This is a genomic window from Pseudalkalibacillus salsuginis, from assembly GCF_021646685.1.
GTDB classification, from domain to species: domain Bacteria; phylum Bacillota; class Bacilli; order Bacillales; family Fictibacillaceae; genus Pseudalkalibacillus; species Pseudalkalibacillus salsuginis.
Genome location: NZ_JAKJHW010000005.1, coordinates 230,687 through 288,357, shown reverse-complemented (window position 1 = coordinate 288,357; position 57,671 = coordinate 230,687). Strand labels below are relative to the sequence as shown.

63 protein-coding genes and 1 riboswitch (1 of these 64 cut by a window edge) are annotated in these 57,671 nt (G+C 44.1%); of the genes, 8 read left to right on the top strand and 55 right to left on the bottom strand.

What is annotated here, in order from left to right:
- Nucleotides 1-111 precede the first annotated feature (111 nt).
- Nucleotides 112-195, bottom strand: a riboswitch (cyclic di-GMP riboswitch).
- 403 nt (nucleotides 196-598) lie between these two features.
- From L1611_RS14705 to spoIIID, 9 genes are all read right to left on the bottom strand, one after another.
- On the bottom strand, nucleotides 599-763 hold the full coding sequence (locus tag L1611_RS14705) for a hypothetical protein (protein WP_225064805.1): 165 nt from the start codon (nucleotides 761-763) through the stop codon (nucleotides 599-601).
- Nucleotides 764-911: 148 nt separating this feature from the next.
- On the bottom strand, nucleotides 912-1,529 hold the full coding sequence (gene kynB / locus L1611_RS14700) for an arylformamidase (RefSeq protein ID WP_236314364.1): 618 nt from the start codon (nucleotides 1,527-1,529) through the stop codon (nucleotides 912-914).
- Nucleotides 1,530-1,556: 27 nt separating this feature from the next.
- Nucleotides 1,557-1,991: a 3-hydroxyacyl-ACP dehydratase FabZ gene (gene fabZ / locus L1611_RS14695; RefSeq protein WP_225064807.1), complete on the bottom strand. Its 435-nt coding sequence runs from the start codon at nucleotides 1,989-1,991 to the stop codon at nucleotides 1,557-1,559.
- A gap of 73 nt (nucleotides 1,992-2,064) precedes the next feature.
- Nucleotides 2,065-2,652: a transposase gene (locus L1611_RS14690; protein ID WP_236314363.1), complete on the bottom strand. Its 588-nt coding sequence runs from the start codon at nucleotides 2,650-2,652 to the stop codon at nucleotides 2,065-2,067.
- 591 nt (nucleotides 2,653-3,243) lie between these two features.
- Complete coding sequence (locus L1611_RS14685) at nucleotides 3,244-3,585, bottom strand: DNA-directed RNA polymerase subunit beta (protein ID WP_236314361.1); 342 nt, start codon at nucleotides 3,583-3,585, stop codon at nucleotides 3,244-3,246.
- Nucleotides 3,586-3,607: 22 nt separating this feature from the next.
- Nucleotides 3,608-4,435, bottom strand: a complete 828-nt coding sequence (locus tag L1611_RS14680) for a flagellar hook-basal body protein (RefSeq protein ID WP_236314359.1) — start codon at nucleotides 4,433-4,435, stop codon at nucleotides 3,608-3,610.
- A gap of 55 nt (nucleotides 4,436-4,490) precedes the next feature.
- A complete protein-coding gene (locus L1611_RS14675; RefSeq protein WP_236314357.1) occupies nucleotides 4,491-5,312 on the bottom strand; it encodes a flagellar hook-basal body protein in 822 nt (273 codons plus the stop codon).
- Between the two features lie 114 nt (nucleotides 5,313-5,426).
- Nucleotides 5,427-6,428: a rod shape-determining protein gene (gene mreB, locus L1611_RS14670; protein WP_236314355.1), complete on the bottom strand. Its 1,002-nt coding sequence runs from the start codon at nucleotides 6,426-6,428 to the stop codon at nucleotides 5,427-5,429.
- A 148-nt stretch (nucleotides 6,429-6,576) separates the two neighbouring features.
- The gene (gene spoIIID / locus L1611_RS14665; RefSeq protein WP_221567262.1) at nucleotides 6,577-6,843 is read right to left on the bottom strand and encodes a sporulation transcriptional regulator SpoIIID; all 267 of its coding nucleotides are present in this window, start codon (nucleotides 6,841-6,843) and stop codon (nucleotides 6,577-6,579) included.
- A 682-nt stretch (nucleotides 6,844-7,525) separates the two neighbouring features.
- Between spoIIID and L1611_RS14660 the strand changes: the two genes are divergently transcribed.
- From L1611_RS14660 to L1611_RS14650, 3 genes are read left to right on the top strand one after another with little or no spacing between them, the layout of a single operon-like run.
- Nucleotides 7,526-8,956, top strand: coding sequence for a circularly permuted type 2 ATP-grasp protein (locus L1611_RS14660; RefSeq protein WP_236314353.1), 1,431 nt, complete (start codon nucleotides 7,526-7,528; stop codon nucleotides 8,954-8,956).
- Nucleotides 8,957-8,968: 12 nt separating this feature from the next.
- Nucleotides 8,969-9,910, top strand: coding sequence for an alpha-E domain-containing protein (locus L1611_RS14655; protein ID WP_236314351.1), 942 nt, complete (start codon nucleotides 8,969-8,971; stop codon nucleotides 9,908-9,910).
- Complete coding sequence (locus tag L1611_RS14650; RefSeq protein WP_236314349.1) at nucleotides 9,907-10,773, top strand: transglutaminase family protein; 867 nt, start codon at nucleotides 9,907-9,909, stop codon at nucleotides 10,771-10,773. Before L1611_RS14655 ends, L1611_RS14650 begins: the two co-directional genes overlap by 4 nt.
- A 45-nt stretch (nucleotides 10,774-10,818) precedes the next feature.
- Here the strand turns inward: L1611_RS14650 and L1611_RS14645 are convergent, their stop codons facing one another.
- From L1611_RS14645 to L1611_RS14560, 18 genes are all read right to left on the bottom strand, one after another.
- Nucleotides 10,819-11,700: a DUF1028 domain-containing protein gene (locus L1611_RS14645; protein ID WP_236314397.1), complete on the bottom strand. Its 882-nt coding sequence runs from the start codon at nucleotides 11,698-11,700 to the stop codon at nucleotides 10,819-10,821.
- A gap of 360 nt (nucleotides 11,701-12,060) precedes the next feature.
- The gene (spoIIQ, locus tag L1611_RS14640) at nucleotides 12,061-12,897 is read right to left on the bottom strand and encodes a stage II sporulation protein SpoIIQ (RefSeq protein ID WP_236314346.1); all 837 of its coding nucleotides are present in this window, start codon (nucleotides 12,895-12,897) and stop codon (nucleotides 12,061-12,063) included.
- A 287-nt stretch (nucleotides 12,898-13,184) separates the two neighbouring features.
- A complete protein-coding gene (gene spoIID, locus L1611_RS14635) occupies nucleotides 13,185-14,216 on the bottom strand; it encodes a stage II sporulation protein D (RefSeq protein ID WP_236314344.1) in 1,032 nt (343 codons plus the stop codon).
- Between the two features lie 271 nt (nucleotides 14,217-14,487).
- Nucleotides 14,488-15,801 carry a UDP-N-acetylglucosamine 1-carboxyvinyltransferase gene (gene murA / locus L1611_RS14630; protein ID WP_236314343.1) on the bottom strand — a complete coding sequence of 438 codons (1,314 nt, stop codon included), beginning with the start codon at nucleotides 15,799-15,801 and terminating at the stop codon, nucleotides 14,488-14,490.
- A gap of 30 nt (nucleotides 15,802-15,831) precedes the next feature.
- On the bottom strand, nucleotides 15,832-16,581 hold the full coding sequence (locus L1611_RS14625) for a YwmB family TATA-box binding protein (protein WP_236314341.1): 750 nt from the start codon (nucleotides 16,579-16,581) through the stop codon (nucleotides 15,832-15,834).
- Nucleotides 16,582-16,717: 136 nt separating this feature from the next.
- A complete protein-coding gene (locus tag L1611_RS14620; RefSeq protein WP_225064822.1) occupies nucleotides 16,718-16,948 on the bottom strand; it encodes a DUF1146 family protein in 231 nt (76 codons plus the stop codon).
- Nucleotides 16,949-17,343: 395 nt separating this feature from the next.
- The gene (gene nuoN / locus L1611_RS14615) at nucleotides 17,344-18,834 is read right to left on the bottom strand and encodes an NADH-quinone oxidoreductase subunit NuoN (protein WP_236314339.1); all 1,491 of its coding nucleotides are present in this window, start codon (nucleotides 18,832-18,834) and stop codon (nucleotides 17,344-17,346) included.
- Nucleotides 18,831-20,357 carry a complex I subunit 4 family protein gene (locus L1611_RS14610; protein WP_236314337.1) on the bottom strand — a complete coding sequence of 509 codons (1,527 nt, stop codon included), beginning with the start codon at nucleotides 20,355-20,357 and terminating at the stop codon, nucleotides 18,831-18,833. Before L1611_RS14610 ends, nuoN begins: the two co-directional genes overlap by 4 nt.
- Nucleotides 20,357-22,213 carry an NADH-quinone oxidoreductase subunit L gene (gene nuoL, locus L1611_RS14605; protein WP_236314335.1) on the bottom strand — a complete coding sequence of 619 codons (1,857 nt, stop codon included), beginning with the start codon at nucleotides 22,211-22,213 and terminating at the stop codon, nucleotides 20,357-20,359. The genes L1611_RS14610 and nuoL overlap by 1 nt, the downstream gene beginning before the upstream one ends.
- 15 nt (nucleotides 22,214-22,228) lie before the next feature.
- The gene (gene nuoK, locus L1611_RS14600) at nucleotides 22,229-22,543 is read right to left on the bottom strand and encodes an NADH-quinone oxidoreductase subunit NuoK (RefSeq protein WP_236314333.1); all 315 of its coding nucleotides are present in this window, start codon (nucleotides 22,541-22,543) and stop codon (nucleotides 22,229-22,231) included.
- Nucleotides 22,536-23,057, bottom strand: a complete 522-nt coding sequence (locus L1611_RS14595) for an NADH-quinone oxidoreductase subunit J (RefSeq protein ID WP_236314331.1) — start codon at nucleotides 23,055-23,057, stop codon at nucleotides 22,536-22,538. The genes nuoK and L1611_RS14595 overlap by 8 nt, the downstream gene beginning before the upstream one ends.
- Nucleotides 23,054-23,473, bottom strand: a complete 420-nt coding sequence (gene nuoI, locus L1611_RS14590) for an NADH-quinone oxidoreductase subunit NuoI (protein WP_236314329.1) — start codon at nucleotides 23,471-23,473, stop codon at nucleotides 23,054-23,056. The genes L1611_RS14595 and nuoI overlap by 4 nt, the downstream gene beginning before the upstream one ends.
- 13 nt (nucleotides 23,474-23,486) lie before the next feature.
- On the bottom strand, nucleotides 23,487-24,488 hold the full coding sequence (nuoH, locus tag L1611_RS14585; RefSeq protein WP_236314327.1) for an NADH-quinone oxidoreductase subunit NuoH: 1,002 nt from the start codon (nucleotides 24,486-24,488) through the stop codon (nucleotides 23,487-23,489).
- The gene (locus tag L1611_RS14580; RefSeq protein ID WP_236314325.1) at nucleotides 24,488-25,588 is read right to left on the bottom strand and encodes an NADH-quinone oxidoreductase subunit D; all 1,101 of its coding nucleotides are present in this window, start codon (nucleotides 25,586-25,588) and stop codon (nucleotides 24,488-24,490) included. The genes nuoH and L1611_RS14580 overlap by 1 nt, the downstream gene beginning before the upstream one ends.
- 3 nt (nucleotides 25,589-25,591) lie before the next feature.
- Complete coding sequence (locus L1611_RS14575) at nucleotides 25,592-26,548, bottom strand: NADH-quinone oxidoreductase subunit C (RefSeq protein ID WP_322972557.1); 957 nt, start codon at nucleotides 26,546-26,548, stop codon at nucleotides 25,592-25,594.
- Nucleotides 26,545-27,063 carry a NuoB/complex I 20 kDa subunit family protein gene (locus tag L1611_RS14570; protein WP_236314324.1) on the bottom strand — a complete coding sequence of 173 codons (519 nt, stop codon included), beginning with the start codon at nucleotides 27,061-27,063 and terminating at the stop codon, nucleotides 26,545-26,547. Before L1611_RS14570 ends, L1611_RS14575 begins: the two co-directional genes overlap by 4 nt.
- Nucleotides 27,054-27,428, bottom strand: coding sequence for an NADH-quinone oxidoreductase subunit A (locus L1611_RS14565; protein WP_236314322.1), 375 nt, complete (start codon nucleotides 27,426-27,428; stop codon nucleotides 27,054-27,056). The genes L1611_RS14570 and L1611_RS14565 overlap by 10 nt, the downstream gene beginning before the upstream one ends.
- Nucleotides 27,429-27,934: 506 nt before the next feature.
- A complete protein-coding gene (locus tag L1611_RS14560) occupies nucleotides 27,935-28,264 on the bottom strand; it encodes a MerR family transcriptional regulator (RefSeq protein WP_236314320.1) in 330 nt (109 codons plus the stop codon).
- A gap of 161 nt (nucleotides 28,265-28,425) precedes the next feature.
- On the opposite strand from L1611_RS14560, the gene L1611_RS14555 reads away from it, so the two are divergent.
- The 3 genes from L1611_RS14555 to L1611_RS14545 are packed head-to-tail and all read left to right on the top strand — an operon-like array spanning nucleotide 28,426 to nucleotide 29,686.
- Nucleotides 28,426-28,797, top strand: coding sequence for a CidA/LrgA family protein (locus L1611_RS14555; RefSeq protein WP_236314318.1), 372 nt, complete (start codon nucleotides 28,426-28,428; stop codon nucleotides 28,795-28,797).
- Complete coding sequence (locus tag L1611_RS14550) at nucleotides 28,794-29,486, top strand: LrgB family protein (protein WP_236314316.1); 693 nt, start codon at nucleotides 28,794-28,796, stop codon at nucleotides 29,484-29,486. The genes L1611_RS14555 and L1611_RS14550 overlap by 4 nt, the downstream gene beginning before the upstream one ends.
- Before the next feature lie 14 nt (nucleotides 29,487-29,500).
- Nucleotides 29,501-29,686 carry a Fur-regulated basic protein FbpA gene (locus L1611_RS14545; RefSeq protein WP_236314314.1) on the top strand — a complete coding sequence of 62 codons (186 nt, stop codon included), beginning with the start codon at nucleotides 29,501-29,503 and terminating at the stop codon, nucleotides 29,684-29,686.
- Between the two features lie 113 nt (nucleotides 29,687-29,799).
- Here the strand turns inward: L1611_RS14545 and L1611_RS14540 are convergent, their stop codons facing one another.
- The 19 genes from L1611_RS14540 to L1611_RS14450 form a co-directional block, all read right to left on the bottom strand.
- On the bottom strand, nucleotides 29,800-30,327 hold the full coding sequence (locus tag L1611_RS14540; protein WP_236314312.1) for a chromate transporter: 528 nt from the start codon (nucleotides 30,325-30,327) through the stop codon (nucleotides 29,800-29,802).
- Nucleotides 30,324-30,929, bottom strand: a complete 606-nt coding sequence (locus L1611_RS14535) for a chromate transporter (RefSeq protein WP_236314310.1) — start codon at nucleotides 30,927-30,929, stop codon at nucleotides 30,324-30,326. Before L1611_RS14535 ends, L1611_RS14540 begins: the two co-directional genes overlap by 4 nt.
- On the bottom strand, nucleotides 30,926-32,536 hold the full coding sequence (locus L1611_RS14530) for a gamma-glutamyltransferase family protein (protein WP_236314308.1): 1,611 nt from the start codon (nucleotides 32,534-32,536) through the stop codon (nucleotides 30,926-30,928). Before L1611_RS14530 ends, L1611_RS14535 begins: the two co-directional genes overlap by 4 nt.
- A 508-nt stretch (nucleotides 32,537-33,044) precedes the next feature.
- Nucleotides 33,045-33,449, bottom strand: a complete 405-nt coding sequence (locus L1611_RS14525) for a F0F1 ATP synthase subunit epsilon (protein WP_236314306.1) — start codon at nucleotides 33,447-33,449, stop codon at nucleotides 33,045-33,047.
- A 42-nt stretch (nucleotides 33,450-33,491) separates the two neighbouring features.
- Complete coding sequence (gene atpD, locus L1611_RS14520) at nucleotides 33,492-34,895, bottom strand: F0F1 ATP synthase subunit beta (protein ID WP_236314304.1); 1,404 nt, start codon at nucleotides 34,893-34,895, stop codon at nucleotides 33,492-33,494.
- A gap of 63 nt (nucleotides 34,896-34,958) precedes the next feature.
- Entirely contained in the window at nucleotides 34,959-35,819 is an 861-nt protein-coding gene (locus L1611_RS14515) for a F0F1 ATP synthase subunit gamma (protein WP_236314302.1), read from the bottom strand.
- A gap of 82 nt (nucleotides 35,820-35,901) precedes the next feature.
- Nucleotides 35,902-37,410, bottom strand: coding sequence for a F0F1 ATP synthase subunit alpha (gene atpA, locus L1611_RS14510; RefSeq protein WP_236314300.1), 1,509 nt, complete (start codon nucleotides 37,408-37,410; stop codon nucleotides 35,902-35,904).
- 25 nt (nucleotides 37,411-37,435) lie between these two features.
- Nucleotides 37,436-37,984, bottom strand: a complete 549-nt coding sequence (locus L1611_RS14505; protein ID WP_236314298.1) for a F0F1 ATP synthase subunit delta — start codon at nucleotides 37,982-37,984, stop codon at nucleotides 37,436-37,438.
- Nucleotides 37,981-38,496: a F0F1 ATP synthase subunit B gene (gene atpF, locus L1611_RS14500; protein WP_236314393.1), complete on the bottom strand. Its 516-nt coding sequence runs from the start codon at nucleotides 38,494-38,496 to the stop codon at nucleotides 37,981-37,983. The genes L1611_RS14505 and atpF overlap by 4 nt, the downstream gene beginning before the upstream one ends.
- A 114-nt stretch (nucleotides 38,497-38,610) precedes the next feature.
- On the bottom strand, nucleotides 38,611-38,823 hold the full coding sequence (atpE, locus tag L1611_RS14495; protein WP_225064843.1) for a F0F1 ATP synthase subunit C: 213 nt from the start codon (nucleotides 38,821-38,823) through the stop codon (nucleotides 38,611-38,613).
- Nucleotides 38,824-38,978: 155 nt separating this feature from the next.
- Entirely contained in the window at nucleotides 38,979-39,689 is a 711-nt protein-coding gene (gene atpB, locus L1611_RS14490; RefSeq protein WP_236314391.1) for a F0F1 ATP synthase subunit A, read from the bottom strand.
- Between the two features lie 25 nt (nucleotides 39,690-39,714).
- On the bottom strand, nucleotides 39,715-40,089 hold the full coding sequence (locus L1611_RS14485; protein WP_236314296.1) for an ATP synthase subunit I: 375 nt from the start codon (nucleotides 40,087-40,089) through the stop codon (nucleotides 39,715-39,717).
- Nucleotides 40,086-40,313 carry an AtpZ/AtpI family protein gene (locus L1611_RS14480; protein WP_236314294.1) on the bottom strand — a complete coding sequence of 76 codons (228 nt, stop codon included), beginning with the start codon at nucleotides 40,311-40,313 and terminating at the stop codon, nucleotides 40,086-40,088. The genes L1611_RS14485 and L1611_RS14480 overlap by 4 nt, the downstream gene beginning before the upstream one ends.
- Nucleotides 40,314-40,571: 258 nt before the next feature.
- A complete protein-coding gene (gene upp, locus L1611_RS14475) occupies nucleotides 40,572-41,201 on the bottom strand; it encodes a uracil phosphoribosyltransferase (protein WP_236314292.1) in 630 nt (209 codons plus the stop codon).
- Nucleotides 41,202-41,726: 525 nt separating this feature from the next.
- Nucleotides 41,727-42,962: a serine hydroxymethyltransferase gene (gene glyA, locus L1611_RS14470; RefSeq protein ID WP_236314290.1), complete on the bottom strand. Its 1,236-nt coding sequence runs from the start codon at nucleotides 42,960-42,962 to the stop codon at nucleotides 41,727-41,729.
- A 743-nt stretch (nucleotides 42,963-43,705) separates the two neighbouring features.
- Entirely contained in the window at nucleotides 43,706-44,278 is a 573-nt protein-coding gene (locus L1611_RS14465; RefSeq protein WP_236314288.1) for a TIGR01440 family protein, read from the bottom strand.
- 39 nt (nucleotides 44,279-44,317) lie between these two features.
- Nucleotides 44,318-44,761: a ribose 5-phosphate isomerase B gene (rpiB, locus tag L1611_RS14460; RefSeq protein WP_236314287.1), complete on the bottom strand. Its 444-nt coding sequence runs from the start codon at nucleotides 44,759-44,761 to the stop codon at nucleotides 44,318-44,320.
- Between the two features lie 113 nt (nucleotides 44,762-44,874).
- Nucleotides 44,875-45,465, bottom strand: coding sequence for a low molecular weight protein arginine phosphatase (locus L1611_RS14455; protein WP_236314285.1), 591 nt, complete (start codon nucleotides 45,463-45,465; stop codon nucleotides 44,875-44,877).
- A gap of 293 nt (nucleotides 45,466-45,758) precedes the next feature.
- Nucleotides 45,759-46,268 carry a manganese efflux pump MntP gene (locus L1611_RS14450; RefSeq protein WP_236314389.1) on the bottom strand — a complete coding sequence of 170 codons (510 nt, stop codon included), beginning with the start codon at nucleotides 46,266-46,268 and terminating at the stop codon, nucleotides 45,759-45,761.
- A 263-nt stretch (nucleotides 46,269-46,531) separates the two neighbouring features.
- On the opposite strand from L1611_RS14450, the gene L1611_RS14445 reads away from it, so the two are divergent.
- Nucleotides 46,532-48,769, top strand: a complete 2,238-nt coding sequence (locus L1611_RS14445) for a PAS domain-containing sensor histidine kinase (RefSeq protein WP_236314283.1) — start codon at nucleotides 46,532-46,534, stop codon at nucleotides 48,767-48,769.
- A 202-nt stretch (nucleotides 48,770-48,971) separates the two neighbouring features.
- Here the strand turns inward: L1611_RS14445 and L1611_RS14440 are convergent, their stop codons facing one another.
- From L1611_RS14440 to L1611_RS14415, 6 genes are all read right to left on the bottom strand, one after another.
- On the bottom strand, nucleotides 48,972-50,024 hold the full coding sequence (locus L1611_RS14440) for an L-threonylcarbamoyladenylate synthase (protein ID WP_236314387.1): 1,053 nt from the start codon (nucleotides 50,022-50,024) through the stop codon (nucleotides 48,972-48,974).
- A 176-nt stretch (nucleotides 50,025-50,200) separates the two neighbouring features.
- Complete coding sequence (locus L1611_RS14435; RefSeq protein ID WP_236314281.1) at nucleotides 50,201-50,641, bottom strand: GNAT family N-acetyltransferase; 441 nt, start codon at nucleotides 50,639-50,641, stop codon at nucleotides 50,201-50,203.
- A gap of 148 nt (nucleotides 50,642-50,789) precedes the next feature.
- Complete coding sequence (spoIIR, locus tag L1611_RS14430) at nucleotides 50,790-51,434, bottom strand: stage II sporulation protein R (protein ID WP_236314279.1); 645 nt, start codon at nucleotides 51,432-51,434, stop codon at nucleotides 50,790-50,792.
- A gap of 482 nt (nucleotides 51,435-51,916) precedes the next feature.
- A complete protein-coding gene (gene prmC, locus L1611_RS14425) occupies nucleotides 51,917-52,774 on the bottom strand; it encodes a peptide chain release factor N(5)-glutamine methyltransferase (protein WP_236314385.1) in 858 nt (285 codons plus the stop codon).
- 8 nt (nucleotides 52,775-52,782) lie between these two features.
- Entirely contained in the window at nucleotides 52,783-53,853 is a 1,071-nt protein-coding gene (gene prfA / locus L1611_RS14420) for a peptide chain release factor 1 (protein ID WP_236314277.1), read from the bottom strand.
- 368 nt (nucleotides 53,854-54,221) lie between these two features.
- Nucleotides 54,222-54,551: a hypothetical protein gene (locus L1611_RS14415; protein ID WP_236314276.1), complete on the bottom strand. Its 330-nt coding sequence runs from the start codon at nucleotides 54,549-54,551 to the stop codon at nucleotides 54,222-54,224.
- 125 nt (nucleotides 54,552-54,676) lie between these two features.
- Between L1611_RS14415 and L1611_RS14410 the strand changes: the two genes are divergently transcribed.
- Entirely contained in the window at nucleotides 54,677-56,008 is a 1,332-nt protein-coding gene (locus L1611_RS14410) for a CoA-disulfide reductase (RefSeq protein WP_236314274.1), read from the top strand.
- Nucleotides 56,009-56,371: 363 nt separating this feature from the next.
- Here L1611_RS14410 and L1611_RS14405 read toward each other — a convergent pair whose 3' ends face one another.
- The 3 genes from L1611_RS14405 to L1611_RS14395 all read right to left on the bottom strand — a co-directional run.
- Entirely contained in the window at nucleotides 56,372-56,839 is a 468-nt protein-coding gene (locus L1611_RS14405; RefSeq protein WP_236314272.1) for a hypothetical protein, read from the bottom strand.
- Between the two features lie 166 nt (nucleotides 56,840-57,005).
- Entirely contained in the window at nucleotides 57,006-57,152 is a 147-nt protein-coding gene (locus L1611_RS14400) for a hypothetical protein (RefSeq protein WP_236314271.1), read from the bottom strand.
- A 353-nt stretch (nucleotides 57,153-57,505) separates the two neighbouring features.
- On the bottom strand, nucleotides 57,506-57,671 hold the 3' portion of the coding sequence (locus tag L1611_RS14395) for a thymidine kinase (protein ID WP_236314269.1). It continues 458 nt past the right edge of the window; 166 of the gene's 624 nt are visible here — the last part of the coding sequence; the start codon falls outside the window, past its right edge; its stop codon occupies nucleotides 57,506-57,508.

Here is a 57,671-nt window from a genome sequence, read left to right as displayed (position 1 = left end):
CTGCACATTATTCATAAAAAAAAGCAGATTACCGAGGCCGTGTGAAACGTCCGACCCAGGAATATGCCAAAGGATCCTCATAATACCCGTATATGTATGTGTTTCTGGTCCTTAGGCAACTGGCTGACATAGGTATAACCTTTAGTCCCTATAGCTTTGCGTCACTACCTTTAGATAGCTTTGCCTTTATCTACTTTTCATTACTTTTAGTATACAAGAATTCGACAAGTTTTCCCAAGTAAAAAATACCTATTTTTTCAGATAATTTCTAGTTCCTTTATATTACATAACTTGCCAATTTTATAGCTTCGTTGCTTTTGGTATATATTTCATAGGATTAAAGCCCTTGCTGTACCTGGCACCGTTTTCAGTCCATTGGTATAATTGCGTTTTTTGTGGGTGCCTGGCACTTTTTATGAGTGCAGGAGTATCAAGGGGTTTGAAAATGTACCAGGCACCAATTTAAACCCCTTGTGTAGTAAAGCTTTGTAATTGGTGCCTGGTACAGTATTCAAGGCAAAAAAATAGAGCTGCTTATGGGCAGCTCCTAAGTGAGGATAGGGAGGTAGGATCATGTGCCTACGTTTTCAGTTTATAATCAAGAACCGTCTTCAGAAGTTTCGCCTTCACCACTTTCTTCAGTGTTCGTTTCTTCTTCAGTTGGTTCTTCATTAGTTGGTTCTTCTTCTGTTCCGTTACATGCTGTGATTAATATAATTGCGAATAATGCAGAGCCTAGTTTTGCGAGAAAGCTTTTCTTCACGGTAACCACTCCTTGTATCGCAAGTTTTGTGCTGGTTTGTGTACCAGCTACTTACAATATAGAGCATTTTCCGTAAGAATTGGGTAATTTTACTGAATGCATAAGATTACCTTACGATTTTAACATCGCCCTAACATCGGCTTAACAATCATCTGCGCAATATGGCTCTAACTGGGCTTGCATCGGATTCAGCCAGCGGTAATGGCAAGGCGATCAGTTCATAGACGCCTTCCTCTACATCATCCAAAATCACACCTTCAAGGATATGGATGTCATTGTTCAGCAAACTATGATGGGCGGCCAAATCCTTTGAATCTACCTGGTCGACGGAAGGAACGTCCACTCCGATCAGACGGATTCCTTTTTCTTTTAAAAATGGTGCAAGTTCTTCTGAAAGGCAGGTGATGGATTCCGGAAACTTGTTTCGATCAGCCCAGGACCCTGTTTTTATAAGCAATCGTTCCACCCCGTTAAAATCGTAACCCTGAAAATCTTTGGGTTCGATTGAGTCCCGCCCCTCTAAATGGACGACGAGTGCATCGCCGATATAAAGATCCGGCTGAAGATCCAGCATCTTTTTACCATGGTCGTCAAAATGAAACGGTGCATCGACATGCGTTCCGGTATGGGTGCTTAACGACAGGCTTCCGACGTTCACGGATCCTGTCTCTTCTTTCGTCCAGTTCAATTTAAAAGAAAAGGGAGTATCGCCAGGCCATGTTGGCACTCCCTTCTTCAGCGGTTGAGAAATGTCCCAAATTTTCATAAGCAAAACTCCCCTAATAATTGCTATCTATTCTTTCTTTTCTCCTAAAGCAAACATGATTTCAGCTTCACAGGCAACCTCTCCATCGACGGTTGCAACAGCTTGGCCCTTTCCCATCGAACCACGAACACGCGTCAATTCCACTTCAAGGCGCAATTGATCACCTGGGCGTACTTGACGTTTAAAACGGCATTTGTCAATCCCTGCAAAAAAGGCTAACCGGCCACGATTTTCTTCTTTTTTCAGAAGGGCGACCGCACCTACCTGCGCCAGCGCCTCTACGATTAGGACGCCTGGCATGACAGGATATTCAGGGAAATGTCCATTGAAAAAGTCTTCATTTGCGGTCACATTTTTGATTCCGGTTGCATGTTTACCTTCTTCGACTTCAAGAATTTTGTCCACGAGTAAAACCGGGTGGCGGTGTGGAATGATTTCCTTGATTTCATCGATATTCAACATATGTAGATCCTCCTATGTATTGCATTCTTTTTCCCTATCATAGCACAAAATATCTTCAAAAAATAAATCCGGGTTAAAGTGCGGATTTCAATGTCTTTTCGAGATTATCACCTGTTATGGATGCGGTCGGGTCATTTTCTGCGAATTTTTTGTATTCGATATTTTGAGGATATGGAAAATGGGAGAGTACGGGGTAAGGATTTACGTAAGGGAGCCTGTGGAAATCAACATATGTCCGATAACTGCTCCATTCATAAGCCCCTGGTGTTGCTGCTAGATCAGCTTTTACTGGGTTAAGGTGGATATATTTGCTGACATCCATTTGGTAGTTCGGCGATTGGATCAATTTGGCACCATAGCGTCCCTGGAAAACATGGCCGACAAACTCATATTTCTTATTAAAAAAGAGTGCATAACGATGATGGATCTTTCTCATGATTTGTTGGGCTGCTGAAAAGTGGGTTTTCAATTGAAGGTGGATGTGATTGGTCATCAGGCAGTAGGAATACAGGTCGAAGGTAAATTCTGACTGGGCTTCACCGAGGATTTTCATATATTTATGGCGGTCTTGGTTGTCGTAAAAAAGAGGCGTCTTGCGATTTCCACGCGAGGTGATATGGTACTCCGCTCCGGGATACCATACCCTTGGCTTCCGAGGCATAACTTCACTCCTTTAAAGTAATTGGTTTATTTGGATCAGAGGCTTTCAGAGAAGATTTTGGGGAGTTGCTTATGATGTCGAATAAAGATGAAGATACCAATATTATACCGTTAAATAGATAAATATGGAAAATATTTTTAGCATTTTTTACTAGATGGAATTCATTGATTAATTTGGGGGCGCGTTTTTCGGTACCTGGCACCGATTTGAACCCCTTCTCTCCCATGACTTCTCAGAAAGTGCCTGGCACCGATTTGAACTCCTTCTCTCACATGGCTTCTTAGAAAGTGCCTGGCACCGATTTGAACTCCTTCTCCCCCATGACTTCTCAGAAAGTGCCTGGCACCGCCACCTTGGTACCATTACAGCAACATCGGGTTGGCGGAATTGGATTTGCATAAGAAAAGCGCAAACACCCGGGTTAGCCACGAAGGTCGTGGTAGTTCGACGAGGAGGCTATCGCCCACAGGAGGACTGAAGTGATCCAAGTGTTTAGGCGTTGGAGCTAGCCAACTTCGAAACAAAATTTTTATACTTTCTTAAATAAAAAGCCTGTTGGAGGCGGTCCATAACCGCTTCCAACAGGCTTTTTTATGCATCTTTTTTGACAATATCAACAATGTGCTGCCATGTGTCTTTTTTGAAGACGTCCATCATGTTTCCGTCCCCGACTACTCCATACCCTACTGCCAGACCTCCTGCTAAGCAAAGCGCGAACAATAAAATAATGATGATCAACCGCAGCCAGATCGGTACAAGGCGCTCCCGAAGCCTATCTGACCGAACTTTCTGTTGTTTACGCTCTTCCCGTGAAGAAGGCGAGCTTTCCTCGTTCTTCTTCGATTTTATTCTTGTTAGTTTATTTTTACTTGCCTTAAATGCTTCTCTTAATGAAGATCGCTCATTTTTGGCTTCTGTATTTTTTTGAATCATATTAACTCCCCATTAATCCTGCTTAACGAATGGTATTCACTAGTCCCATCATCTGGTCAGCCATCGTTACAGCCCTGGCATTCATTTGATAAGAACGTTGTGTAGTTAAAAGTTCTGTCATCTCATGGGCGACATTGACATTGGATTGCTCTAATGCACCTTGTTGGATCAAACCTTCCATTTGCTCCACTTGTGCAACAGCTTGTCCAACCGCTGTACCGGCACCAACTCTAAAACGATTATCTCCAGAAGCTTCCAATAACTGCGGTCGTACAATTTCCGCCAAAGCCAATTGGCCAGCATTTACAACTGTCTGATCAGGCATTGTCACTCGGATCGTTCCATTTCCATTGATCGATATCGATTCAAATCCTGCAGGTATCTCAATTGGACCGTTTTCACCCATTATACGATCCCCATTCGCAGCAGTAAGTTGTAATTGATCAGGATTTCCTTCTACTGGATTCAAGTAAAAAGACCCTTCCCTTGTATATTCAATGATTTCGACATTATTTTCAAGTGTTTTCGAAATTTGAAACATGACGTTCTGGTTCAATAAAGCGACATCCAGTTTCCTACCCGTTTCTAGAACACTACCCTGTTCTAGACGAAGGACTGTCCCAGAAACCCGTGATCCACTTCCAAGACGAATGCCATCTGGTGTCTGCCGTCCTATCTCAGCTCTCTGGTTTGGCTGATTGTTCATCTCTTGGACTAGTAAATCAGAAAATTGTACGTTGCGTCTCTTAAATCCATATGTATTACTATTCGAAAGATTATTGGAAATCGTGTCTAGTTGATGTTGCAGTTGTCCCATCGATACAGAAGCCGTAATCATCGATCGATTCATCTTTCTACCTCCTGAAAATCTATCCTATTAAAGCAAGTCTTTTAAAATTATTAGATCAACCTAGTCTACCAATTTCATTCGAAGCTTTTTCCATCGTCCGATCGTAAGCTTGTAGAACCTTCTGGTTGGCTTCGAATGTCCGATAAGCATTCATCATCTCTACCATCGTCTGTTCAACATCTACATTCGATCGCTCAATAAATCCTTGTTTCAACTGATAGGTAACTTCGGGGTTGGCAGCTGAAGGAATGATCACATCCTCATTTTCAGCTATGAAAAGGCCGTTCCCTGCTTTTTCAAGTTGATCTGGATTTTCTACCAGCGCAACATTCACTTGTACGCCAAGCTCTGGAATCAACCCATTGGAATCCATCGTAAAATCAGATCCCTCTATCTGGATCCGGTTCCCGTTCGTATCCAACACAAAGTCACCATTACTCGTTACGAGATTACCATTCGCGTCGAGTGAAAAATTCCCGTTCCGTGTCAATTGTGTCGCACCCTGTTCCGTTTCTACAGTAAAAAACAAAGCTCCTTGGGATCCAGTCTCTTCGTTAAAAGGAACAGTGCCTTGAAGGAGAGCAATATCGAGGTTGTTTCCGGTCTCCTGAAGGTCACCCTGGCGAAAATTCGGCATTGTCTCTTGCATATAAACAGCAGTGGCAAGCGAACCGACTTGCTTTTTAGTAGATATGGAATTTCCTCCGATACTCGCCTCTCCTAGACGACTCAACAGCATTTCCGGAAATGCCCGTAAAGACGACTGATCCGCTTTAAAGCCTGGCGTATTTGCATTTGAAAGGTTATTCGTCAATAGATCTTGCCGTCTTTGTTGTGAAATCATCCCGGAAGCCGCTGTGTAAAAACCTCGAAACATAATGCACTCCTCCTTCATTCTTTGTGTATCACAACAAACCTGGTGTCCTGGCTTGTCCATTTTAAAACTAGTAAAGATAATTGGTAGTAGCTGTTTAATAGATCAATCGAACTTTCAAGACGTTTTTTGCTTCGGTAACTTATCGATATGTTCAAGCATCAGACCCGTTCCACGTGCTACGCATGTCATTGGATCATCTGCTACGTGGACCGGAACCTTCAATTCTTCGGCAAACAGTTGCTCGATTCCATGTAAAAGAGCACCTCCGCCAGTGAGGATGATACCGCGGTCAATGATATCAGCTGAAAGTTCAGGAGGTGTTTTTTCCAAAACGCTTTTTGCAGCCATAACAATCGAATTGACAGATTCTTTCAAAGCTTCCTCAATTTCCGAGGATCGGATCATGATGTTACGTGGCAAACCACTTACCATGTCACGCCCACGAATCTCCATTTGTTCATCACGAGCACCTGGAAAGACCGTCGCGACTTGTATCTTGATATTTTCGGATGTTCGTTCGCCAATTAAAAGCTTGTACCTATGTTTTATGTATTGAAGAATATCCTGGTCGAACTTGTCCCCCGCCATTTTAATCGAAGAGGCGGTGACGATATCGCCCATGGATAGAACGGCAACATCTGTTGTCCCACCGCCTATGTCAACGACCATGTTCCCGTATGGTTGAAAAATATCCATACCAGCACCAATTGCGGCAACCTTCGGCTCTTCTTCAAGGAATACGTGTTTCGCTCCACTCTTTTGTGCTGCTTCACGGATTGCTTTTTGTTCAACGGTCGTAATATTCGTTGGAGTACAGATTAAGATCCTTGGCTTGCCTATCAGCCCCCTCACGTTAATCTTATCCAAGAAATATTTCAGCATCGCTTCAGTCATTTCGAAATCCGCGATCACCCCATCTTTCAACGGTCTTGTCGCAACTATATTTCCAGGAGTTCGCCCAACCATTCTACGCGCTGCTTCACCTACCTCTAACACCCGATTATGATGGGTATCAATAGCGACCACTGACGGCTCGTCAAGGACAATCCCCCGTCCTTTGACATAAATGAGTACGTTAGCGGTACCCAAATCAATGCCTACATCTCTAGAAAACATGCGGTAAATCCTCCCTAATCCAGACTAGTTCTATTGGTTGTATGATTTGTTAAAATTATGTAGTTCATCCATTATATTATTTTATCATAGATTGTGTAGAATAGGGACAAAATTTGTCAAAAAATAGTACATAATCACTACCCAAAAACTAATTGACCACCTTTTCGGTCGATTTTTTGTATTTTTCCCGAGTAGCTTCACCACCACGGAGATGTCGTACCGATTTATGGTACTCCAATATCTCTTTGACACTGTTGGCCAGCTCCGGGTTGATTTCAGGTAATCGTTCCGTTAAATCTTTGTGGACAGTACTTTTCGAAACACCGAATTCCTTTGCAATCATTCGAACGGTTTTTCTTGTCTCCACGATATACCTGCCTATCTTGATGGTTCGTTCTTTGATGTAATCGTGCACACCACTCGCCTCCCTAAATTGGATGTAAGAGGTGCGAAATGAGACTTCAATATCTAGGCTGCGATATGTTAAATTGTCATCTTCCCCCTATGAACAAAATGACTGCTAAGCTCGCACGCAGCTTTACGTAGACTTCTCATCGCGGTCCCCTAAAGTTCGTTTTGTAACATTTTATTATTAGGAGTGTGTTTATATACCTAAAAGTCAAGTGGGACAAGGGAATTTGTTTACTTTTACTTGAAACAGCCTTTACAAACGCTTGCTGTGCAATGTCCACTGCTCACAGACAAGCCTATAAAATGTACCAAAAGTTTGAAAATTTTCTTTGTGACGGTGCCAGGTATATTTTCAGATCCCGCTCTGAGCAAGGCTTTTGAAAGTGTACCAGGCACCATTTCTAACCCCACTCTATACAGGGCTTTTGAAAGTGTACCAGGCACCGATATGGACCCCATCTCTGACAAGGCTTCGTGATCGGTGCCTGGTACACAAATCACTCATTTTTTGAGTTTTTCATACATGTTTTTTGTTCTCGTGTAAAAACTCTAAGGATTCTTCATATTTCGACAGTATTAGTGGTTTTACAATCTTGATAATAGGTATTCTATAGTGTATTCTTTAAATGTTAGAATTTTCGAATAATATTTAGCCTAAATAAAATAATAATGGGAGGGGACACTGAATGTTCAAAACATACGAAACTAAGTCATTCTTTGATGAAATGCTCCAAGAAAGAGAAAAGCCGCGTGCTCATTACCAAACCCTCTATAATCGTTTATCCACCCTTCCCGAGGATGAACTGCAAGCCCGACATGAAGCTGCCCAGCAGAATTTCCTCCGACAGGGCATCACCTTCACCGTCTATAACGACGATCAAGGAGCCGAGCGTACAATCCCCTTTGATTTCGTTCCGAACATCATCCCGAAGGACGAATGGCTACAGCTTGAAAAGGGCCTCATTCAGCGTGTCAAAGCGCTCAACCTATTCTTAGACGACGTTTATAATGACCAGCAGATTTTAAAAGATGGTCTTATTCCTCGAGAACTCGTCGTCACCTGTAAGTACTTTTATCCCCAAGTTACGAAAATCAAAGTTCCGCGAAGAAACCATATTTTTATGGCTGGCATAGATTTGATTAAAGATGAAAATGGAGAGTTCCGCGTCCTTGAGGACAATCTTAGGAATCCATCCGGGCTATCTTATGTATTCCAGAATCGTTATGTCATGCGTCACGTTTTCCCTGACTTTTTGCAAGATTATAATGTCGTTTCACTAGAAAACCAATTCACTCACATACACGACGCTCTATCTTCCATCGCACCGAACAATATCACAATGCCGAACATCGTACTCTTGACTCCTGGCGTTTACAATTCTGCTTATTTTGACCATAGTTTCATAGCCCAGCAGCTAGGCATTGAACTTGTCGAAGGCCGTGACCTGCTCGTCCGGGACAGAATCGTCTATATGAAAACGACCAGAGGATTGAAACGTGTAGATGTGATCTACCGGCGTATTGATGATGAGTTCCTCGATCCACTTGAGTTCCGTCCGGATTCCATGCTTGGTGTTGCAGGCCTTCTCGATGCTTATCGTGCCGGCAATGTGACGATCAGCAACGGCATCGGAAACGGTGTGGCAGATGACAAGGCCATCTATCATTATGTACCGAACATGATCCGCTATTACCTCGGTGAGGATCCAATCATCCGGAATGTCGAGACTTACTTTTTACGTGATGAGGAACAACGGAAATACGTATTGGAAAACCTCGATCAACTTGTCGTCAAGCAGACAGACGGATCCGGCGGATATAATCTTTTGATCGGCCCCCATGCTACTGAACAAGAACGCGAGGATTATAGGGTTCAGATCGAGAAAAATCCATCGAATTACATTGCACAACCGATGGTCACGCTCTCAAGGATGCCTGTTTTTAGAGGAGAAGAGTTTTCTGGCTGCCACATTGACGTCCGTGCATTTGTATTCAACGGGGAGCATCCGCATGTTTTCCCTGGTGGCCTGACAAGGGTTGCTTTGAAAGAGGGATCGCTCGTCGTCAATTCTTCACAAGGCGGTGGATGTAAAGATACGTGGGTCATGACCGACTAAGGAGGGACAAGCATGCTAAGCAGAGTTTCAAATTCACTATATTGGATGTCACGCAATATTGAGCGTGCAGAGAACACTGCCCGCCTCATTTCAGTACGATTGATCGGAAGTATTGAACATAAAGAAAATCACTGGGATGAACTGATTTCCATCAGCGGGGCAAATGAGGATTTCGAAAAACGCTATGATAAGTATGATGCCCGGTCCGTCATGGACTTCATGTCATTCTCAAGTGACAACCCGAATTCGATTTTAAATTGTGTAAAACTAGCCCGGGAGGATGCACGCGCAATTCGCGAAATCATTCCGCAAGAATTATGGGAAATGATGAATTCCTTCTACTGGGAGGTCAAACAATACAAGTATGAAAACTGGACCGTGGATTCGATCGATGATTTTTACCAGATGATCATCCGCCAATCCGCCCTTTTCCAGGGGATGGTTGAAGCGACATTGTCATTTGATGAAGCGTATTTGTTCATTAAAATGGCTAAGTTCATCGAACGTGCTGAAAAAACATCTCGAATCCTGAATATCTATTATTATCGTTCAGAGGATCCAGAACACAACGATCCTTCACTTTACCGACATTGGTTTGCGGTCCTTCAATCTGTGAGCGGGCATGAGGCCTATTTAAAAAAGCACCATCCATTCATCACCGGTGAACGTGTTATCGAATTCCTGCTGTTCGACGAAGCGTTTCCCCGCTCGATCAATTACTGTCTGGAGCAGGTCTACAACGTTTTCCAAGAACTTGAGAACGGTAAAATCGAGCATTATTCAGAGGACCTGCATCAATTGATCGGCGAGATGCGCCTAGATTTTAAAACGATGTCGGTCATTGATGTCATCACGGAGGATATCCATCAATTTTTACAACGATTCCAATCCAATTGTTCTCAGCTCGGGCGTTTGATCAACAAAACCTACTACCTAGGAGAAGTCGGCGTATGAAATACAGGGTCACCCAGCATACACACTACACATACGAGCTACCAGTGAGCCATAGCATCAATCAGTTTCGCCTAAAACCGACTGATGATATGAAACAAGAATGCATCTCCTTTAAAAAGGAAATCACCCCGAACGTTCCGTCATATGTTCATTACGATTATTGGGGGAATCACGTGGAGACATTCTATGCATGGGAGGACCATGAGGAACTTCTGCTTGTAACGACGTCCGAGGTGACGATCGATTCATTTGCTTTTAAGGAGGCTTATTCGTTCAGTCCTCAGATGAAGGATGCTCTCTTTTCTCAAGGTTTCAAAGAGCAATATGCTGAATTTTTAATGAAAACCGGTTATACGACTCTTCCTGATGAGGTTTGTAAGAAGATTACAGAGCCTTTGTGGAAGGAATGCAATGACCCATTCGATTTTGTAAAGCTGGTAAGCAAATACATTTATGACACCTTCACTTATACACCCGGTTCAACGACTGTGAATACAACCGCTTCCGAAGCTTGGGAAAACAAAGTCGGGGTCTGTCAGGATTATACCCATCTGATGCTGGCATTATGTCGGTCCCGCGGAATTCCAGCCCGGTATGTAAGCGGATATTTGTATATTGGTGAAAATTTAGCTATGCGCGGGGATGCTGCTACGCATGCCTGGGTCGAGGTGAAGCTGCCGACTGCCGGGTGGATCGGTTTCGACCCGACGAATAACGTGCTCGTAAAAAACCAGCATATCCGAGTCGCGGTTGGTCGGGATTATACTGATATCGTTCCGTTAAAAGGGGTTTATCACGGAGGGATACAGAAGCTTGATGTGAAGGTCAGCGTCTATGCAATAGAGGAAAATGTAACAGCTTGATAGAGATTAAAAAGCGGAAGGCTTGGAAGCCTTCCGCTTATTGTTCTATTGTGCCCTTTTCATGAATTCCAGAATTTCAAGATCGATGTAACCTCGTTTCTGCTCCCTCTCTTCAAAATTTTCCTGATGGATGAGCACACGTAAAGCATCTAGTACCGCATCCTCTGAATGTTCGTCGCTTCTTTCAAGATAGCCGAGGCGTTCAAGCTCAACTACTAACTGATGGAAAACGTCCCCTTTTATTTCAACAATGTTCTTTTCTCTTGACCGTGAAAAATAAAGCTGATGTAGATCATGGATCCTGATCAATTCTTTGATCGGCTCCTTGTGGTCATCTACACGGAGATCAATAGCTCTGTCATTGAACCCTCCATATCCGCCTTTTTCTTTTACGATCAAAAGAGCGGCTGATTGTTTCCCACGACTGTCACCACCTGCATGCTGGCCAGCATTCAAGGCAGTAAGAAGGCGATGGGCCAAAGTTCCTTCTGTACCCTCGTATGTTACTCCCATCTGATCGACTGTTTCCTTGTTGACGAGAATGTTCCCCTGAGCAGCATAATGTTTACCCGTACAACCGCCTGCCCAATCATAGCAGTCTTTTCCGGTAAACGTAGCTGTATTCCCTTTTGCATCCACTATTCCTACCTGACGGAGCTCCCGGTCCTCATCCTCTTCCGTCAGCAGCCTGATTGTTTCTTCGGCAGACTTTCCTGACTCCATATATCCGATGCCTTTCGGACCATAAGAGGTATTGGCGAACGATTGTGTTGCTACTGCCCCTACACCCGCTTTCGCCCATGGAACAACAGATCCCACGCCTATGAACTTGGACTGGACCGCGATGCCAAGCTCTTCTGTTTCCGGATCAAAACCGACAATTGAAAACGTTGCTACCAAATTATTTGGAACCTTACCTGGATACACGAACGAACACTCTCCCTTCTCAACCTCTAGACAGTTATTCTCGATGTCCACCCCATTCCCTTTTTCATCGCAGAAAAAACCCCGTACCAGGCACCAATTACGATCCCTTACTGTGCTTGAGTTCCCGTTCGGTGCCTGGTACACTTTCAGATCCCTTACTGCGCTTGAGTTCCTGTTCGGTGCCTGGTACACTTTCAGATCCCTTACTATGCTTGGGTTCCCGTTCGGTGCCTGGTACACATACAGGTAGGTACACATACAGGATACACTTTCAAAGCACCTTGAAGGAGAAAAGAAAAAAGCCCTGGAGTTTCTCCAGAGCTTGTCTAGTGTTGTATTTATCTTGACGCTTCAAGTGGTTTAAGCGTCAGATTGATCTTCATCCTCAATAGAGTTTTCTTGTGGTTGAGCGTCATCAGTTTGGGTTTCGCTTGACGGGTTTGCGTTCTCTTCCTCAGCCTCAACATCTGCTTCTTCTTTTGCATCAGCATCAGTGTCTTCATCAGTAAGAGTTTCGTTCACTTCTTGCTTTTGAGCAGGAATGTCAGTGACTGTTTTTCCGAAGAATTCTTCAGGGTTGACAGCTACTCCATCCTTGCGTACTTCAAAGTGTGCGTGAACTTGTGCTTCCTTGTCAAGAAGGCTCATACCTGCTGTACCTAGGACATCACCTTGCTTAACAGTGTCACCCTTTTCAACTTTTAGGTCTTCAAGGCTAGAGTAGTGAGTCACTACACCGTTATCGTGTTCGATGTGGACGAAGTATCCTACTAGTGGATCTTGTCCAGCATCTACAACTTTACCACTCAAGCTTGCCATTACGTCGAAAGGTTCACCGCTCTCAGTCGCATAGTTGATTCCTTTATTCTGGAAGTAGGTATTATTATAGAATACGAGAGCTGCTTCTTGATCTGCTTCAGATGCTTCACTGTCATAGAATTTTCTTTGAACAGTAATTTCATCAGAAACTGGTGACTTAAGTACTTCTGAGTCTGACATTACTGGTACTGAATCTTGGTCTTCAAAACCGATTGGATCTGCTTCATCATTAAGTTTTTCTCCAATACTATTTTGATACCAAAGAACAGAGGCCAAAATCACTGCTGCAAACCCAAGATATACTGCCGGATAAACCCAACGCTTCTTTTTGTACCACTTTGCCTTAAGAGGATTTTTTTGTTTTTCTTCTTCTCTCATTTTGCATCACCTCAGCAACATTGTTGGCACATTTTTCAAAATATATACATTCCGATAAATTTTTTCTGAATATTATTTCGACAAACTGGGGAAAGTAACAAGTTGTTTTGGTAATATAGGGCATAAAAAAAACAAAAAAGCCACTGTCATCATGGACAGCAGCATACTAGTAAAGTGTACCAGGCACCGAATAGAAACCCTTACACAGCAAGACTTCTTAAACGGTGCCTGGTACACTTTCAAAGTCCTTGCTACATAAGGGATTCAAAATGGTGCCTGGCACGGACTTAGTTGGTGGCGGTGAGTTTGCTTGTGTAGGCTTTGGTGTCGGTTATTTCAACGCCGTTGTAATAGTGTTTGATTATTTCGTTATAGTTGTTGCCTTCGTGTGCCATCCCGTTGGCGCCATATTGGCTCATACCGACACCATGGCCATACCCGCGAGTCTGGAAGATTACTTCATCATTCTTCCTTAGAATCGTAAAATCAGAGGATTTCAGGTTCAGGGCGACTCGAATATCTTTTCCGCTCAGCTTTTTACCGTTGATTTCAATCTGATCAATGTAGTTTCCTTTTGTCCTGCCCAACACTTTCCCGACTTCTCCATCTTCACCACTCAATTTAACTTTCAGCTTCGATTCCACGACATCGACCGGGAAGGATTGTTGGTGGAAGTACTTCGGTGAATCTTTATCCCACGGGCTTTCGACGCTTCGTAAATACGGAAAGGAACTTGACCAATAATCCTCGGAGTTTTGCGTAAATCCATTGCTTGTTGAAAAGAATAATGCATCGATCGGTCTTCCATCATATATGATGATTTTACCTTCTGTTTCTTTGACTGCCTGAGTGATTTTCTTGATTTTCCAATCGTAATCCTTCCCCCACACCTTCTTTAAGTCCTGATCATTTTTATACACTTGGTGAATGACAGCATCGGTGACATCAGCCCCCTCTGGAAGATTCATATCCGCTGGGTTGAGGAGCATTTTGATGATATACGTTCTCGCTGTCAATGCTTGCGCCTTCAATGCCTCCATTTCAAAATGTGCTGGCATTTCAGCAGCGACGACTCCTTTTACATATTGCTCTAGTGGTAATGTCTCGATTTTTTTTGCATTCGTTTTATAGACGGAAACATCGACTTCTGAATTTAAAACGATTGGCGTATCGCTTTCCACCTTTTCCATTTTGCCAGTTGAAGCATTTTGGTCATTACCTTTAAAGGGAATGACGATCAGACTAGGGAGTAAAAGTATGAATGTAAGTAGTCCAATTAGAAAAAGATAAAAAGGTGTCCCAAATCGGATTTGGTTCATTGGCAGCCCCCCATTTCAACAGTTATAGTATAGCCTATGGGCTTGGACAACCTTTTAGAACCGAAGAACATTCCCACTGAATATGTATAATGGACACCTCTATAGCTTGATGAAATAAAACCCGAATCCAAGTTCCGAAACCGATCACTTTGGCGGAACATCACTCGATATTGTCTCCCCACATCCGTGAACCACTGATTCGCACTAGCACAGTCTGAGAACCAAAAAAGCCGTCTCCGTTTGGAAGACGACTTTCCTATAAGTAAATAAATTATGCCTTTGCTTTTAAGTTCTGAGTAGTATTTTTAGTTGTAATCGTATCTGTTTCTTCTTTCACGCGCTCCACGTCAGCACCAAGTGAGGCTAATTTTCCGGCAAAATCAACGTATCCGCGATCTAAATGTTGTAGTTCTGTTACTCTTGTGTATCCGTCTGCAATCAGTCCTGCTAAGATCAGCGCTGCACCAGCACGTAAATCTGTCGCTGCTACCTCAGCCCCTTGTAGCTGGACTGGGCCATTGACTATGGCAGAACGCCCTTCGATTTTAATATTTCCATTCATACGGCGGAATTCTTCCACGTGCATGAAACGATTTTCAAAAACGGTTTCTGTAATGACACTAGTACCATTGGCTGCCAATAAAAGAGCCATCATCTGTGACTGAAGATCCGTTGGGAATCCTGGGTGTGGCATCGTTTTGATATCCACTGGCTTCAACGTTTCGGGTCCGATGACCCGAACGCCTTTTTCTGAATCAGAAATCGTGACGCCCATTTCCTGGAGCTTAGCCACTAGTGGTGTCAAGTGATCATTTTGAGCATTTTCGATTGTGACATCACCGCCAGTTATTGCAGCAGCCACCATGAATGTACCTGCTTCAATACGATCTGCAATGACCTGATGTTCGGCGCCATGCATTTCATCTACACCTTCGATTCGAAGTGTGCCTGTACCAGCCCCGTAAACTTTCGCTCCCATTGCATTCAAATAATTCGCAAGACAAACGATTTCAGGTTCTTTTGCTACATTTTCGATAATGCTTGTGCCTTCTGCCAAAGCTGCAGCCATCATGATGTTTTCCGTTGCTCCTACACTCGGAAAATCCAAATAGATTTTAGCTCCTTGTAGTCGCCCTTCTTTTTTCGCTTCGATAAAACCATTACCGATTTTCACTTCGGCTCCCATAGCTTCAAAGCCTTTTAGATGCTGGTCAATCGGGCGTGATCCGATTGCACAACCTCCGGGTAAAGCAATTCTTGCGATTCCAACTCTTGCAAGTAACGGACCCATCACTAGGAATGATGCTCTCATTTTACGAACATATTCAAATGGTGCTTCTGTCTTCAATGGGTGTGTAGCATCTACTTTTATCTGATTATTTGAGTATTCTGCGCCAATATTCAAGTGGCGAAGAACTTCATTTATCGTATAAACATCGGCAAGTGCAGGCACTTCCGAAATAGTGCTTGTTCCTTTACTAGCTAGGATGGATGCTGCGATGACAGGCAGTACGGCATTTTTTGCCCCTTCCACTCTGACGGAGCCTTCTAACCGCCTACCACCACGGACGATGATTTTTTCCAAAATAATTCCCCTCCGCGTCCAATTTATATATTAATATTCAGTCGTTATTATCGGTGTTCCAATTGTTATGGTTGTCTTTCCGCCTATTCCGTTGTTCCGGAGTCCAATTTGCAGATTCATCCGCTGATGATCTGTCAGGATTGAAGGCTTCCATTTGTCAGTATATGCTGATAGGGACAGAAATGTCTCTTCGTCTAATGTCTCAATTATAGTTGCGTCAAATGACTGAATGAGTTGTTTCGCCAATTTTCGCAAAACAATATTCATCTTATCAGACTTTACACCTTTAACACAAGTATATATTTGCACATTCTCCCCTAAAAACAGACGGACTTTATTCCTATATTCAGGCTTGAAAGCATTCCATATTCCGGGATCCCAGGCCTCCCCCTTGACGTCATATATAACGTACGCCATATACCGGTTTTTGTGGGGGTAAGCAAACACGGAAACCTTCTCTTCGATACCATATTGATTCGTATAGCGCCCGGAAACCCTCCAATGTTCATTTTCTTCGGAAATCGTCTCCCACCGGAAGTTTGGCGATTTTGCCTGCAGGCTTTCTACTAACAATACATACCCACTAAAATCTGATACAAAACCAAACTTATTTTTACCATAAAAGGACCAGTTCTCGATCGATATGCCTGACTGCTCCATAACGCGGGTTATGTCCATCAGTTCTTGATCAGACCATGTGGATTGTTTTGCCTCAGCACCTGAAAAACATGCTAGCAAAATCGTCAACGCCATTCCGAATAGTTTAAATCTTGTTTTCATAACTTCCCACTCCTCTCCTCATTACAATTGTTGCCATGAGAGAGAGGCTCATACATGGAAGATGTAGTCAAGATGCGACAAAAGCCTGTACCCTTATAATCGACATTCTTCATATGTAAGGATATTTCTGTCTGACTTAAAACAGATATTTCAGCTGGGTCGACCACGAAAGATAACTCATAAAAAACGAAGTAAGGAGTGATGCAAGTGCGATGGTCAGTAAGATCATCAACAATTGGGCTTGCACGACTCGACCGCTTTTTATGAATCTTTCAAAATTCAATGCCTGCAAAGCCCACCAGGAAACCGCAAGGAAAACGATATTAACGATGATATTCAGCAAAGCTTGTGTTCCAAATGGGTGCATAGACGTCAGACCTCCAATAAATACTACCTCGTAAATCTTTCGACAGGATTTTCCCTTTTCCTTCATATTTCCTGTTTTTAATTACAAAATACATCTTTAGTCCTAGATATTTACCTATTTCCCGCGCAATATTCGACATTTCCTTCATTGGATAGACATCCAGTGTGGCTTTGAAGAGGAGACTATCAAGCTGCTTAACGAAGAAAATGCACCCATATTAAAAAGAATTGCGCGGTTTTCCAAAGGGGATTGCGCCCGCAACTTTATTATTGCACGATACCAAGCTTAATTGCATCGGTAGAATGGTAATTGCATTATATCACAACTGTAGACTTCCATCCCACACAAAAAAAGAGCGAACCTCAAAAGGTACGCTCTTCCTCTTTAATTATCGTTTACTTAATAAACAACTCGTTCATATCAAATTCCTGGAAGAAGTCGTAAGCTGCTCCAGGATAAATACCGAAAAAGATAGTGCCAGCCCCACAGATGATCATCACAATTAAAAGTCCGATAGATGGAAGGAGACGATCAACTTCCCCTTTGCGGAAAAAGATCTGGACAAGGATATTGAAATAATAAACGTATGAAATGACAGTTGTTGCAATCATGACTGATGCTAAAACATAGTGACCGGTGCCAAGGGAACTCATGAATATCCCGAACTTCCCGATGAACCCTGCAGTAAAAGGCAGCCCAGCAAGCGACAGGATAAATACAGCCATCATGACCGCGACCCATGGTGCACGTTTATAAAGTCCGGAAAATGCAGTAAAATCCTCAGATCTTTCCTTTTCTGTCACGAATTGAATGACAGCGAACGCTCCAATATTCATCAATAAGTAGGCGAGCAGATAGAACCAGGTCATTTTAAAAACAAGCAATGACAAGGACACGAATGGCACAAGTACATAACCGGCATGAGCTATACTAGAGTAAGCAAACATGCGCTTAATGTTCCTTTGTCTCAAGGCAACGACGTTTCCAACCACCATCGTAACGCCAGCAATGACTGCAATGTATGGTTGCAGCTCCAGAATGATGGCATTATGCCAGCCCTGGACTGACAAGAACGTGATCAGAAACATTTTTAAAATCAGGGCAAATCCAGCTGACTTCGATACGACACTTAAGAAGGCCGTAACCGGTGTTGCTGAGCCTTGATAGACGTCAGGTGCCCACATGTGGAATGGAGCAGCTGCGATTTTAAAAGCGAGACCGACGAGCAGCATAACGAATGCCATCACCAGAAGGAAAGCATTCTGCTCCACAGCCGGATTTGTCAACGCTTCACTGATTTCATACAGGTTGGTCGATCCTGTGAGCCCATAGATATAGCTCATTCCAAATAGCGTAATGGCTGTAGCAATACCCCCATTAACAACATATTTGAAGGCAGCTTCATTCGAATGAAGGTTGTTTTTACGGATTCCCGCTAATATATAGGAAGAAATCGACAGCAATTCCAGACCTACGAACAATGTGATAAGATCGGCACTTGAAGCCATCATCATCGCACCGAGCAATGCTGTCAGTAAGAGATAGAAGAATTCCCCTCTGAACTCCCATTCCCTCTCCCCTTCATAATCAATGGCCAATAATAAAATCAGGCCAGTCGCCACAAGAAAAAGCAGTTTGAATGCGAGCGCGAACGCATCAAAGCGATACGTATCAAACAGGATGCTTGTCGGTTCAGTACCGATCTGCAAAACCGAGAAGACGATTGCAATGATTACACCGGCAATTCCTAGAAGGGCAAGCGGTTTACGGCTAGTTTTATTCGGCATGAACAAATCCATCAACGACAACAATGTCGCAACGATCAGAATCGTAAACTCAGGTGCCATGATTCCCCAGTCATAACTCAACAATTTTTCTAATGTCATACAACAGCCCCCCTGCCTGCCATCATGGCATTGATCGTAAGTTGAAGCATATCAGATAGGACTGCTGGATAAACGCCAATGAGAACAATCAATAAGGTCAATACTAATGCTGGAATCCATTCAACAAAACGAGCTTCTTTTATCTTTGTGAGTGGTTCTATCGTTTCCCCGAATGTAATGGCTAAAACAGCGCGGAGCATATAGACAGCTGTCAGAATAATCCCCAACGTTCCGATTGCTGCAAGAGCCGGCATGACTTTGAACAATCCGAGGAATGCCATGAATTCACTGACAAACCCGGACATTCCAGGCAAGCCGAGTGAAGCCAGGCCACCTGCCAATAAAAATCCAGCGGTAATCGGCATGACTCTCGATATTCCACCCAGGTGGGTGATCAACGATGTTCCTGTACGTTGATACATGAGACCAACAAGGAAAAACAACAGTGCTGAAATCAATCCGTGGGAGATAACCTGGAACATCGCCCCTTGAACTCCCGCATCCGTCAAGCTTCCGAGCCCGATCAAGACGATCCCCATATGAGACACACTGGAATAGGCCAGGACTTTTTTGAAATCAATCTGGACAAATGCGATGAACGCACCGTATAGAAGATTGATGACACCGAGCAATGCAATCCAGAATGCAATTTTCTCAAACTCACCAGGGAAGAAACCGAGTCCAAACTGATAGAGGCCATAAGCACCGATCTTCAACAAGATACCTGAGTGGATCATGACAATCGATGGTGGTGCTTGGACGTGGACCTGCAACATCCAGGAATGCAACGGTACGATCGGTAATTTTACCCCTAATGCCACCAATAAAGCGATCAACAATCCAAGCCTGAAATTGTCTCCGATATACATTCGTTCAAGCATCTCAGGTGATTGGCTCAAAAAAGCTGATAGACCAGTGAAGTTCATTGTTCCCGTCTTCATATAAAGGATGATGAAGACGATCAATAGAATTGCTGAACCTAAACCGTTATAGATTAAAAAGCTGAACGCCGCTTTCTCTTTATCAAGATAACCCCACTTTCCGATCAGAAAGAATGTCGGGATCAAGGTAATCTCGAAAAAGATGAAGAAAAGCAATAAGTTTTGTGATGCGAATACACCAAGCATTCCGATTTCCAATAGAAGGAACAGCAAGAAATAGCCCTTTGTCTGATCCTTGATCCAGACCGAGGCGGCTGCTGCCAACGTCGAAACGATCGCAGTCAATAATAGAAGCAGCACGGACAAGCCATTGACGCCAAGTTCATAGCTGACAGTGAAATCTCCACCATTCTGCAATGATTGAAGATTGAAATCGATCCATTTGTGCTGCTCGATGAATTGTAATGTTTCTTTCGTGTTATCAAACCCGAAATAGACGATGAACGCCAAAGCTAGCGGCAAAAGGGTCGCTAAAAATCCAACGCCCTTGATGGCTGCCTCTTCTGCTTTCGGAACGAACAGCAGCACCAAAATACCGACGATCGGGGAGAAAACAAGTGCTGAAAGTAGAATAGAATCCATTACGTCAAGTACCCCCCTAACCAAGCAACGATAAGAAGCAAGACAGCCATCCCAGCGAATGCGACCGATCCATAAAGCTGCACCTGTCCGTTATGGGCTTTTGAGCTGGTTTTGCTGATCCAGCCGACAGCGCCCGTTACGAGCTGGATGACACCTTCGACTACGAAGCGATCGATATAATACCAGAAATAACTGAATCCCCTCGTTCCTTTTACGAAGCTGTAATCGTATGTTTCATCGATAAAATATTTGTTCAATAAAATGAAGTGGAAATCCGGTGAAGCTTCTGAGAGCCTCTTCACCTTTTTCTTCGCATAGACGAGCCACGCCATGAAGATTCCGAATAAGGAAACAACTGTGGCAACAATAGGAATCCACCAGTATGATTCATGGTGATGAATTTCTAAATAAGGATTCTGCGCAAGGTAGTCATCGAGTATCGGTGTCACCGGGGTATTGATATACCCAGCTATAACCGCCAATATCCCTAGTACAACCATCGGAAATACCATGACTCCTGGAGATTCCTGAACCTTCTTCACTTTTCCTTGGGACTCTCCTGTAAAGACAAGGAAAAACAGTCTGAACATATAAAAAGCTGTGAGGAATGTGGCGATGACTGCGATCCAGAATAACCCGAACCGGCCATCCGCATAGGTTGCAGCTAAAATTTCATCTTTGCTGAAGAAACCGGATAACAAAGGTACACCTGAAATCGCCATCGCACCGATTAAGAACAACGGCGCAGTCCACTTCATCTTTTTCCAAAGCCCGCCCATTTCATGGATGTTTTGTGTATGTACGGCGTGAATCACACTACCGGCGGCAAGGAACAAGAGCGCTTTGAAAAATGCATGTGTCGTCAAATGGAAGATCCCAGCGACATAACCGGAGGACCCTAAGGCCAGCATCATGTACCCTAGCTGGCTTACTGTAGAGTAGGCGAGTACCCGTTTGATATCAGCCTGCGCTAGTCCGATCGTTGCAGCAAAAATTGCTGTGAAGCCGCCGACAACAGCAACCGTCGTCAACGCTGCTTCCGATGCTTCAAATAACGGGAACATAGCAGCGACCAGGTACACCCCTGCCGCAACCATCGTTGCTGCATGGATCAAAGCCGATACCGGTGTAGGACCTTCCATCGCATCCGGTAACCACGTATGTAATGGGAATTGCCCCGATTTACCGATCGCCCCGACAAAAATCAAAATCGCAGTGAGCGTAATCCAGCCTTGTGAGATATCACCGGCTGTTACAGCATCAAAGATGGCATCCAGTTCAAAGCTTCCGACCTGCCAGAAAAGCAAAATTATCCCGATGAATAAGCCGACGTCCCCGATACGGGTCATGATGAAGGCTTTCTTCGCTGCTTCACGCGCTTCACTTTTATAAAAGTAATACCCGATCAGCAGGAAGGAGCCGACACCGACAAGTTCCCAGAAGATATAGAGCTGCAACAGGTTCGGGCTGATGACCAGACCAAGCATGGCAAAGGTGAATAAGCCAAGATAGGCAAAAAAGACAGGAAAGCGATCGTCATCATGCATATAGCCTTTTGAATACACTTGGATGAGAAAACTGACGAAAGAGACGATGACGAGCATGAGTGCATTCAACGGATTGATCTCATAACCGACCGTCAATACCGTATCTCCGATTGCCAGCCATTCAGCCGTTTGCTTTACAGATGCTCCTCCCCACTGCCCCATGAAAACGACGACAGATAGGATGAGTGAGCCTAATGTCAATAATGAGCCAACGACTGCGGATGCTTCTTTCAACCTACGACCAAACAATAAGAGAAGGACGAAGGATAGAAGTGGTAAAACAGGTATGAGCCAGATGATTGGGTTCATTGTCGATCCTCCTCCTTATCGTTTCATAATATCCATCTCATCTACGTTCACCGTTTTGCGGTTACGGTAAAGGGCGATCAGGATTGCCAGCCCAACCGCAGCTTCAGCAGCAGCGACGGTAATCGTAAACAAGGAAAAAATTTGTCCTGTAATACTTGGATTGATGCCATACTTCGCAAAGGCGATGAGGTTGATATTCACCGCATTCAGCATCAATTCGATGGAAATCAGAACGATGACAGCGTTCCGTTTTGTCAACGCTCCGAATAATCCAATACAAAAGAGGATCAGAGCAAGAACGAGATAAACGGATAATGGCACACTACTCATTGTCCTCTGCCCCCTTGTCTTCATCATCCCGTTTTGCCAATATGATCGCCCCGACGAGTGCGACGAGCAGCAAGACAGAGGTCAATTCAAATGGGATGACATATTTGGAATAAAGGGCGATTCCGATTTTTTCCGTATTATCGACATGCAAATCGGCCGCCTGTTCCCCAAAGCTTAAATCGTTGATTTGGAAGAACATGACGACGAAGAAGGCTACAATTCCTGTCAAAACCAGAATCATTCTCGGTACACCGATTTTCGTTTCAGTTTTATCATCGTGGCGAGTAAGCATGATTCCGAAGAGCATGATGATCGTTATTGCGCCCGAATAGATGAGAACCTGGACAAAGGCCACGAATTCCGCTGACAGCATCACGTATAATCCCGCGATCGACAGGAACGTAAAGACGAGGGCGATCACCATATGGACGACCTTCGTCAGGTTCAGCATGAGGATGCCGCTTCCGATTGCAACGAGTGCAAGAACAAAGAATAAGATCAATTCACCATTCATGCCTTATTCTCCTTTCTTACGTTCGTATCGTTTTCATCGAGCCATTCAAGGTTTTTGAAGAGCTCATCGCGGCTGTATTCTGCCAGTTCGAAGTTGTTTGTCATGACAATCGCTTCGGTCGGACAGACTTCTGTACAAAGGTCACACAGGATACAGATTTCAAAATTGATATCATACGTATCGATGATTTTCCCTTTTTTATTCGGATCAGGGTGTTTCTTACCTGTCAATTCGATACAGTCTGTCGGGCAGATGTTCGCACATTGGTTGCAGACGATGCATTTCTCCGGGTAAAACTTCTGGATTCCCCGAAAACGATCGGGCATCTCAAGCGGTTCATCCGGATACGAGTACGTCACATTCTGTTTCGTCATGTTTTTCAGTGTGTATTTTAACCCTTTTACGAGTCCTTTCATTGTAATCCCTCCGTTAGAACCAGATTTCCTTGATCACCGCGCTGATAAAAATGTTTAGCAGTGCTAACGGCAATAGTACTTTCCATCCGAATGACATGAGCTGATCGGCGCGCATACGTGGTAATGTGGCACGCAGCCAGATCAGGAAGAAAACGACCACGCTGAATTTAAGCGCGAACCAGATGATTCCTGGAATGAATTCAAGATACGGCACCGGATTCCATCCACCTAAGAAAAGGATTGTCGTAATCGATGCCATCGCGAACAAATAGACATATTCTGTAAGCATGAAGAACGCCCATCTGAATCCTGAATATTCGACATGATAACCCGCAACAAGCTCGGATTCTGCTTCCGGCAGGTCAAACGGTGTCCGGTTCAACTCTGCGACTGAAGCGATCATGAAGATCACGAACGCAAGCGGCTGGACGAATAAAAAGGCGATATTTTCTTGTGCCTCGACAATCTGGATCAAATTCAAACTTCCAGTAAGAAGGATGACTCCGATCACGGACATGACGAGAGGTACTTCATAGGAAATCATCTGGGCTGCCGAACGCATACCGCCTAACAGGGCGTATTTGTTATTTGACGCCCAACCGCCCATCAATACCCCGATTGTCGAGATACCGGATATCGCAATGTAATAAAGCAATCCGATCCCGATATCGGAAAACCGGAGAGATTCTGAGAACGGTATGACAGCAAGGACCATGAAAGCTGGTGCAAAGGCAATGACCGGCGCTAGCATGAACAACGGTCTGTCTGCCGCTTTCGGAATCGTATCTTCTTTCAATAAAAGCTTCAGGACATCGGCTACCGTCTGAAGCAATCCGAAAGGACCGCCAACACGGTTCGGGCCGATTCGGAGCTGCATGAACCCCATCACTTTACGTTCGGCTAAGATAGCATAGGTTACAAACCCAAGTACCATCATAAGTAAGCTTGCGCCGAGTCCGAAAAAGATCAGCGTGTTCGTCAGTGAAGGAGAGGAATAGAGCAATTCTTCGATCATCAGCCATCCACCTCCCCGAGTACGATGTCAATTCCGCCAAGGATGGTAATCAGGTTGGCGATGTTTTCACCTTGTAAAAGCTTCGGTAAGATCTGCAGGTTGTAGAAAGACGGTCTTCTGAACTTCAGACGATATGGTTCCTTCTTCCCCTGTGAGGCGATATAACAGCCGATTTCCCCTCTCGGCGATTCGATGCGGACATAGGTCTCACCTGCAGGCGGCTTGATGATCCTCGGAACCTTGGCCATGATTTCCCCTTCTTTTGGGAATTGCTCCACAGCCTGCTCGACGATTTTGAGCGACTCTTCGATTTCTGCCATACGGCACTTATAGCGTGACCAGGCATCTCCGCCCTCAAATACAGGAACATCGAAGTCGAAGCGGTCATAGATGGAATACGGCTCCTTTTTGCGAAGATCCCAATCCACCCCAGTACAGCGGAGGTTTGCACCACTTAGCGAATAAGACAACGCTTCTTGTTTCGTATACTTTCCGACACCACGAACACGGTTCAGGAAGATTTCGTTCCCGCTGACAAGGTCGTGGTACCCGGCAAGCTCTTTACGCATATGAGGGATAAATTCTTCAACTTTCTCGATCCATCCTTCCGGCGCGTCCCATTTCACCCCTCCGACACGCATATAATTGAACGTTAGACGTGCTCCAGAAATTTCGTTAAGTAAATTGATGATCATCTCCCGCTCCCTGAATGCATATAAGAACGGGCTCAATGCACCGATATCAAGTAAATATGTACCAAACCAGACCAGGTGGCTTGCGATCCGGCCTAACTCCATCACAAGAACACGCAGATACTCCGCACGCTCGGGAATTTCCATATCCATCATCGTCTCGACCGCATGACAGAGGATGTAGTTGTTCGTCATCGCTGAAAGATAGTCCATCCGATCCGTATATGGGATGATTTGGGTATATTGCAGGTCTTCAGCGAGTTTTTCAGTTCCACGGTGGAGGTAACCGATTACTGGTGTCGCTTCCTTGATGATTTCTCCATCGATTTTCAAAACGATCCGGAACACGCCATGGGTACTTGGATGCTGAGGCCCAACGTTAAGCAGCATTTCTTCTGTGCGAATCATGGGTCACACCTCCACATCGTATGGTTCATAGTCTTTTCGCATAGGGTATCCGACCCAATCATCGGGCATCAAAATCCGCGTTAAGTTCGGATGTCCGGTAAAACGGATCCCAAGTAGATCATAGGCTTCACGTTCAGGCCAATTTGCTCCAGGCCAGATTGGTGTCACCGAAGCAACCTCAGGATGGTCACGATCCAATTTCACTTTAACTGCAACCGGCTGGTTGTTTTTATACGAATAGAGATGGGCATAGACTTCCATATGCGTTTCAAAATCGGTCCCATGCAATTCACTTACATACTCAAAACTAAACTGTTCATTATGTTTTAGGAATTCTGCAAGTTTATAAAAGCTCTCCCGTTTGGCAACCAGGGTAGGGACATCCTTTGCAAGTCTGTTAATATAGGAATCTTCCAGGACATCTTCACCAAGATTACCTTTGATCGTCTTCACGTATTTATCCAGAAGGGGTTGGTTTGGTGATGGTGTTTCCTCAGCTGGTTCAGCAGGTTTTGCTCCTGCTCCTCCAGCCGCAGATTTCGCTTTTACAGCAGCGGCGGCTTTTGCTTTTGCGGCAGCAATCGCTTTCGCCTTTTCGTCGTCGCCCGCTCCGCCAGCAGATTTAGCTGCCTTGGCTTTAGCGGCAGCGGCGGCTTTTGCCTTGGCAGCAGCAATTGCCTTGGCTTTCTCATCATCAGATACACCCGCTCCACCAGAAGCTTTTGCTTTTGCAGCGGCAGCTGCCTTCGCTTTAGCAGCTGCGGCGGCTTTTGCCTTGGCAGCGGCTGCAGCTTTGGCTTTATCATCAGCTGATGCTGGAGTTTTTGGTTCTGCAGCCTCGGCTTCTTTTTCCGCTTTCTTCTCAGCAGCCTTGCGTTTTGCTTCTTCGACCGCTTTCCGCTTGGCTTCCGCCTTCTCTTCTTCCGTCATTTCGGAGAATGGCTTCTCTTGATCGCTCATTTATCTGTCACCCGCTTTCCGGTCTTAGCTTCATAGCGGATTTTCTCTTGCAGTTTATTAATTCCATAAATTAATGCTGCTGGGTTCGGTGGGCATCCTGGAATATAGACATCAACAGGGACAACCTGATCAACACCTTTAACTACCGCATACGATTTAATGTATGGACCGCCAGCGGTAGCACATGAACCCATGGCAATAACCCATTTCGGTTCTGGCATCTGATCGTATAGACGCTTTAAAACTGGAGCCATTTTTTTCGTTACTGTACCAGATACGATCATGACGTCAGATTGTCTTGGGGATGTACGGAAAAAGGATCCAAATCGATCCAAGTCGTAATGGGAGGCACCGGTTCCCATCATTTCAATCGCACAACAAGCTAACCCGAACGTGAGCGGCCAGAGGGAGTTGCTTCTCGCCCATGCCTTTACTTGTTCGAGTGTGACAAAAAAAACATTTTTTGAGAGCTCTTGACGTTCTTCTGGGGTGATCTGCTCCAATTTTACATCCATTTTAACACCTTCTTCTTCCACGCATAGAGAAGTCCAATCAACAACATGACAATAAAGATCGTCATTTCGATCAGCGCAAAGATTCCTAGCTTATCATAAGCGACAGCCCACGGGTATAAGAACACTGTTTCCACATCGAAAATGACGAACAGCAAGGCGAATATGTAGTAGCGGACGTTGTATTGAACCCAGCTTTGATGAAAGGGCTCTATACCACTTTCATAAGTTGTTTGTTTTTCCTTCGTCGGTTTTGCCGGCCGCAAAATCTTACCTGCAGTCAAAGCGACAATTGGTAAAAGGATGCCTAAAAGCAGGAACATCAAAACGACCAGGTAATTGTTTTGATACAAGTGATAGAGCTCCATATGTACCTCCCCATCTGTCTATTTATTTAAGGTCGATGTTAGAAATTTTTCAAAATTGTAATCGTTATCAATTATACCAAATACCAATTTTTGTGTCGACACGATGATGTATAGTTGATGTCCTGATTTTTCTTCAAAATAAAAGGAGCCGCCCCAAAAGCTATCGTGTCAGACACCGCAAACATACAGTTTGAACAAAAAATGTTGTTGGGAACGGTGAGAGTCAGAAACTTATGGGACAGCCCATTTCTTTATCTTATGCTCGATTGATTACTTTTATCTTACTATCTTGAAAGGTTTGTTTAAAGTGCCTTGCTAACATTTTATATCTATTAAGCTCTGTTAGTACCATTGCTGATTTCTGCGAAGTCATCTCCCTTTCGGTGCAAGCCTCGCTCGATCCTCTCTTCAGGGTCTCGCCATACTCGCTTTCCTGGAAGAAACATCGTATTTCGCTTTAATTAAACTTTAATGCTAATCAACAATATCATTTAACAGCTCTTTTATTATCTATTATTGGTGTTGCGAAAGTGCGCATTCAGCTGTCCGCGGATCATTTCTTCCCTCAATAAATCGTTTCTCTTTTTTTTCTCGGCTTTCATTTCCTTTTTTATTTCATTCGTTTGGACACCATCTTCTCGTTTATTCGCAATCTCCATAAGTGTTTCTACATCTGAAAATGAGTATTTACGCGTCCCTTTCGCTGTTCTTTCCGGAAAAATAAGCTTTCGTTCTTCATAATAACGGATCTGACGTTCACTCAATCCCGTCAGCTCCTTGACTACTCCGATCACAATCACCTTTCTATCCCTGTAAGAACCTTCATCAACAGACAATTTGCAATACCTCCTTTCCTTTACTATACCTTTTCTAACGGTCTATTCAAGATTTGTGTAAGATTTTCTTACATACCAGGGGAATTCTTTGTTATATTTTCTTACAGAATTGGTGAAATCCTATTTTACCCCCTATAAAATGGACCTAAAGATGTAAGGTGGTGTCCACAATAATTCAGTTCCTTTGGCAGTTCACGCTAATTTCATCCGCCTTATTCCTTGGTTCTCTCATCGTTACAATATTTCACCTGCCTTTGCCAGGCAGCATCGCTGGAATGTTTCTGCTTCTTATTCTTCTATTGACAGGGCTGATCAAGCTTGACTGGGTGGAAAAAGCAGCGAGTTTCCAGTTGCAACATATGACATTTTTGTTCATACCGCCTGTAATCAGCGCAATCGTATACATCCAGTTGATTGAAAAAGAACTATGGAAGCTGTTTTTGATTCTCGGCATAAGCAGTATTTCCATCATTCTAGCAACAGGTTTAGCTGTTGAATGGTATGAAAAATTTAGAAGGAGGCCAAAAAAATGACTGTTATTTTCGGAAAAATTTTGTTTACGACTTTGATCACTTATATTGCCTATTTGGGCGGGTTGAAGATTTATAAAAAATTCAATCGTAAAAGCTGGCTCAATCCTTTATATACGGTTTCACTTTTTCTCGTTTGTTTTCTTCCATTGTTACATGTCGATTATCAAAGCTATCAGGAGGGGGTGGATCTCTTTTCATTCTTGATGCAGACAGCGATTGTATCCCTAGCAATACCTTTGTTCAAACAGTGGCCGGTTTTGAAAAGGAATATCAAAAAGATCGGAATAGCGATCGTATTCGGAAGTTTGGCTGGCTTGACGACAACACTCGCACTTGCCGGACTGTTTAAAATCAAAGCCGAAATGATCGCTTCCCTTACACCGAAGGCCGCTACGTTACCAATCGCTTTGTCGGTTTCAGACAAAATCGGCGGTGAAGCTTCGTTGACTGTCTTGTTCGTACTGTCATCAGCAGTCTTTTCATTCATTTTCGGACCGAAAGTGCTGGAGCTTTTCAACATTACGAGTAAGGCAGCAAGAGGCCTGGCTATGGGGGCAGCTGCGCAGGCACTCGGTGCAAGCAAATGCCTGCAGTGGGGAGAAGAGGAAGGCGCAATGGGGAGCGTCGGTATGACAACGACCGCGATTTTCATATCCATTTTGATTCCTGTATCCATTTTATTTTTCTGAAGAGGGTGATGATAATGTCTGGTTACATTAGGAAAAGTTTGAATCGCGTAAAAGAATATTATATCAGCCAGCTCTTGAATGCCGGTCAGTACAAAATGAGCGATCGACAACTGTATGAACTGACCCTGAATGAGCTTGAAAGAGAATTTAAGATGATGCAATTAAGAGAAATGCACAAAAGAAAGTATGGGCAGTTATAGATATACAGAATGAATGGCGTTCCTGTCCTCACATCAGGGCGCCTGTTTTTGTTTTGTAAAATCAGCAGGTTCATACTATCAGACATGTGAAAAAAGAGCCCCTAAGAAAGGCTCTACAAAAAGATTCCACCGTATAAAAGCGCTCCGGCAATTACAAAGGCTGGATGGATCCGCATCCGCACCAGAAACAGATAGCTCGCGGCAACCAGGAGGATCGTCTGTAAAACTCCAGCGCCTTCATAAGAACTCACAAAAAACTGAAACGCCATCACACCAAGAAGGACAGCGATCGCCGGTCTGACCGTAATCGTCATCCGCTTCACTTTTTCGGAATCCTTGTACTTCATCAATACTTTTAATAGGATGATCATTAAAATGAGTGACGGTGCGACAGTTGCAAAAATCCCGACAATAGCACCGATCCAGCCACCCTGCGCATAGCCGATATAACCTGCCATTTTGGTTGCAATCGGGCCCGGCAAGGCGTTTCCAAGCGCTAAAACTTCACTGAATTCCTCCGTTGACATCCAACCGTATCGGTCGACGACCTCATTTTCGACTAAGGGAATCGATGCTGGTCCCCCGCCATACCCCAGGATACCAGGTATGAAGAACGCTAAAAAGATATGCCAGTAGATCATGATGCACCACTCGCCTTCTCATCCTCATTTTCAGATGAATCTCGTGTTCCGAACCAGGCATATAATAGAAGAATTCCGATGATGATTCCTGGATGAATACGGATAAACTCCATCAGAACGAGCGAGAGGAGGATGATCACTAATGCCTTCATCCAGCCCATGTCAGCCTTTGATTTTTTCGTAAATTGCCAGGTCAGTTGCGCGAGCATGAACCCGACGACTGGCACGACCGCCTTCGTCATCCCCTGTACCCATTCTTTGTCCTTGTACATGCTGAGCGTCGTCAATAACACGATCATCGCAACAATTGTAGGTAGAATCGTCGCTAACACAGCGTTGAACATTCCAAGGGGACCTGCGACACGGTAGCCGATATAACCGGCAAGTTTCGTAGCAATTGGGCCCGGCAATGTATTTCCGAGCGCCAGCAGATCACCGAATTCATCATCCGTAAACCAGCTGTAGTGCTCGACGACCTCTTTATGGACAAGCGGTATGGAAGACGGCCCGCCTCCGTATCCGAAAATCCCGACGCGGAAAAATGCGAGGAACAAGGCTAACTGACTTTTCGATTTTTTAGTTGAGCCCTCTCTCTTAGTCACCAAGCTGCCACACTACCATCCGTCCGTGATTCCGTTCCGCCAGAAAGCACACCTGTCTCTGGATCACGCCAAATGATCTGACCTCTCCCGAACGGACCGCCTTCCAGTGCGACCTGGATGTGATGTCCTTTTCGTGCAAGTGCCTGGGCAATATGATTCGGGAAACTCGGTTCTACCAATACTTTTCGCCCCTCTATCCATTGCCATCTAGGTGCATCAAGAGCTGTTTGAGGGTTCAAATGGAAATCGAGCGTGTTCATGATCACCTGTAAATGTCCTTGCGGCTGCATGAACCCTCCCATTACACCGAATGGACCGACTGGCTGATCTCCCTTGGTCAAAAAGCCTGGGATGATCGTGTGATAGGTTTTCTTTCCGCCTTCAAGACGATTGTCATGCTCTGGGTCCATGGAAAAATTATGCCCACGGTTTTGCAAAGCGATTCCTGTGCCAGGTACTACAAGGCCAGAGCCGAATCCCATGTAATTACTTTGAATGAATGAAACCATGTTGCCTTCTGAATCAGCCGTGGCAAGGTAAACGGTACCACCCTTTGAAGGGGCTCCTGATGATGGATCGATTGCTTTTTCACCAATCAACTTCCGACGTTCTTCAGCATAGGCGTCCGATAAAAGAGTTTCAGCTGTCGTTGTCATCGATTTCGATTCCGTTACATACTTGAGACCATCCATGAATGCCAGTTTGAGCGCTTCTATTTGTTTATGATACGTGTCTACGTCTTCCTTATGCGTATACTCGGAGTCTTTCATAAAGTTCAATGCCATCAACGCAATGATCCCCTGTCCGTTCGGAGGAATCTCCCAAACCTTGTACCCGCGATACTCTACACTTATCGGGTCAACCCATTCAGGTTTAAAGTCTGCTAGATCCTCTCTCCGTAAGAATCCATCGTATTTTTTGGAGAAAGCATCGATTTTATCAGCAATTTTTCCACGGTAAAATGATTCCGTATTTGTTTCAGCAAGTTCCCTTAAAGTCTGAGCGTGACCTTCTGAACGCCATAGGTCTCCAACTTCTGGTGCTTTGCCATCAGGCGCGAATGTATCAAACCAGTGCTTGAACTCATCATCAGTGAGTACAGACTTAAAATGATCCGCTGCTGCTTTCCAGAACTTCCCTAATGTCGGGGAGATGGGGTAACCTTTTTCCGCATATTCGATGGCCGGTTTTAATAATTCCTTAAACGACATCTTCCCGAAACGTTCTGATAATGCAGCCCATGCACTTGGTGCGCCTGGTACAGTGACAGGCGTCCATCCGTACTTCGGGATTTCATGGACTCCTCTTTCCTTCAGTAAATCTATGGAAATAGATTGAGGTGATGGCCCGCTTGCATTCAGTCCATGCAGCTTCCCTTTCGTCCAAACGAGCGCAAATGCATCCCCACCGATTCCATTTGATGTCGGCTCAACTACTGTCAAACAAGCTGCTGTTGCAATCGCTGCATCAACTGCATTGCCACCTTTTTTTAAAATATCCAGACCTGCTTGTGCAGCGAGTGGCTGCGAGGTCGCCACCATCCCATTTTTCGCGAATGTCGTCATTCTTTGTGATGGATAGGGGTTAAATAAATAGTCTTTCTCCATTGTCCTACACTCCTATCTTTATCTATACCTTCTAAAACTACTTCAACAAAGAACAGTAGACTCCTTTTAAACTTTGCCTGTTAAAGAAGTGGTGCAATTAAGGTCGATTGAGTGCAATTATAACGTATGGTTGTACAATTCATACGTTATCGGTGCAATTTATTTTTCCTTTCAGTCCTTTTGGTTAATTATTTTTATTTTGATGCAAATAAATCTCATTTCCGTGCAATTTATATTGATTTTGATGCAACTTCGATTGATTTCGGTGCAATTGTTATTAGACGTCCATTAAAATGACGAAAATCAACAGTTTGAATGGAAAAGGCTTGTGGTCATAGCTGCCGAAATAAAGAAAACTTGGTAAAGCCAAGCCTTAGTTGCACTACTTAGTTCGTAAACTTTTCTGCTACGCTGGTTAGATACATCGCTGATAAGTTATACTTTCTTAACGTATGAAAAAAATCCTCCCAGCCCCATAACAGAGCTGAAAGGATCCTTGTTTGCAAAATTATCTGCTTTTAATATTGATTCGATTCATTGCTCGGTTTAATGCTAGTTCCGCACGTTTGAAATCGATGTCATCTTGTTTTGTACCTTGCAGGCGTTTTTCTGCACGTTCTTTAGCGGCTTTTGCACGATCGACATCAATGTCGGACGCCATCTCCGCTGCTTGTGCGAGGATTGTCACCTGCTCTGGTCTTACTTCTATAAAACCACCGCTAACAGCCAAGATCTGTGTATTGTTGTCTTTTTCAACGCGTATTGCATTGATTTCCAACGGAGCAACAAGCGGAACGTGACCTGGCAGGATTCCAAGCTCACCGCTGGTGGCTTTTGCGCTGACCATTTCTGCGCCTGTTTCTTCATACACAGGGCCATCAGGGGTGACGACACTTACCGTGAATGTCTTCATGAAACCCCTCCTCGGGCCTTAATCATGTTAGGTTGAAACTTTTTAAGCCATTTGCTTGGCTTTTTCTAAAACTTCTTCAATACGTCCTACAAGACGGAATGCGTCCTCAGGAATATCATCATGCTTACCATCGAGGATTTGTTTGAATCCTTCAATCGTTTCCTTAACCGGAACATAAGATCCTTTTTGTCCAGTGAACTGTTCGGCCACATGGAAGTTTTGAGATAAGAAGAACTGGATACGACGTGCGCGTGATACAGTCAATTTGTCGTCGTCACTCAACTCATCCATACCAAGGATGGCGATGATATCTTGAAGCTCTTTGTAACGTTGAAGTGTCTGCTGAACTTGACGAGCAACATTGTAGTGCTCTTCTCCAACGATTTCAGGTGCAAGGGCACGAGAAGTTGAAGCAAGCGGGTCCACCGCAGGATAGATACCCATTTCAGAAAGCTTACGTTCAAGGTTCGTCGTTGCATCCAAGTGAGCAAATGTTGTTGCTGGTGCCGGGTCAGTGTAGTCATCGGCAGGTACGTAGATCGCCTGGATAGAAGTTACGGAACCTTTCTTTGTCGATGTGATCCGTTCTTGCAATTGACCCATTTCAGTCGCAAGTGTCGGCTGATAACCAACTGCTGAAGGCATACGTCCAAGAAGGGCAGATACCTCAGAACCGGCTTGTGTGAAACGGAAGATGTTATCGATGAAGAACAATACGTCTTGTCCTTGCTCATCACGGAAGTACTCCGCCATGGTCAATCCAGTTAAGGCAACACGTTGACGAGCTCCTGGTGGTTCGTTCATCTGACCGAATACCATCGCTGTCTTGTTGATGACCCCAGAGTCTTTCATTTCGTAGTAAAGGTCGTTTCCTTCACGAGTACGTTCTCCAACACCTGCGAAAACGGAGATACCACCGTGTTCTTGTGCGATGTTGTTGATTAGCTCCTGGATCAATACCGTCTTTCCTACACCTGCGCCTCCAAACAATCCGATCTTACCACCTTTTACGTATGGTGCAAGAAGGTCAACAACCTTGATTCCTGTTTCAAGAATCTCCGTTTTTGTTGTAAGCTCATCGAATTTCGGTGCTTCACGGTGAATCGGGTCGCGTTGAATACCTGATTGTAATTCCTCGTCAAGGTCGATCTTTTCACCCAATACGTTGAAAACACGGCCTAATGTTACGTCACCGACTGGAACTGATATCGGCGTTCCAGTGTCAAGTGCTTCCATTCCTCTAACGAGTCCGTCGGTGGAAGCCATCGCGACGGTACGAACAGTATCATCACCAAGGTGAAGTGAAACTTCAAGAGTCAAGTCGATATTCTTTTCTCCCTCAGTGCTTTGGACTTTAAGTGCATTATAAATCTCAGGCAGGTTCCCACTGTCGAATTGTACGTCGACAACCGGACCCATGACTTGAGTGATACGTCCTTTGTTCATGTTTTTCCCTCCTAACGTCCTATTGAGGATGCTTGTATGATTCTGACCTGATGGTCGTAAAGTCTATTCAAGTGCAGCTGCTCCACCAACGATCTCAGTGATTTCTTGCGTGATTGCAGCTTGTCGAGCACGGTTGTAGGACAGTGTGAGACTACCGATAATTTCTTCGGCATTATCTGTCGCACTCTTCATCGCTGTCATACGAGAAGCATGTTCACTAGCTTTTGCATCTAGTAGAGCACCGTAGATCAAGCTTTCTGCATACTGAGGAAGAAGGCCTTCAAGGATTTCTTCTTCAGATGGCTCGTATTCATACGTGCTTGTTGCTTCCTTCTCACCACTGATATCGGTAAGTGGCAATAACTTCTTTTCAGTGAGGTCCTGCTGGATTGCACTCACGAAGTGGTTGTAATACATATACAATTCATCGTAAACTTCGTCAGTGAATTTCTGCACAGCTTGACTAGCAATCGCTTTGATGTCTGCAAACTCCGGTTGGTCGGCAAGACCGACGATGCTGTCTTCCACTGGCATATTACGATTTTTGAAGAAGTTCAAACCGACTTTCCCGACGACGATGACGGTATATTCATCCTTCGAATTGTGACGTTCCTGAATCGTACGGTAAACGTGACGAAGGACGTTACTGTTATATGGACCGGCAAGTCCCCGGTCTGAAGTGATGACAAGGTAACCAGTCTTTTTGACAGACCGTTTCTGAAGCATTGGGTGACGCGAATTCGTACTGCCACTCGCTATGCTGGAGACGACCTCCTGAATCTTGTCCATATATGTTACGAAGGATTTTGCGTTGTTTTCAGCCTGGTTCAATTTTGCAGCTGAAACCATTTCCATTGCCTTCGTGATTTGTTTCGTCTTTTTCGTAGAATTGATTCTCGTTTGAATATCACGTAACGATGCCACTCGTTTCACCACCTTTATTAAAAGGACGAAGATTTGGGTTCCGTCCTATTATGATCCGAAAGAAAACGGGATGTCGCTATGTTTACTCAGATACAACAAATGTTTTCTTGAATTCGTTGATCGCACTCGCCATATCTTCATCTTCAGGAAGATTTCCGGTTTCACGGATTCCAGCAAGCAATTCCTTACGGTTATGGTCCAACCATGTATGGTATTCTTCCTCGAAACGTTGTACATCTTCTACTGGAATATCATCCAAGAAACCTTTTGTTAGCGCATAAAGGCTGGCAACCTGCTTTTCAACAGCAAGTGGCTTGTGCAAACCTTGCTTCAGTACTTCAACCGTACGAGCACCACGGTTCAATTTCGCCTGAGTCGCTTTATCGAGATCCGATCCGAATTGAGCGAATGCCTCAAGCTCACGGTAAGACGCCAAGTCGAGACGAAGTGTACCAGACACTTTCTTCATCGCTTTGATCTGCGCGGATCCACCGACACGGGATACAGAGAGACCTGCGTTTACCGCTGGACGGACACCTGAGAAGAATAGATCTGATTGCAAGAATATCTGTCCATCTGTAATCGAGATAACGTTTGTCGGAATATAAGCTGATACGTCACCTGCTTGAGTTTCGATGAATGGAAGTGCAGTCAATGAACCGCCACCCTTCGCATCACTTAACTTCGCTGCACGCTCGAGTAGACGAGAGTGTAGGTAGAATACGTCTCCCGGGAATGCTTCACGACCTGGAGGACGGCGAAGTAGTAGTGAAAGTTCACGATATGCTGCAGCTTGTTTAGAAAGGTCATCATAAATGACTAGAACGTGCTTCCCGTTGTACATGAAGTCTTCACCCATGGTCACCCCAGCATATGGAGCAAGGTAAAGAAGCGGAGCTGGTTGAGATGCACTCGCTGTTACGACGATCGTGTAATCAAGTGCTCCCTTTTCACGTAGTGTTTCAACTACCCCTGCAACTGTAGATTCTTTTTGTCCGATAGCAACGTAGATACAAATCATATCTTCATCTTTTTGGTTGATGATCGTATCGATTGCGATCGCCGTTTTACCTGTCTGGCGGTCACCGATGATCAATTCACGCTGTCCACGTCCGATCGGAATCAATGAGTCGATCGCTTTGATTCCTGTTTGAAGTGGTTCGTGTACCGATTTACGATCCATGACACCAGGTGCTGGACTTTCGATTGGACGGGTTCTGGATGTTTCGATAGCACCTTTACCGTCAACCGGTTGTCCAAGAGAATTGACGACACGTCCGAGAAGCTCTTCACCTACAGGAACCTCCATGATACGGCCTGTACGCTTGACTTCATCTCCTTCACGGATATCGACATATGGTCCAAGGATGATGATACCGACATTGTTTTCCTCAAGGTTTTGGGCCATACCCATTACACCGTTGGAGAATTCTACGAGCTCACCAGCCATGACATTGTCTAACCCATGGACACGCGCGATACCGTCCCCGACTTGGATGACAGTACCTACATCACTTACTTCTATTTCAGAAGAATAGTTTTCAATTTGTTGTTTGATCAGCGAACTAATTTCTTCCGCTTTTATGCTCATGAATTTCACCCCTATCGTACTCGTCTCACTCGGAGACTAATTGACGTTGAATTCGGTTCAACTTACCACTGACGCTTCCGTCGAAAATACGATTGCCGATCTTGACTTTGATTCCACCGACAAGATCCTGATCAATTACATTTTCAACACGAAGCTCTTTAACGTTAATACGCTCAGCGAACGTTTTGGAAATCGCTTGTTGCTCTTCCTCAGTCAATATGCGCACGGAGTAGACAGTAGCATCTGCAACACCGCGCTCTTCATTTGCCAACTTGATATATTGTTCGACCATATTCGGAATCATCGTCTCACGTTTACGATCGACCATTAATAAAAGTGTATTGTGAACAGCTTCAGAAAGTTGATTGCCAAATAATTTTGACAAAATCGCTTTCTTATCATCACTCGAAATCTTAGGATGGTTCAAGATGGTAAGTAATTGTTTGTTCTCTTGAATGACGCTTTTTACGCTGACAAGCTCTTTTTCAACCTGGTCGAGTGCATTACGCCCCTGTGCTACTTCGAAAAGTGCAGAAGCATAACGCTTCGCTACGACTTCTTTGTCCTTACTCATCGACTTTCGCCTACCTCTTTAAGATAATCGTCTACAAGTTTCTCCTGGGATTTTTCATCCAGCTCCTTGGCGATCACCTTAGACGCGATTTGAACAGACAATGTTGCTACTTCATTACGCAATGTTTGTACAGCTTGTTCTTTTTCGCGTTCGATTTCAGAAAGTGCGGCTTCCTTCATGCGAACAGCTTCTTCACGTGCTGCTTGAAGGATGCTCTCACCTTGCTGTTCACCTTGCTTTTTAGCTGATTCAATAAGTGTTTGTGCTTCTTTACGTGCTTCTTTCAAAGCCTTGGTTTGCTCATTCAGGTAAGCTTGTGCTTCCTTACGGCTTGTTTCAGCTTCATTTATTTCATTTGTAATATGCTCTTCACGCTTTTTCATGATGCCCATCAATGGACCCCAAGCATATTTACGCAGCAAGAATAATAGAACGATAAACGCTAGTAACTGAAATAATATGTCGCCGGCAAAAAAACCACCCGCACCCAAAATTAGACTGTCTGGATTCAAGAATTGCACAGCGGTTCCTCCCTTCATAGGTCATACATAAGGAATGGCGAGGTCCACATAGAACTTCGCCATTATGAAAACTCCATGGTAACGCTACAGAAAAGTTATTGACTATTAACCACCAAGTACGATGAACGCGATAACGACACCGATGATTGGAAGAGCCTCAACTAATGCGATACCGATAAACATTGTCGTTTGAAGAGTTCCGCGTAATTGTGGTTGACGAGCGATCCCTTCAACTGTACGTCCTACGATAAGACCGTTACCTACACCGGCACCAATTGCCGCTAGACCTACTGCAATTGCAGCTGCTATTAGATTCATTTAAATTTCCTCCTTGAGAAATATAGATTAGTTTATAATTTCTTCCCATAAATGGGCTTATTCCTAGTGTTATAGACTTGAATGTTTGTTCAATACATCACTTATGACGCCATGCTATGATACAGTTCGACATCATTCGTTGCAGTTTAAACATCCTAGTGTTCGTCACTGACCTTGTGAGCCATATAAACCATCGTCAACATCGTAAAGATGAAGGCCTGGATCGTTCCGACAAAGACACTGAATCCTTGCCATACGAGCATTGGGACAAATGTCAGGATTCCCGAGAAGATACCTGCTGCTCCTGCTCCGGCCAACAATGCCAGCAATACTTCACCAGCGTAAATGTTTCCGTAAAGACGAAGACCCAGTGTCAACGTGTTTGCGAACTCTTCAATGATCTTTAGCGGGAACATGAATTTCATCGGCTTGAAGAAATCACTGCCGTATGACTTTGCACCTTTTACTTTGATAGCATAGAAGTGCGTCAGCACTACAACCATAATAGCAAGTGTCAACGTGATCGTTGGATCAGCTGTTGGTGATTTCCACCAAAGTTCATGGTCGATTGCGATTGCAAATGGAAGTCCGAGCATGTTGGAGACGAATATGTACATAATAATCGTCAATCCGAGCGTCAGGAAGCGTCCACCTGTTTTCCAGTCCATCGTGCTGTTGATAATCCCTTTTACAAAATCGACGAGCCATTCCATGAAGTTCTGCATTCCGGTCGGCCGCATCTGTAAACTGCGTGAACCAAGTACTGCGATTATAAATACAATTATGGATGCAATTGTAATCATCATTACGTTGGAAGTGTTGAAAGCCAATCCAAATAAGTGAAACGTAGGCGCTTCATGATTCAATTCTTTCACCTCTCTTCCCCAAAATTCATTTAGAAGCAAAATAAAAATCTATCAACATGATAAGGTATATCATGAGTAAACCTACAACTACTGCGATCAAGTTGAAGTGCTCAGGAAAACGAGTGGCGATAAGTACAGCCAGCCCAGCTGTCATCAGCCTTGAAAGAGATCCCATCGTCTTTACCTTTTTCCCTTCGGTCACAGCTTGTCCGACACGATCGATTCTACGATGCATTGACCATACATTGTACATACTTACTGCAATCCCGAGGACAAGCCCAAGGAAGACCTGTTTGTAACTTGTGACGGCCCAGCCTAATACACAGATTGAGAGCAGGTATAGGCAATATTTGATATACCGTCGAAACGCGTTCTCATACGTTGAGAGGTTCTCTGTCATTGTTCCTCTTCTCCAAAATGGCGCTGAATTAACTTGATCATCCCGTATACCCCTGTTGCTAAACCAATGAACAGTCCAACGATCATCAAAAACGGAGCTGTACCAAACCTACGATCCAACCACATTCCACCGAAAATGCCGACAAGTATCGACCCAACCAATTGAGAGAGAATGCCGGACATCAATGCCATCGAGTGGAGAGGTGAACGTTTTCCAGTGCGCATCTTCATCGCACTCCTTTGTAAATGGCTTGGCTTTGAGGTTTCAGATGAATACTTATACTAATAAAGTTTAAGTATAAACTGGAGTAATGAACGAGATTTATAAGTTGCCAGAATGTAGATATATTAGGTATGAAAACCTTATCATACATCCTTTGTAAGAATACTATAGCCACTAGTACATGTCAATTGCGTTACAAGCTAAAATTATGGCAAGATTTGAAAACTTTTTGAACCTTTTTTTACTCGGTAAGAATACAGCTATTTTGTTCCGAACAAACGGTCTCCGGCATCTCCTAAACCTGGGACGATATATCCTTTTTCATTCAAATATTCATCCATAGCCCCCAGGTATATATCGACATCTGGATGAGCTTCTTGAACCATTTTCACTCCTTCAGGGGCTGCAATCAGACACATCAGCTTGATGTTTTGGGCACCGCGTTTTTTTAATGAAGTGATTGCGGCAACAGCAGAACCACCTGTAGCAAGCATCGGATCGATCACGATGAGTTCTCGTTCTTCTACATCGCTTGGAAGCTTTACATAATACTCTACAGGCTGCAGGGTATCAGGATCGCGATACAATCCCACATGCCCTACTTTCGCGGCAGGGATCAGTTTCAGAATTCCGTCAACCATTCCTAAGCCTGCACGGAGGATCGGTACCAAACCGAGCTTTTTCCCTGCAATCGTATATGCCTTCGCTTCAGATACAGGTGTTTTCACAGTTACCTCCTGTAACGGGAGTTCTCTGGTGATTTCAAAAGCCATAAGCGCTGCAACCTCATCGACCAGCTCGCGGAATTCTTTCGTTCCAGTCGATTCATCTCGGATGTACGTGATCTTGTGTTGAATCAGCGGGTGTTCAAGAACGTGTACTTTACTCATTCATCTTCTCTCCTTATAGTTTATGTAAAATCAGAGTTGTCTCAATCCTTTGTCAGCACAACTCTCTTAATTGTTTTTTGCCTCTCGCAAATTGTACAGAAAAAAGGGAACGAGTTCAACACGATTCATCAGGAAAATCGTCCCGGTAGAAAAAACAGTTCCAATTTATCAGAAGACGAACAAGCAGGAGGTAAACCAGAGAGATTGTTGAACTTTCGCCGTTTTGCGGACATTTTGGATGTGATTTCACCCTAGAGGCTTTTATTACATTGAATTCAACTCCTGAATCATCTGAAAAACAATCTCTGAGTATGGAATTGCACGATTTTAAAAATAATTGCACGAATTCTAGTAGTGATTGCACTGTTTTTAAAATAATCACGCGATCAGGTGCATAATTGTACGCTTCCACTGTTTATTGCACCGATCACAGGCTGATTGCTCCAGCCAGTAAACGGGGCATCGGACTCCATAAAAAAAGAGGGTGTCCAGCATGCTGCCGGCACCCACCTATAATAATAAGCTTTATTCATACAATGAATACTTGGAAGAGAGTTTGTTAACACGTTCTTTAGTCGCTGTTTTCGTCTCTTCATCTTCCGGGTTGCTAAGTACTAATGAAATGATGGAAGCAATCTCCCTCATATCATCCGCTGTAAAGCCTCTTGATGTGACGGCTGCTGTACCGATACGAAGACCGCTTGTCACAAATGGACTTTCAGGATCGAAAGGAATCGTATTTTTATTCGTTGTAATCCCGATGTCATCAAGAGCCCTTTCTGCAACCTTCCCTGTCACGTTCATGTTACGGACATCAACGAGCAACAGGTGATTGTCTGTACCGCCTGATACGAGTGATAGTCCTTCTTCTTTCAAAGCCTCACCTAATGCGCGCGCATTATCAATGACTCTTTGTGAATAAGCCTTGAAGTCATCTTTCAATGCTTCCCCGAAAGCGACTGCTTTTGCAGCGATCACATGCATGAGCGGACCACCCTGGATTCCAGGGAAAATCGATTTATCGATTTTCTTTCCAAATTCCTCTTTACATAAGATCATCCCGCCACGAGGTCCGCGCAACGTTTTATGCGTCGTGGTCGTCACGAAGTGTGCATGAGGAACCGGGCTCTGATGATGGCCTGTCGCAACAAGACCAGCAATATGAGCCATATCAACCATCAAGTATGCATCGACTTCATCTGCAATCTCCCTGAATCTTTTAAAGTCGATTTCACGCGGGTAAGCACTCGCGCCAGCTACGATCAACTTCGGTTTATGCTCTTTTGCTAATTCCAGCACTTTATCATACTGGATCGTATGGGTTTCTTCATCGACACCATACTCGACGAAATTGTATTGGGCACCACTGAAGTTTACTGGACTACCATGTGTTAGATGTCCACCATGAGATAGATTCATCCCTAATACTGTGTCACCTTGCTCTAAAATGGTGAAATAAACGGCCATGTTGGCTTGAGCACCAGAATGTGGTTGTACATTGACGTGTTCAGCACCAAATAGCTGCATCGCCCGTTCTCTCGCAAGGTTTTCCACGACATCGACATACTCACAGCCACCATAATAACGACGACCAGGATAACCCTCTGCATATTTGTTAGTAAGAACAGATCCTTGAGCTTCCATTACTGCTTTGCTGACAAAGTTTTCAGATGCAATCAATTCGATTTTATTACGCTGCCGACCTAACTCATCTTGAATCGCATCGAATACGACCGTATCTTGATTCTTAAGTTGATCCATGGTTCCACTCCTTTACTGACCTCTATACTTTTTTCAAAAACAATGATTTCATTTTATCATTATTACTATTGTCTCGTAACGATAAACGGTTTATTTCTTTGAAATTTCATAGGATTGTAAAATAAAAGGGCTTACTTTCTACGTTCGGGTTCAGGGGGATGTCCGTTTGTGGAGATAATTTACAATTTTTGTGAGGGAGATACTGAATTCCATCCTCCTAAATTAAAGAAAAGCGAAAACGCCCTGTTCAGCCACGAAGGTCACTGGAAGTCCGACGAGGAGGCTCTAAAGGTCGGTTTTTCGCGTTGTAAGTGCTTCATAAAGGTCTTATGAGTACCTTAGGATCGGTTTTTCGTGTTGTAAGTGCTCCATCAAGGTCTTATGAGTACCTTAAGATCGGTTTTTCGCGTTGTAAGTGCCTCATAAAGGTCTTATGAGTACCTTAGGATCGTTTTTTTGTGTTGTAAGTGCTCCATCAAGGTCTTATGAGTACCTTAAGATAGGTTTTTCGCGTTGTAAGTGCCTCATAAAGGTCTTATGAACCAAAAAAAGTTCGGTTCTGCGTGGGCAAACACTTCGAACTAAATCAATGTGTCGGCCGCCGCAGGAGGACTGAAGTGATCCTAGTGGTTGGGCGGTGAGCTAGACATTTCTTCACCGCAACCAAAATTCTTATACTTACTTTTCCTTTAAAAAAGGCCGACCACAGCACTTGTTGCAGTCAACCTAATCCTTCGTCGTACCTATTTATATGAGATTTCTTCTTTGGCCGGATAGACTGCCCGCTCTCCGCCAATCAATTTCGGACGGGTTCTGGCTAGGGTCACATGGGCATGGCCGATAGATTTTACAGAAGATCGAACTGGAACTGCAACATGCTTCAGGTGCATTCCAATAAATGTGTCACCGATATCAATCCCTGCGTCAGCTTTAATATGCTCGATGATGACAGGATCTTTCAAATGGTGATAAGCGTAGGTCGGCAACGCACCGCCTGCGGATCGGACCGGAACAACTGTCACAGGCTCATACCCTCGATCTAACGCTGTCTGACGTTCCATCACTAATGCTCGATTCAAATGTTCACAGCATTGGAAAGCAATATTGACATTCGTCCTTTTCTGAAATTCGATGATTCCCTCAAAAAGTTGATGCGCCACATCCATCGTGCCTGACGTTCCTATTGCTTCTCCAACCACTTCGCTCGTACTAGCCCCAACGACCAATAAATGACTTGCAGAAAGCGAGATGGCTTTATCGAGTTCATTCAGGGCTTCTACGAGCCGGGGTTGAATCTGATACAGTGATTCGTCCATTCCAATCTTCCTTTCTTTTTCCCCTCTATGGGTAAAACGTTAAGCCTTTGCTTCTACTTCCATCATTTTATTGACGCGGCGTTGGTGACGGCCACCTTCGAATTCTGTTTCAAGCCAAACTTTAGTGATTTCCTTTGCTAATCCAGGTCCGATGATTCTCTCTCCCATTGCCAGTACGTTTGAATCATTATGAAGCCTAGTAACCTTCGCACTGAACAAATCATGGACAAGTGCACAACGTACACCATCCACTTTATTGGCTGTAATCGACATACCGATTCCCGTACCGCAGATCAAGATGCCTCTATCGACTTCTCCCTTCGCCACCTTCTCGGCTACTGGCACTGCGAAATCCGGATAATCGACCGAATCTTCGCAATCGCACCCTACATCTTCATATTGGATGTTCAAATCATCCATGACTTCTTTTATATCTTCCTTAATTTTGTACCCAGCATGATCACTACCGATTGCCACTTTCATGGTATTAAAATCCTCCAGTGTAAGAATGTTTGTGTTCATTGTAAGACGATGTCAAGAAGGTTTCAACTTCTGTGTTTCCCTTATCTTGTTTATCGCAGGTTTCCACTGCTTTTTCAACTGTATTTTTCAGTCAATTTTTGTACAAGTTCGTCCAATTCCTTGAACGTTTGACAATATGTTTCTTTCGTGCCGCCGAATGGATCGGAGACATCCATAACAGGCATGGACTGTTCCAGTTTTTCAGCTTCCTCGATCAGTCCATTCATTTTAGCGGAAAGGGCTCGCCTGTTTTTATCGCCTTCGTCTACATCATAGATTTCCACTCTCAACTGTTCGATTTTGTCGTATATCCTTTCCAATTTGTCGAGCGTTCCTTTATGATTGGAGACGTGTTCCTTGATCGTATGCACTTTCCCCATTTTATCAGGGAATTGGGAAATGATTACATATTTGTGTTGGGAGGTCATCGTCAAGATCAGGTCAGCCCATTCAGCCAAGTCTTCGGTAAGCGGCTGTGACTTATGATGACATGGGATGCCTTCATCCTTCAAGACCTCGATTGATTGTGCACTTGCCGGGCTTCCGTAAGATGCATATATCCCAGCTGATTGTACCTCAATCTTCCCAGTGGAGTAATGGCGCAACAGCGCTTCTGCCATCGGACTTCGACAGGTGTTTCCAGTACATACGAATAATATATTCATTTAAATGCCTCCTATTGCTAGCTTGGCAATTTTTCACCACGACTATAACTACTATTTATTTTATAGAATGCAGAAAGACGTTTCAATGTTTTGGGCAACAAGGACGTAGTAAGATTTTTCACAACTCATGCCCCCACATGTGGATTCGATGGCTAGTGTCGCGAATTTCACTATCAACAGAATCTGGCCAACGCCTTCCCATGAAAAAACGAGCCCGGTAAGGAACTCGTTTTTTCCTTTGTTTGTTGTCCTGCTCAATTCATCTATTTTTATGATCGAAATCAGAACCTGGATTAAAAAATCAACTTCAACCCGAAGGATAACAAAATACATCCTCCTAACGCCTCGCTGTATGAACCGAACCATTTTTGGGTTTTCCTTCCGATCAAAAGGCCCATCCAAGTCAATCCCATACTAATGATGCCAAACAAAAGAATCGTTACGATCACTTTGGCTCCGAAAATACCGAGACTGAGACCGACCGAAAAACTGTCCAAACTGACACTTAGTGAGAAAAGCCATATACCAAATCCTCTAGGTGTAATGAACGGCCCATCCGTTGAACGTAAAGAGGAGAGGATCATCTGTACACCAAGAGCGATTAACAGCCCACCGCCAATCCAGGTTGCAAGATTACCAAAATGCAGACTGAGCTGCTTACCGATTGACATTCCTAAAAGAGGCATGATCATATGGAAGACCCCAATCAAGAGGCCGATTTTACAAATCTGGCGAAGCCTAAGTTGAATCATACCCATCCCTAACCCCATCGAAAACGCATCCATACCTAAGGCAGCTGCCATGATGATAAGTGTGATCAATTCACCAATGAGTTCAGTGCTCAAGTCGTCCGCCCCCTTTGCCCATACTCCAACGTATGCATGTCTACTTTGGATTAGACATTTCTTCCAATTAAAGGGGAAAATCGAGTTTTGACGGAGGAAATTTGTTATTTATAATGAATTTATTACGAGGTACACCTATTTTCACAAAATTTGTTTTGATTTGCTGGATAATGGAGATTGTTGTAATCACTCTCCTAGTAAATAATGAGCGGAGGATCATCATGTACCCTTTATATCCAAATACCTCTATTTATCAACAAAACAACGGTAATAGTGAGGATTATATCTTAAGGAGAGCGGAGGAATTGGAAACCGAGGATCACATACAGGATAGCATGACGTTCACCGTCGAAAAATCAAAATCTACATACAGGTTTGTCAATTGCCAGGGAAATTTGTTGAGAAAGTTCGGTTGTCAGCAATCTGATATAGAAGGAAAAGATCTTGAAGAATGCCTGCCTACGAACCATACACTTAAAAAGATCCTTTCATCTGTCAGCGCGTGGGAAGGGAAGACCATTACATACGAGGAGCAATGGAATGGCATTCCATTTTTAGGCGCCGTGACGCCCATTTACGGCGAAGAAGGAAAAGTTAAACAACTTCAAGGTTTTTGTGTCGACATTAGCAAGAAAAAGGAAACGGAAAACCAATTGAAGGAAAGGGAATATTACTTTCGTACTCTCTTCAAATATCATCCTGATGGCATTTTTACTTTGAATAAGGAAGGTAAATTTCTTTTTGTCAATCCAGCTGTGCTTTCTATTTGCGGCTATACGGAAAATGAGCTGATCAGCTCCTGTTTTATCCAGTTGTCCGCTCCAGAAGAAAGAGAAAAAGTTAAAGACTTTTTCGATCAAACAAGGGACGGTAAAATCCTCGACTTCGAAACAACCGTTTTTCATAAGGATGGTCACCCTGTGAAAGTCCAGGTCACCAATATCCCAATCATCGTTGACGATGAAGTCCATAGTATCTACGGAATTATTCATGACATCACTCAGCAGAAGAAAAGCGAAAAAGAGCTCCATCTATTGAAAGATCGTTTGGCCTCTATGATCCATCATTCCGCCGATTCGATTGCAATTTTTGATATGGACGACCAATTGGTCAACGCAAACCCGACTTTTGAAAGCTTTTATGGGTGGAAAGCCGGGGAACTGATCGGTAAAAAAGTTCCGTATATACCTGAGGAATACAAGGACGAGTACGGCCAAATTTTAAAAGAAGTCAAAAAAGGCAATAAATTCACTTCTATCGAAACAACAAGGATTACAAAGGATGGGTCTAATTTCTATGCAAGCGTGACACTTTCTCCGTTAGAGGATGAAGAGGGCAATATTATCGGATATTCTGCCATCACAAGGGATATCAACAAGCAAAAAATCGCTCAGGAAGCTTTAAGAAAACAAAATGAACATTACCGGATCATCACGGAACATACGATGGATCTCATCAATGTTTTCCGTCCGAATGGTCAAATCCTGTATTCCTCCCCTTCTCATAAAATGATTCTTGGTTATAATGCGGGGGGGTTCAAGGATATGGAGTGGACGAAAGTCATTCATCCTGAAGATCTGGGGGCTGTCATACAATCGATTGTCAACATGAAGCAGACAAAGGATTCATCCAAAATAGAATTCCGTGTAAAAAATGCGGATGGAAATTGGGTTGTTTTAGAATGTTACGGTACAGTCGTCCTCAATCAAAAGAATGAAGTCGAATCGTTTGTTACGATCTCACGCGATATCACTGAAAGGAAACAGACAGAGGATTTTTTACGGAAATCAGAAAAGTTGGCAGTACTCGGAGAGCTTGCTGCAGGAATCGCACACGAAATCAGGAACCCGCTTACCTCGTTAAAAGGGTTCACTCATTTACTTAAAGCCAATGCTGCTGATGAAAATCTTGAGTACTATGACATCATGCTGTCCGAGCTCGAACGGATCAATACGATTGTCGGGGAATTTATGATGCTTGCCAAACCACAGCCTCGCAATGTTAAACCGAATGATATTTCAAAGATTTTAAAAGAGGCGACATCACTATTGGAGGCTCAGGCAAACCTCTACAATATCCAACTCCTTTTGGATTTCGATTCAGTCTTGATTGTGAACTGTGAAGCAGACCAGATGAAACAAGTCTTCATCAACCTGATGAAAAATGCGATCGAATCGATGGAATCCAGCGGTGGCCTTCTTGTGATCAGAACAATCAGCTATAAGGACTCAGTCACGATTTCATTTATTGATGAAGGGTGTGGAATACCAGAAGAGAAACTATCAAACGTCGGAGAGCCGTTTTATACGACAAAGGAAAAAGGCACAGGGCTTGGCATGATGATTTGCAATAAAATCATCGAGAACCACCACGGTTCCATTTCGATTGAGAGTGAATTGGATAAAGGGACAAAAGTGACGATCACACTACCGCTCAGCTTAAAAGCGGAATCGCCCTGATAACTACGAAGGGCACTGGAAGTCCGGCGAGGAGGCTCGAACCAAACAAAGTTCGGTTCTGCGTGGGTTAAAACTAAATCATTGTGTCGACCGCCGCAGGAGGACTGAAGTGATCCAGATGGTTAGGCGATGGAGTTGATTCATACTTAAATCCGCACATAAATTTCTTTTCAAAAAAAAAACGGGGTTGGCCTATATCAGGTCAGTCCCGTTTTTTATCCTCTGAAATCACACGATTGCCTGCGGCTTTAAGAAGGCGATTCATGAGGGCTTCTCCCATCCCCTCAATCGGATAGATTTCTCCTAATATTACATCCACCGATGTTTCATCGAATGCCCGTAGCTGATGATATAACTTTTGAGCGACCCCTTGAATCTGTATTGCTGAGCCTAGGCTTTTCACTTCATCCGCTCGCAGCTGTCTTGCTAATTCATCGCTGACAAGGACTCCAACCTTTTTTCCTTCTCGTTGATATCCTTCAATTTGGGATTGGAAAAATGCGCTATCTCCTTTAATCAAGTACAATGGGGCTTCGGGTGCGTAATGCGTGTACTTCATACCCGGAGATTTTGGTATTTGTTCGGTTTCCAGCAAGGCTGGATCCCATTTTACATCACTTACGACCGCTTCCAGCTGGGCTTTCGTAATACCACCTGGCCGAAGGATGGTCACAGTTTCCCCTGTCACTTCTACGACCGTTGATTCCAGACCGACACCTGTGGGACCTCCATCAATGATCCCTTTAATCCTGCCGTTCAGATCCTGATACACATGCTCGCCTATGGTTGGACTCGGCTTTCCGGATCGGTTTGCGCTTGGAGCCGCCAAAGGCAGACCACATGCTTCGATCAATCCGAGTGCTACTGGATGATCAGGCATCCTTACGCCGACACTTTCTAAGCCCGCAGTTGTACGTTCAGCAATCAGGTCATTTTTCGGTAAAACGATCGTGAGCGGTCCTGGCCAGAACCGGTCCATCAAACGCTCTTCCGTTTCGTTCCATGAGGATGCAGCTTGCTCCAACTGGCGTTTGTTCGCTATGTGTACAATCAGGGGATTGTCACTCGGGCGGCCTTTGGCTTTAAATATTTTTTCAATAGCCTCATTGGACCATGCATTGGCTGCGAGCCCATATACGGTTTCAGTCGGGAAGGCGATGACCTCTCCTTCTCTTATCCACATTGCTGCTTCTTTGATTGATGGATGTTCTTTAATGTTATCCACATTTTCCACATTCCATTTTGTAGTTATCAACTGTTCCATGTGGGTAAGTACTCCTTTGAACTGTAGATTATATATGGGTTTCCACGATCTATCCACAAGAGTTCGGATTCTGTGGATAACACTGTGGATAACTATTGTGTGTGAAGAAAAACGGTCAAACTTACTAATAACTTAGTTACCGTTATACTGATCGAAAGTATCTGTCTTTAATTGAAATCGAGGCTCCGTTTCATGATTGCAATTTGATCTTTATCATATTGCTGCAGATGTGCGCTTTTCAATAAGCTTTCTGGTATTTTATCATACGGGATTTCCATAAACCCCAGCGTGTAGAAAATGGAGGTTACTTTTGTGAGTAAATATACCGTTTTGATCCCTTGTTGGTCAGCTAATCGGATAATTGCTGTCAATAGACGAAGCAGCAATTCTTCTGATGAATATTCTTTGTCCAAAACGAGCGAACGGATCAGTCCGCTTTCCCCGAATCGTTCCAATCCAACAGTCCCTGCCATTTTCTTTTTATCTGTTTCAAGGATGATGAACATCTGGATACATTCTTCAATTCCCTCATTAGAAAGTCCCGCCTGTGCAACAAACTTTTTTATAGATGGGGTATCATTCGTTTCAGCTGGACGAAACGATAACATCTCATCCTCTCCTTTCTAGCAATTCTACTCTATTCTATGAACGGAGAGAAGAGAATATCCCATTTTATATAGATTCACCATAAAGAAATCTTGGAAGGATAAAATGATCAGGACCTTTTGGTAAAAAGGAAAGAGGGAATCTATTATTCTAAGTGAATAGATTCCCTACTGCGGCAAATAGATTTTCTGCGATTTCAAGCACGAAAAACTTCACTTCGGGTTCTTTTTCAGCAGTTGCAGGAGCTGCATCCGGTACTTCTTGAGGCTCTTCATCCGTTTGGACTGCATCGCCGTTGTCAAAATCCAGGAAACATAACGGCGGGAATAAGACACACCACCAGTTTGCACCCGTTGCTTCACCGATTGAAATCAAAACGGCTTCGTATTCTCCGGCTGGATAGACTAGATCCCCATATAACTTTGTCGGGAACGGAACCTTTCCGAACGTTACGGAAAATGTTTCACTTAAACCTTTATTTGAAAGTGATTGCTGAACAATTTTGTTGATTGATGGGAGTTCACGTTTGATGATCTTTCTTGCTTCATCAATCGATTCAATACCGAACACCCACTTCGTGATTTCTTCGTTCACCTTGTCACGGATCGATCTCTTCAACTCTTGGTCTGCTTGGGAGTCACTGTTTGCAAGAATCCGCAGCCGAATCGACTCATCAGGGATCATTTGCTCGGATACATTATTGAAAGAAGCATTTGCTACCTTGATCTGAGTTTCATAGAATACAACCAATAGGATTAAAGATAATAGTATGATGACCATCGATTTTCGTTTCATCTCTTACCCACACCCTTTCTGATAAACAGTGTGGACGACAATCGGATGATTTATACTAGTAATCTATTTAATTTTTAGTCTGGACTCTCCTACTCTGGTTTGGAGCGTATTCCAAACCATAGTCATGCTAATCGAGCGGAATTTTTTATAATCATGCCGTAAGAAAAGCGCAAACGCCCTGGTCAGCCACGAAGGGCACTGGAAGTTCGACGAGGAGGCTGTTGCCGCCGCAGGAGGACTGAAGTGATCCAAGTGGTTGGGCGTTGGAGCTAGACAATAAGAAAAGCGTAAACGCCCTGGTCAGCCACGAAGGTCACTGGAAGTCCGACGAGGAGGCTCAAAACAAACAAAGTTCGGTTCTGCGCGGGCAAATACTTCGAACTAAATCAATGTGTCGACCGCCGCAGGAGGACTGAAGTGATCCAAAAGTTGGGCAGTGGAGCTAGACATTCCATCTTCGGAAAAAAATTAAAAGCCGTCTTCTATTTTACGACTCCGATGACGATCCGTTCTTTCCCGTTGATGTCAGTAAGGACTTCGGTTTGAACGCAATCACCAAGCTTTCCTTTCAAGAGGGATGCTACTGTTTTCCCCTGGTCATATCCAACCTCAAAAGCGATGAGTGCACGGTCCTCCAAGACTTCCGGGAGAGAGTCAATCATTTTTTTATAGAATTCATACCCATCTTCCCCTCCGACAAGTGCTCGGATCGGTTCATTATCTCTAACGATAGGGGAAAGAGTCTCGATATCAGCTTCCGGAATATAGGGAGGATTCGAAACGATGATGTCAAAACGCTCACCAGATTCTAAAAGTGGTTGGAAGATATTTCCATGCACCCAACGTACCTCAGCTTGAAGCTTCCTTGCATTTTCACGGGCTACCTGCAAAGATTGCTCAGCAATATCAACTCCTGTTACGTATAAATCTGGACGTTCAAGTTTCAACGTGATCGCGATGATTCCGCTGCCTGTCCCGATATCTGCCACGTTCAGCTCGTCCTGATCCGAAAAGTGTTTCTGGGCACGTTCAAGGACGGCTAGAACGAGTTCTTCGGTTTCAGGCCTTGGAATCAATACCTCGGGACTAACACTAAAACGCCTTCCATAAAAATCTTCTGTTTGGGTAAGGTATTGGACCGGTGTGCCTTCCGCATGCTTTTTTACATAATCGGAAAATTGATGCTCCTCTTCCTCTGTCAAAACACGCTCCAAAGAAGAAAGCATCTCGCCCCGCCTGGCTTCAAGTACATGGCACAGAAGCCACTCCGCAGCATTCGGCTCCCTGCCCTTTTCTTTTAAAAAACAAGAAGCCCATTTAAGGGCCTCGATGACATTCATTTCTTTCATTATGCTCCCGCCTGCTTCATCATGTTGGCTTGCTCCTCATGGATCAGTGCCTCAATGATTTCGTCGACTTTCCCTTGTAAAATCTGGTCAAGCTTTTGGATGGTCAAGCCGATCCGGTGGTCTGTCACACGATTTTGCGGGAAGTTGTATGTGCGGATCCGTTCAGAACGATCCCCTGTACCGACTGCAGATTTACGATTAGCCGCATACTCATCCATCGCTTCTTGTTGGAATTTATCATAAATACGCGCGCGTAATACTTTCATCGCTTTTTCTTTGTTCTTGATCTGGGACTTTTCATCCTGGCATGAAACGACGATTCCAGTCGGTTCGTGAGTCAGACGCACCGCTGACATGGTCGTATTGACACTCTGTCCGCCTGGCCCGCTTGATGCAAAAGTATCGACACGAATATCCTTTTCATGGATATCGACCTCGACTTCTTCTGCTTCTGGTAAAACAGCCACTGTCGCTGTGGAAGTATGGATCCGTCCACCAGATTCTGTCGACGGAACACGTTGGACGCGGTGTGCTCCATTTTCGTATTTAAGCTTGGAAAATGCACCATTACCATTCACCATAAAAATGACCTCTTTGTAACCGCCTAACTCTGTATAGCTCGCATCAATGATTTCTGTCTTCCATCCCTGGATTTCAGCGTAACGGCTATACATGCGATATAAATCGGCAGCAAATAACGCCGCTTCATCTCCCCCAGCGGCTCCACGGACTTCGATGATAACGTTTTTGTCATCATTCGGGTCTTTAGGGAGCAAGAGGATCTTTAGTTGTTGCGAAAGTTCTTCATGGCGTTCCTTCAATTCAGAAAGCTCCATTTTTACCATCTCACGCATTTCGGCATCGAGCTTTTCTTCCAGCATTTGCTCGGCGCCTTCAAGCTCTTCCGTCACTTCTTTAAATTCCCTGTAAGTTGTTACTGTATCTTCAAGGTCGGATTGTTCTTTCGAGTATTCGCGGAGTTTTTTCGAATCACTTATAACTTCCGGATCACTCAACAACTCATTCAATTTTTCATACCGTTCTTCGATTGATTGCAATCGTTCCAACATACTGCTCACCATCCCAATTATCGTATTACATTCCCCATTTGGCATCAGGTTAGGTAAAATCCGAACGGTCTAACCCGTATGAACGAAATCAACGTCTTTTTTTACCTTATATGAATAAGAAAAGCATAAGCGTCCTGATAAACCATGAGGCCACAGGAAGCCGACAGGGAAGCTTTCGCCGCCACAGGTGGGCTGAAGTGACCAAACGGTTGGGTGCTCGAGCTATACAAGGCTTCTCAGTCAAATAGTTGCTTAACATTAACATTATAGTATACGTCTTATAGGAGGTCAAAGAACAGTTTTGAAGGGATTGAACTTTATTGTTTAAGGTTCATCTTTTATGTAGAGGGAATGAATGTATTATCGGGTCATATTTTTGCGTTGTATTTGATCCGTTCATAATCGGAACGGCATTGGTTCATCCGGATTGCTGCTGTCAGTGATTCGATAACCACCCGTTCATCGGTTATGATACTGAAAACGTGGGGAGAAGTTGCAAAGTGTCCAAAAAAGTGGGTACAACCTTCAAAGCGTCTGTTTTCACTCGTCCACCTGCTTGGCTGATAAGGGACGATGAAGTTCCCCATACTTTCATAGATGGGATCAAGCGGTTCTGAATTCAAGCGTTTAAGCAATACCTGTAAATTTTCCGGGTTCCCGCCCCCCCACTCTGGTCCATTCGAATCAATGTATAGCATGTACAAAAACCCCTTTCATCATGTAAGATTCGACAGCTTATCAACTTTCATGAGTGTTATAGTGAAAGAAGATGATATGAGACATACTACAAATAGGATATTTTTGAGAAAAGGAGTCATTCGACATGAAATACGTCATAATCGGGGGCGATGCTGCTGGTATGAGTGCAGCGATGCAAATCGTCCGTAACGCTTCAAATCCAGAAATCATTACACTTGAAAAAGGGAGCATCTACTCTTATGGCCAATGCGGACTCCCATATGTAATAAGTGGTGAAATACCGGAAGCTGAGGATCTGATTGCAAGAGATGTCGAAACCTTCCGGGAAAAATACGGAATAGATGCGAAGACCCACCATGAGGTAACAAGCGTCGATACTGATCAAAAAACCGTCATCGGGCTTCATACAGAAACGGGTGGGTCTTTTACATATTCGTATGATCGATTACTTGTTGCAACGGGGGTACGGCCGATTATTCCAGATTGGTACGGAAAAGAATTGGAAGGCATCCATACACTCAAAACCATTCCTGATGCCAAGGAAATCATGGAAAATCTTAAGCATGATGCAGAACAGGTCACCATCATCGGAGGCGGCTATATCGGGCTTGAAATGGCGGAAAGTTTTGTCCACCTCGGGAAAAAAGTCCGTTTGATCGAGCGGAATGAGCAATTGGCGAAAATCTTCGACGAGGATATGGCTGGATATATTCATGAAGAAGCTGAAAAACATGGTGTTGAACTTTGTTTCAGTGAGCAGGTTAAAGGTTTCAATGGTGAAGGACATGTAAAGTCTGTGGTAACGGATAAAAATGAATATCGTTCTGATTTAGTGCTTGTTGCAGTCGGTGTGAAACCGAATACGGATTTTTTAGCTCATACACCGGTCAGGTTGAGTGAACAAGGCGCTGTCATTGTGGATGCGTATATGAAAACGAACGTAGAGGATGTCTATTCCGCAGGGGATTGCGCGACCCATTTTCACCGAATCAAAAAATCGAACGACCATATCCCACTCGGTACGACTGCCAATAAACAGGGCAGGATTGCCGGTTTGAACATGATTGATAGACCGAAAACCTTCGCAGGGATCCTTGGCACTTCTGTCATCAAATTCATGGAGCTGACCCTGGGCAGGACGGGGATCTCTGAACGGGAAGCCAAAGCTCTGAACCTTCCTTATAAAACGGTGAAAACCGAAGCAAACGATATTGCCGGGTATTATCCGGGCGCTGAAAAACTACATGTCAAACTGCTTTACAATACGGAAAATCAGCGGATCATCGGCGGCCAGTTCATCGGAAAACATGGTGTCGATAAGCGGGTTGATGTGTTGGCGATGGCATTGTTCCATAAAATGTCCCTACATGACTTGGAAGATTTGGATCTAAGCTATGCCCCTCCATACAACGGAGTTTGGGACCCGATCCAACAAGCAGCAAGAAGAGCGAAATGAAGATAAGATCCTTTTCAAAGACAGCACGATTAATTTGGTGGACACAGGAGACCTTATTTACTGAAAACCTCTTATGATCAGCTGTTTTTTATCAAATAAAGGAAACAGATGGCTACTAAAACTTTCGCGTAATTAAAGAAAAACGAAAACGCCCTGGTTAACCACGAAGGTCACTGGAAGTCCGACGAGGAGGCTCGAACCAAACAAAGGTCGATTCTGCGTGGGCGAACTAAATCAATGTGTTGCCGCAGGAGGACTGAAGTGATCCAAGTGGTTGGGCGTTAGAGCTGGACATCACTCATATTCCTTTGTAAAAAGGCAAAACTCCGAATGTATCCGGAGTTCTTGCCCTCTATTGCGTACCTATTTCGAATCTAAACGGAGAGTAAGTTGATACCTTGGGACTGACGTCCAAATGGCATCCTCGAGTTTTTCCTTCAGGGCTTTACGCTCTTTTGCAGATAAATCACGGGGAACATTAACATGGACCCAGGCATTATTTCCGTTGATTGAAACGAACTGGGGTTCTCTTCCATAAGCATCCTTGACAGCTTCTCGGATCTTATCCTGATCATCACTGATTGTGAAACGCTTCATTGTCAGGTTACGATAGCTATTCGGATTCTGGTTCGTTTCGAAAAAATAGTTAGTGTTCGGTCTCCTATTGGTCGCGTGATAATTGATGATCCCGTGACTTACGAGAGGATTATTGTTCTCTTTCGTTTCATATGCTGACGGTTCATTGTCGGCAATTTCCTCTGTGGTTGGAGGCTGCATAGGTGAACAAGCACCTAGAAGAACCGCCGCACTTAGAAAGATCGCTTTCTTCAAGATATACACCCCCGTACCCTTATCATAACCAAAACCCAAATGAATAAAGTGGGAATCCGTGCCAGGCACCAAAAAAGAAGCCAACGGTACCAAGGCTTCCTAAATGGTGCCTGGCACCGATTTAAAACCCTTCTGCCACAACGGCTTTGAAAGTGTACCTGGTACATCAGCTTTCCCCATTTTCTTCTCCCGTGTCGCCGTTTTCTTCTGTCGGTTCTTCTTCTGAAGGTTCTTCTTCTGCAGCACATCCAAACAGTAATCCTGCTGAAAGTATTGCGGACATTGAAACGAATAAGTATTTTTTCCAACTCATACCTGCACCTTCTCACTATTCAACATTTCATTTAGGTTGACCCTTCCTTTAGAAAAATATGTGAAAAGGATAAAGGACCTGGCCCCAATCATAAAGAAAAGCGCAAACGCCTTTGGTTAACCACGAAGGTCACTGGTAGTCCGACGAGGAGGCTCGAACCAAACAAAGTTCGGTTCTGCGTGGGCAAATACTTCGAACTAAATCAATGTGTCGCCGCAACAGGAGGGCTGAAGTGATCCAAGTGGTTGGGCGTTGGAGCTAGATACACTTCATCGAAATAAAGTTTTATACTTTTGCCTTTTAAAAAAACCTGAGTGAGATTTGCCATCTCCACTCAGGTTCATTTCCGTTTTTTATGCTTTTGTCGGTTGCGGTTGTTGGTGTTTTGATTTCAGCCTGGGGTGTCCTGGTACTTCATGACAGTGCCTGCACCGAGGCTCGTACGATTCCGAGGCGCCGACTAATATGATCGGATCGTTGTAAGATGCTGGTTCTCCATTGATCAGGCGTTGTGTCCGA

Coding starts and splice junctions, on each gene's coding strand:
- L1611_RS14680 (WP_236314359.1), bottom strand. CDS start 4,435: ATGAATCGATCGATGATTACGGCTTCTGTATCGATGGGACAACTGCAA.
- L1611_RS14450 (WP_236314389.1), bottom strand. CDS start 46,268: ATGGCAGCTGCCTTAGGTATGGATGCGTTTTCGATGGGGTTAGGGATG.
- L1611_RS14505 (WP_236314298.1), bottom strand. CDS start 37,984: ATGAGTAAGGACAAAGAAGTCGTAGCGAAGCGTTATGCTTCTGCACTT.
- L1611_RS14575 (WP_322972557.1), bottom strand. CDS start 26,548: ATGAGCGATCAAGAGAAGCCATTCTCCGAAATGACGGAAGAAGAGAAG.
- L1611_RS14540 (WP_236314312.1), bottom strand. CDS start 30,327: ATGATCTACTGGCATATCTTTTTAGCGTTCTTCATACCTGGTATCCTG.
- prmC (WP_236314385.1), bottom strand. CDS start 52,774: ATGAATGTCATCGAGGCCCTTAAATGGGCTTCTTGTTTTTTAAAAGAA.
- glyA (WP_236314290.1), bottom strand. CDS start 42,962: ATGGATCAACTTAAGAATCAAGATACGGTCGTATTCGATGCGATTCAA.
- L1611_RS14480 (WP_236314294.1), bottom strand. CDS start 40,313: ATGCGCACTGGAAAACGTTCACCTCTCCACTCGATGGCATTGATGTCC.
- fabZ (WP_225064807.1), bottom strand. CDS start 1,991: ATGTTGAATATCGATGAAATCAAGGAAATCATTCCACACCGCCACCCG.
- L1611_RS14565 (WP_236314322.1), bottom strand. CDS start 27,428: ATGGAGCTCTATCACTTGTATCAAAACAATTACCTGGTCGTTTTGATG.
- L1611_RS14415 (WP_236314276.1), bottom strand. CDS start 54,551: ATGCTATACATTGATTCGAATGGACCAGAGTGGGGGGGCGGGAACCCG.
- L1611_RS14620 (WP_225064822.1), bottom strand. CDS start 16,948: ATGCACCCATTTGGAACACAAGCTTTGCTGAATATCATCGTTAATATC.
- nuoN (WP_236314339.1), bottom strand. CDS start 18,834: ATGACATTAGAAAAATTGTTGAGTTATGACTGGGGAATCATGGCACCT.
- L1611_RS14595 (WP_236314331.1), bottom strand. CDS start 23,057: ATGAATGGTGAATTGATCTTATTCTTTGTTCTTGCACTCGTTGCAATC.
- spoIID (WP_236314344.1), bottom strand. CDS start 14,216: ATGAACCAAATCCGATTTGGGACACCTTTTTATCTTTTTCTAATTGGA.
- L1611_RS14545 (WP_236314314.1), top strand. CDS start 29,501: ATGTCTGGTTACATTAGGAAAAGTTTGAATCGCGTAAAAGAATATTAT.
- L1611_RS14610 (WP_236314337.1), bottom strand. CDS start 20,357: ATGGATTCTATTCTACTTTCAGCACTTGTTTTCTCCCCGATCGTCGGT.
- upp (WP_236314292.1), bottom strand. CDS start 41,201: ATGAGTAAAGTACACGTTCTTGAACACCCGCTGATTCAACACAAGATC.
- nuoK (WP_236314333.1), bottom strand. CDS start 22,543: ATGAGTAGTGTGCCATTATCCGTTTATCTCGTTCTTGCTCTGATCCTC.
- atpE (WP_225064843.1), bottom strand. CDS start 38,823: ATGAATCTAATAGCAGCTGCAATTGCAGTAGGTCTAGCGGCAATTGGT.
- L1611_RS14675 (WP_236314357.1), bottom strand. CDS start 5,312: ATGTTTCGAGGTTTTTACACAGCGGCTTCCGGGATGATTTCACAACAA.
- nuoL (WP_236314335.1), bottom strand. CDS start 22,213: ATGAACCCAATCATCTGGCTCATACCTGTTTTACCACTTCTATCCTTC.
- L1611_RS14655 (WP_236314351.1), top strand. CDS start 8,969: ATGCTAAGCAGAGTTTCAAATTCACTATATTGGATGTCACGCAATATT.
- spoIIQ (WP_236314346.1), bottom strand. CDS start 12,897: ATGAGAGAAGAAGAAAAACAAAAAAATCCTCTTAAGGCAAAGTGGTAC.
- L1611_RS14660 (WP_236314353.1), top strand. CDS start 7,526: ATGTTCAAAACATACGAAACTAAGTCATTCTTTGATGAAATGCTCCAA.
- L1611_RS14410 (WP_236314274.1), top strand. CDS start 54,677: ATGAAATACGTCATAATCGGGGGCGATGCTGCTGGTATGAGTGCAGCG.
- L1611_RS14445 (WP_236314283.1), top strand. CDS start 46,532: ATGTACCCTTTATATCCAAATACCTCTATTTATCAACAAAACAACGGT.
- atpA (WP_236314300.1), bottom strand. CDS start 37,410: ATGAGCATAAAAGCGGAAGAAATTAGTTCGCTGATCAAACAACAAATT.
- rpiB (WP_236314287.1), bottom strand. CDS start 44,761: ATGAAAGTGGCAATCGGTAGTGATCATGCTGGGTACAAAATTAAGGAA.
- L1611_RS14400 (WP_236314271.1), bottom strand. CDS start 57,152: ATGAGTTGGAAAAAATACTTATTCGTTTCAATGTCCGCAATACTTTCA.
- L1611_RS14690 (WP_236314363.1), bottom strand. CDS start 2,652: ATGCCTCGGAAGCCAAGGGTATGGTATCCCGGAGCGGAGTACCATATC.
- L1611_RS14525 (WP_236314306.1), bottom strand. CDS start 33,449: ATGAAGACATTCACGGTAAGTGTCGTCACCCCTGATGGCCCTGTGTAT.
- L1611_RS14580 (WP_236314325.1), bottom strand. CDS start 25,588: ATGATTCGCACAGAAGAAATGCTGCTTAACGTTGGGCCTCAGCATCCA.
- L1611_RS14485 (WP_236314296.1), bottom strand. CDS start 40,089: ATGACAGAGAACCTCTCAACGTATGAGAACGCGTTTCGACGGTATATC.
- atpD (WP_236314304.1), bottom strand. CDS start 34,895: ATGAACAAAGGACGTATCACTCAAGTCATGGGTCCGGTTGTCGACGTA.
- L1611_RS14465 (WP_236314288.1), bottom strand. CDS start 44,278: ATGGACGAATCACTGTATCAGATTCAACCCCGGCTCGTAGAAGCCCTG.
- prfA (WP_236314277.1), bottom strand. CDS start 53,853: ATGTTGGAACGATTGCAATCAATCGAAGAACGGTATGAAAAATTGAAT.
- L1611_RS14685 (WP_236314361.1), bottom strand. CDS start 3,585: ATGATTCAAAAAAATACAGAAGCCAAAAATGAGCGATCTTCATTAAGA.
- L1611_RS14570 (WP_236314324.1), bottom strand. CDS start 27,063: ATGGATGTAAAATTGGAGCAGATCACCCCAGAAGAACGTCAAGAGCTC.
- nuoH (WP_236314327.1), bottom strand. CDS start 24,488: ATGATCGAAGAATTGCTCTATTCCTCTCCTTCACTGACGAACACGCTG.
- mreB (WP_236314355.1), bottom strand. CDS start 6,428: ATGTTTTCTAGAGATGTAGGCATTGATTTGGGTACCGCTAACGTACTC.
- L1611_RS14625 (WP_236314341.1), bottom strand. CDS start 16,581: ATGAAAACAAGATTTAAACTATTCGGAATGGCGTTGACGATTTTGCTA.
- spoIIR (WP_236314279.1), bottom strand. CDS start 51,434: ATGAAACGAAAATCGATGGTCATCATACTATTATCTTTAATCCTATTG.
- L1611_RS14550 (WP_236314316.1), top strand. CDS start 28,794: ATGACTGTTATTTTCGGAAAAATTTTGTTTACGACTTTGATCACTTAT.
- L1611_RS14455 (WP_236314285.1), bottom strand. CDS start 45,465: ATGAATATATTATTCGTATGTACTGGAAACACCTGTCGAAGTCCGATG.
- L1611_RS14530 (WP_236314308.1), bottom strand. CDS start 32,536: ATGGAGAAAGACTATTTATTTAACCCCTATCCATCACAAAGAATGACG.
- L1611_RS14650 (WP_236314349.1), top strand. CDS start 9,907: ATGAAATACAGGGTCACCCAGCATACACACTACACATACGAGCTACCA.
- kynB (WP_236314364.1), bottom strand. CDS start 1,529: ATGAAAATTTGGGACATTTCTCAACCGCTGAAGAAGGGAGTGCCAACA.
- nuoI (WP_236314329.1), bottom strand. CDS start 23,473: ATGAAAGGACTCGTAAAAGGGTTAAAATACACACTGAAAAACATGACG.
- L1611_RS14435 (WP_236314281.1), bottom strand. CDS start 50,641: ATGTTATCGTTTCGTCCAGCTGAAACGAATGATACCCCATCTATAAAA.